Source organism: Streptomyces sp. NPDC001903, from assembly GCF_042891345.1.
Lineage (GTDB): Bacteria > Actinomycetota > Actinomycetes > Streptomycetales > Streptomycetaceae > Streptomyces.
Genome location: NZ_JBIASZ010000016.1, coordinates 110503 through 166776, shown reverse-complemented (window position 1 = coordinate 166776; position 56274 = coordinate 110503). Strand labels below are relative to the sequence as shown.

Annotated in this window: 50 protein-coding genes (2 of these 50 cut by a window edge); 29 read left to right on the top strand and 21 right to left on the bottom strand. The window is 72.5% G+C overall.

Annotated elements, in window-relative coordinates:
- A protein-coding gene (gene coaE / locus ACFYZS_RS30375) for a dephospho-CoA kinase (protein WP_389019367.1) crosses the window boundary here: on the top strand, window positions 1–294 show its final stretch. It extends 324 nt beyond the left edge of the window; 294 of the gene's 618 nt are visible here — the last part of the coding sequence; its start codon lies beyond the left edge, outside the window; its stop codon occupies window positions 292–294.
- 66 nt (window positions 295–360) lie between these two features.
- Window positions 361–768: a tetratricopeptide repeat protein gene (locus ACFYZS_RS30370; RefSeq protein ID WP_389019365.1), complete on the top strand. Its 408-nt coding sequence runs from the start codon at window positions 361–363 to the stop codon at window positions 766–768.
- Window positions 769–838: 70 nt separating this feature from the next.
- On the opposite strand, the gene ACFYZS_RS30365 is transcribed toward ACFYZS_RS30370, so the two are convergent.
- Window positions 839–1099: a DUF6343 family protein gene (locus ACFYZS_RS30365; protein WP_389019505.1), complete on the bottom strand. Its 261-nt coding sequence runs from the start codon at window positions 1097–1099 to the stop codon at window positions 839–841.
- Window positions 1100–1130: 31 nt separating this feature from the next.
- Window positions 1131–1688, bottom strand: coding sequence for a hypothetical protein (locus ACFYZS_RS30360; RefSeq protein WP_389019362.1), 558 nt, complete (start codon window positions 1686–1688; stop codon window positions 1131–1133).
- A 398-nt stretch (window positions 1689–2086) separates the two neighbouring features.
- On the opposite strand from ACFYZS_RS30360, the gene ACFYZS_RS30355 reads away from it, so the two are divergent.
- On the top strand, window positions 2087–4969 hold the full coding sequence (locus ACFYZS_RS30355) for an SNF2-related protein (protein ID WP_389019359.1): 2883 nt from the start codon (window positions 2087–2089) through the stop codon (window positions 4967–4969).
- 19 nt (window positions 4970–4988) lie between these two features.
- Entirely contained in the window at window positions 4989–6194 is a 1206-nt protein-coding gene (locus ACFYZS_RS30350) for an SWIM zinc finger family protein (protein ID WP_389019356.1), read from the top strand.
- Here ACFYZS_RS30350 and ACFYZS_RS30345 read toward each other — a convergent pair.
- On the bottom strand, window positions 6175–6723 hold the full coding sequence (locus ACFYZS_RS30345; protein ID WP_389019353.1) for a hypothetical protein: 549 nt from the start codon (window positions 6721–6723) through the stop codon (window positions 6175–6177). The two genes, ACFYZS_RS30350 and ACFYZS_RS30345, sit on opposite strands and share 20 nt — an antisense overlap.
- Window positions 6724–6885: 162 nt before the next feature.
- Here ACFYZS_RS30345 and ACFYZS_RS30340 point away from each other — a divergent pair, with 162 nt between their 5' ends.
- Window positions 6886–7548 (top strand): chaplin, encoded by a 663-nt coding sequence (locus ACFYZS_RS30340; RefSeq protein WP_389019350.1) that lies wholly within the window; start codon window positions 6886–6888, stop codon window positions 7546–7548.
- A gap of 12 nt (window positions 7549–7560) precedes the next feature.
- On the opposite strand, the gene ACFYZS_RS30335 is transcribed toward ACFYZS_RS30340, so the two are convergent.
- The gene (locus ACFYZS_RS30335; protein ID WP_389019347.1) at window positions 7561–8265 is read right to left on the bottom strand and encodes a DUF2293 domain-containing protein; all 705 of its coding nucleotides are present in this window, start codon (window positions 8263–8265) and stop codon (window positions 7561–7563) included.
- A gap of 152 nt (window positions 8266–8417) precedes the next feature.
- Here ACFYZS_RS30335 and ACFYZS_RS30330 point away from each other — a divergent pair, with 152 nt between their 5' ends.
- Entirely contained in the window at window positions 8418–8792 is a 375-nt protein-coding gene (locus ACFYZS_RS30330) for a cupin domain-containing protein (protein ID WP_389019344.1), read from the top strand.
- 52 nt (window positions 8793–8844) lie between these two features.
- Here ACFYZS_RS30330 and ACFYZS_RS30325 read toward each other — a convergent pair whose 3' ends face one another.
- Window positions 8845–10290, bottom strand: coding sequence for a WGR domain-containing protein (locus ACFYZS_RS30325; protein WP_389019341.1), 1446 nt, complete (start codon window positions 10288–10290; stop codon window positions 8845–8847).
- A 91-nt stretch (window positions 10291–10381) separates the two neighbouring features.
- Between ACFYZS_RS30325 and ACFYZS_RS30320 the strand changes: the two genes are divergently transcribed.
- Window positions 10382–11035 (top strand): uridine kinase, encoded by a 654-nt coding sequence (locus ACFYZS_RS30320; RefSeq protein WP_389019338.1) that lies wholly within the window; start codon window positions 10382–10384, stop codon window positions 11033–11035.
- A gap of 166 nt (window positions 11036–11201) precedes the next feature.
- The gene (locus tag ACFYZS_RS30315; protein WP_389019335.1) at window positions 11202–11846 is read left to right on the top strand and encodes a hypothetical protein; all 645 of its coding nucleotides are present in this window, start codon (window positions 11202–11204) and stop codon (window positions 11844–11846) included.
- A 6-nt stretch (window positions 11847–11852) separates the two neighbouring features.
- Here ACFYZS_RS30315 and ACFYZS_RS30310 read toward each other — a convergent pair whose 3' ends face one another.
- Together ACFYZS_RS30310 and ACFYZS_RS30305 are read right to left on the bottom strand one after the other, a co-directional pair.
- Window positions 11853–12809 (bottom strand): carbohydrate kinase family protein, encoded by a 957-nt coding sequence (locus tag ACFYZS_RS30310; RefSeq protein ID WP_389019333.1) that lies wholly within the window; start codon window positions 12807–12809, stop codon window positions 11853–11855.
- Window positions 12806–13732, bottom strand: a complete 927-nt coding sequence (locus ACFYZS_RS30305) for a pseudouridine-5'-phosphate glycosidase (RefSeq protein WP_389019330.1) — start codon at window positions 13730–13732, stop codon at window positions 12806–12808. Before ACFYZS_RS30305 ends, ACFYZS_RS30310 begins: the two co-directional genes overlap by 4 nt.
- A 402-nt stretch (window positions 13733–14134) precedes the next feature.
- Between ACFYZS_RS30305 and ACFYZS_RS30300 the strand changes: the two genes are divergently transcribed.
- Window positions 14135–14497 (top strand): cupin domain-containing protein, encoded by a 363-nt coding sequence (locus tag ACFYZS_RS30300; RefSeq protein ID WP_389019328.1) that lies wholly within the window; start codon window positions 14135–14137, stop codon window positions 14495–14497.
- Here ACFYZS_RS30300 and ACFYZS_RS30295 read toward each other — a convergent pair.
- The 3 genes from ACFYZS_RS30295 to ACFYZS_RS30285 form a co-directional block, all read right to left on the bottom strand.
- Window positions 14487–15782, bottom strand: coding sequence for an MFS transporter (locus ACFYZS_RS30295; RefSeq protein ID WP_389019325.1), 1296 nt, complete (start codon window positions 15780–15782; stop codon window positions 14487–14489). The genes ACFYZS_RS30300 and ACFYZS_RS30295 overlap by 11 nt on opposite strands.
- 193 nt (window positions 15783–15975) lie before the next feature.
- Window positions 15976–16539 carry a methylated-DNA--[protein]-cysteine S-methyltransferase gene (locus tag ACFYZS_RS30290; RefSeq protein ID WP_389019322.1) on the bottom strand — a complete coding sequence of 188 codons (564 nt, stop codon included), beginning with the start codon at window positions 16537–16539 and terminating at the stop codon, window positions 15976–15978.
- Between the two features lie 234 nt (window positions 16540–16773).
- Window positions 16774–17721, bottom strand: a complete 948-nt coding sequence (locus ACFYZS_RS30285) for a glycerophosphodiester phosphodiesterase (RefSeq protein ID WP_389019320.1) — start codon at window positions 17719–17721, stop codon at window positions 16774–16776.
- A 301-nt stretch (window positions 17722–18022) separates the two neighbouring features.
- On the opposite strand from ACFYZS_RS30285, the gene uvrB reads away from it, so the two are divergent.
- From uvrB to ACFYZS_RS30265, 4 genes are all read left to right on the top strand, one after another.
- On the top strand, window positions 18023–20191 hold the full coding sequence (gene uvrB, locus ACFYZS_RS30280; RefSeq protein ID WP_389019317.1) for an excinuclease ABC subunit UvrB: 2169 nt from the start codon (window positions 18023–18025) through the stop codon (window positions 20189–20191).
- An 86-nt stretch (window positions 20192–20277) separates the two neighbouring features.
- Entirely contained in the window at window positions 20278–20856 is a 579-nt protein-coding gene (locus tag ACFYZS_RS30275; protein WP_030292185.1) for a TerD family protein, read from the top strand.
- An 83-nt stretch (window positions 20857–20939) separates the two neighbouring features.
- On the top strand, window positions 20940–22913 hold the full coding sequence (locus ACFYZS_RS30270) for a TerD family protein (RefSeq protein ID WP_389019313.1): 1974 nt from the start codon (window positions 20940–20942) through the stop codon (window positions 22911–22913).
- 239 nt (window positions 22914–23152) lie between these two features.
- The gene (locus tag ACFYZS_RS30265) at window positions 23153–24136 is read left to right on the top strand and encodes a TerC family protein (protein WP_389019310.1); all 984 of its coding nucleotides are present in this window, start codon (window positions 23153–23155) and stop codon (window positions 24134–24136) included.
- Between the two features lie 21 nt (window positions 24137–24157).
- Here ACFYZS_RS30265 and ACFYZS_RS30260 read toward each other — a convergent pair whose 3' ends face one another.
- The 3 genes from ACFYZS_RS30260 to ACFYZS_RS30250 form a co-directional block, all read right to left on the bottom strand.
- Window positions 24158–25468 (bottom strand): MFS transporter, encoded by a 1311-nt coding sequence (locus tag ACFYZS_RS30260; RefSeq protein WP_389019502.1) that lies wholly within the window; start codon window positions 25466–25468, stop codon window positions 24158–24160.
- A gap of 194 nt (window positions 25469–25662) precedes the next feature.
- Entirely contained in the window at window positions 25663–26319 is a 657-nt protein-coding gene (locus tag ACFYZS_RS30255; RefSeq protein ID WP_389019307.1) for an MBL fold metallo-hydrolase, read from the bottom strand.
- Between the two features lie 9 nt (window positions 26320–26328).
- Window positions 26329–27027 (bottom strand): maleylpyruvate isomerase family mycothiol-dependent enzyme, encoded by a 699-nt coding sequence (locus ACFYZS_RS30250; protein ID WP_389019304.1) that lies wholly within the window; start codon window positions 27025–27027, stop codon window positions 26329–26331.
- Between the two features lie 197 nt (window positions 27028–27224).
- Here ACFYZS_RS30250 and uvrA point away from each other — a divergent pair, with 197 nt between their 5' ends.
- Window positions 27225–30212 carry an excinuclease ABC subunit UvrA gene (gene uvrA / locus ACFYZS_RS30245; protein WP_389019301.1) on the top strand — a complete coding sequence of 996 codons (2988 nt, stop codon included), beginning with the start codon at window positions 27225–27227 and terminating at the stop codon, window positions 30210–30212.
- Window positions 30213–30336: 124 nt separating this feature from the next.
- Here the strand turns inward: uvrA and ACFYZS_RS30240 are convergent, their stop codons facing one another.
- The gene (locus ACFYZS_RS30240) at window positions 30337–30987 is read right to left on the bottom strand and encodes an NAD(P)-dependent oxidoreductase (protein ID WP_389019298.1); all 651 of its coding nucleotides are present in this window, start codon (window positions 30985–30987) and stop codon (window positions 30337–30339) included.
- Window positions 30988–31059: 72 nt separating this feature from the next.
- Between ACFYZS_RS30240 and ACFYZS_RS30235 the strand changes: the two genes are divergently transcribed.
- A complete protein-coding gene (locus ACFYZS_RS30235) occupies window positions 31060–31665 on the top strand; it encodes a TetR/AcrR family transcriptional regulator (RefSeq protein ID WP_389019295.1) in 606 nt (201 codons plus the stop codon).
- Here ACFYZS_RS30235 and ACFYZS_RS30230 read toward each other — a convergent pair.
- Window positions 31655–32536 (bottom strand): carbohydrate kinase, encoded by an 882-nt coding sequence (locus ACFYZS_RS30230; RefSeq protein WP_389019292.1) that lies wholly within the window; start codon window positions 32534–32536, stop codon window positions 31655–31657. The two genes, ACFYZS_RS30235 and ACFYZS_RS30230, sit on opposite strands and share 11 nt — an antisense overlap.
- Before the next feature lie 107 nt (window positions 32537–32643).
- Here ACFYZS_RS30230 and ACFYZS_RS30225 point away from each other — a divergent pair, with 107 nt between their 5' ends.
- Window positions 32644–33075, top strand: coding sequence for a Rieske (2Fe-2S) protein (locus ACFYZS_RS30225; RefSeq protein WP_389019289.1), 432 nt, complete (start codon window positions 32644–32646; stop codon window positions 33073–33075).
- Between the two features lie 36 nt (window positions 33076–33111).
- Here the strand turns inward: ACFYZS_RS30225 and ACFYZS_RS30220 are convergent, their stop codons facing one another.
- Window positions 33112–34086 (bottom strand): hypothetical protein, encoded by a 975-nt coding sequence (locus tag ACFYZS_RS30220; protein ID WP_389019286.1) that lies wholly within the window; start codon window positions 34084–34086, stop codon window positions 33112–33114.
- A gap of 252 nt (window positions 34087–34338) precedes the next feature.
- Between ACFYZS_RS30220 and ACFYZS_RS30215 the strand changes: the two genes are divergently transcribed.
- The 13 genes from ACFYZS_RS30215 (at window position 34339) to pgi (ending at window position 50325) form a co-directional block, all read left to right on the top strand.
- On the top strand, window positions 34339–34971 hold the full coding sequence (locus tag ACFYZS_RS30215; protein WP_389019283.1) for a papain-like cysteine protease family protein: 633 nt from the start codon (window positions 34339–34341) through the stop codon (window positions 34969–34971).
- A gap of 5 nt (window positions 34972–34976) precedes the next feature.
- The gene (locus ACFYZS_RS30210) at window positions 34977–35768 is read left to right on the top strand and encodes a hypothetical protein (protein WP_389019280.1); all 792 of its coding nucleotides are present in this window, start codon (window positions 34977–34979) and stop codon (window positions 35766–35768) included.
- 216 nt (window positions 35769–35984) lie between these two features.
- Complete coding sequence (gene uvrC, locus ACFYZS_RS30205) at window positions 35985–38030, top strand: excinuclease ABC subunit UvrC (protein WP_389019277.1); 2046 nt, start codon at window positions 35985–35987, stop codon at window positions 38028–38030.
- 44 nt (window positions 38031–38074) lie between these two features.
- Complete coding sequence (gene rapZ, locus ACFYZS_RS30200; protein ID WP_030858943.1) at window positions 38075–39022, top strand: RNase adapter RapZ; 948 nt, start codon at window positions 38075–38077, stop codon at window positions 39020–39022.
- Window positions 39019–40089, top strand: coding sequence for a uridine diphosphate-N-acetylglucosamine-binding protein YvcK (gene yvcK, locus ACFYZS_RS30195; protein ID WP_389019275.1), 1071 nt, complete (start codon window positions 39019–39021; stop codon window positions 40087–40089). The genes rapZ and yvcK overlap by 4 nt, the downstream gene beginning before the upstream one ends.
- On the top strand, window positions 40080–41069 hold the full coding sequence (gene whiA / locus ACFYZS_RS30190) for a DNA-binding protein WhiA (RefSeq protein ID WP_030160342.1): 990 nt from the start codon (window positions 40080–40082) through the stop codon (window positions 41067–41069). Before yvcK ends, whiA begins: the two co-directional genes overlap by 10 nt.
- Before the next feature lie 196 nt (window positions 41070–41265).
- Window positions 41266–44220, top strand: coding sequence for a M14 family zinc carboxypeptidase (locus ACFYZS_RS30185; RefSeq protein ID WP_389019272.1), 2955 nt, complete (start codon window positions 41266–41268; stop codon window positions 44218–44220).
- A 231-nt stretch (window positions 44221–44451) separates the two neighbouring features.
- On the top strand, window positions 44452–45459 hold the full coding sequence (gap, locus tag ACFYZS_RS30180) for a type I glyceraldehyde-3-phosphate dehydrogenase (protein ID WP_030160344.1): 1008 nt from the start codon (window positions 44452–44454) through the stop codon (window positions 45457–45459).
- 144 nt (window positions 45460–45603) lie between these two features.
- Window positions 45604–46815, top strand: coding sequence for a phosphoglycerate kinase (locus ACFYZS_RS30175; protein WP_389019269.1), 1212 nt, complete (start codon window positions 45604–45606; stop codon window positions 46813–46815).
- 6 nt (window positions 46816–46821) lie between these two features.
- Window positions 46822–47598 (top strand): triose-phosphate isomerase, encoded by a 777-nt coding sequence (gene tpiA / locus ACFYZS_RS30170; RefSeq protein ID WP_389019266.1) that lies wholly within the window; start codon window positions 46822–46824, stop codon window positions 47596–47598.
- Window positions 47599–47743: 145 nt separating this feature from the next.
- The gene (secG, locus tag ACFYZS_RS30165) at window positions 47744–47971 is read left to right on the top strand and encodes a preprotein translocase subunit SecG (protein ID WP_099893408.1); all 228 of its coding nucleotides are present in this window, start codon (window positions 47744–47746) and stop codon (window positions 47969–47971) included.
- 187 nt (window positions 47972–48158) lie between these two features.
- Window positions 48159–48494 (top strand): RNA polymerase-binding protein RbpA, encoded by a 336-nt coding sequence (locus ACFYZS_RS30160; protein ID WP_010352468.1) that lies wholly within the window; start codon window positions 48159–48161, stop codon window positions 48492–48494.
- Window positions 48495–48669: 175 nt separating this feature from the next.
- Complete coding sequence (gene pgi / locus ACFYZS_RS30155) at window positions 48670–50325, top strand: glucose-6-phosphate isomerase (protein WP_389019263.1); 1656 nt, start codon at window positions 48670–48672, stop codon at window positions 50323–50325.
- Window positions 50326–50403: 78 nt separating this feature from the next.
- Here the strand turns inward: pgi and pgl are convergent, their stop codons facing one another.
- From pgl to tkt, 5 genes are all read right to left on the bottom strand, one after another.
- Entirely contained in the window at window positions 50404–51186 is a 783-nt protein-coding gene (pgl, locus tag ACFYZS_RS30150) for a 6-phosphogluconolactonase (RefSeq protein WP_389019260.1), read from the bottom strand.
- 89 nt (window positions 51187–51275) lie between these two features.
- A complete protein-coding gene (opcA, locus tag ACFYZS_RS30145; protein ID WP_389019258.1) occupies window positions 51276–52322 on the bottom strand; it encodes a glucose-6-phosphate dehydrogenase assembly protein OpcA in 1047 nt (348 codons plus the stop codon).
- Window positions 52319–53845: a glucose-6-phosphate dehydrogenase gene (gene zwf, locus ACFYZS_RS30140; protein ID WP_373312979.1), complete on the bottom strand. Its 1527-nt coding sequence runs from the start codon at window positions 53843–53845 to the stop codon at window positions 52319–52321. The genes opcA and zwf overlap by 4 nt, the downstream gene beginning before the upstream one ends.
- 5 nt (window positions 53846–53850) lie before the next feature.
- A complete protein-coding gene (gene tal / locus ACFYZS_RS30135; protein WP_389019256.1) occupies window positions 53851–54969 on the bottom strand; it encodes a transaldolase in 1119 nt (372 codons plus the stop codon).
- A gap of 34 nt (window positions 54970–55003) precedes the next feature.
- A protein-coding gene (gene tkt, locus ACFYZS_RS30130) for a transketolase (RefSeq protein ID WP_389019254.1) crosses the window boundary here: on the bottom strand, window positions 55004–56274 show its 3' portion. It continues 817 nt past the right edge of the window; the window shows 1271 of its 2088 coding nt (coding positions 818–2088); its start codon lies beyond the right edge, outside the window — the gene reads right to left on this strand; its stop codon occupies window positions 55004–55006.

The window sequence follows — 56274 nt, the reverse complement described above, 5'->3', positions numbered from 1 at the left end:
GTGCACGACGTACCGCTGCTCGCGGAGAACGGGCTGGCACCGCTGTACGACCTGGTGGTGGTGGTGGACGCCGCCCCCGGGACGCAGCTGGCCCGGCTGACCGCGCTGCGCGGGATGGCCGAGGAGGAGGCGCGGGCCCGGATGGCCGCGCAGGCCACGCGGGAGCAGCGGCTGGCGGTGGCCACGCTCGTGATCGACAACGACGGGCCGCTGGAGGCGCTGGAGCCGCAGGTGCGCAAGGTGTGGGCGGAGCTCAAGGAGCGGGAAGCGGCGTCGGGCACGGGCCGTGCCTGACGTGCACATGGAATAGAAGGCGGGGCGCGGGGCGTTGAACGCGGCCGCAGAGGGAAGGATCACACCGTGTCCGATACCACGCCGCCGCCCATACCGGCGCAGCCGCCTTCGTCGTCCGGCTCGTCGCCCGAGACCCACGTCATCGACTACCGGGCGGCCGAGCAGCTGCTGGCCGCGCGCGACCCGCTGGGCGCCGTGAAGCTGCTCGACTCGGTCATCGCCGCCCACCCGGAGAACACGGCGGCCCGCCTGCTGCGGGCCCGTGCGTTCTTCGCGGCCGCCCAACTGCGTCCGGCGGCGCTGGAGTTCGAGCTGGTGCTGGAGCGGGAGCCGGACAACGCCTTCGCGCACTTCGCCCTGGCCCGTACCCACGAGCGCTCCGGCCGTTCCGAGCAGGCGCGCAAGCACTTCCGCCTGGCGGCCGCCCTGGACCCGCGGCCCGACTACGTGGCCGCGGCCCGCTTCGAGCAGTAGCGGGGCGCCCGCTGCGCGTGGTGGCGGGCCGCCCGCCTCGCCGCCCGCCTTCAGCAGCGGGCGGGCCGGCTCAGCGCTGGTGCGGGGGCTCGTACGGGGGGATGTCCGGGCCCGGCTGGTAGTGCGGGCCCTGGTGGATGTGGTGGAGGACCACGGCCAGGTCGACGAGCGCCAGCACGGCGACCACCCCGCAGGCTGCCGCCCACCCGGGACGGCCGACCAGCGCGAAGGCGGCGGTCCCGGCGGCGGCCCAGACGAACCCCCACAGACTCAGCCAGAACCGCAGCCGCAGCGGACTGCGGGCGGTCACCGGCTCGTTTCCGGAACGCATGGCCATCGCCTCCACTCCATGGTCCCACCGGTCATGGATCGAGGCGGTTCACGGCGGTCGTGGTCGTCCGCTTGAAGGCGGGGACGGGAGCGTCGCCCAGGTCGCCCATCTGACCCCACTGGACGACGGTCACCGTGGAGCCGTCGCGTCCGATGCCGAAGAGGTGCACACCGGGTTCGGAGTCCGGGACCGAGGTGTTCACGCCGTAGACGTGCGCGCCCTCCTCGACGGGGAGGGCGCCGTAGTCCTTCGACCGGGCCGTCCCGTCCGGGTGCTTCCGCAGCCAGTCGGCGGCGCAGGCGGCCACCTGCCGCTCCAGGCTCCGGGCCAGCCGGGCGGCCGCCGCGTCGGAGGAGGCCCGTACGGAGACCTGCACGGCACTGGTGTCGAGGTCGGTCCCGAACCGCCGGTGCCAGCTCCCGGCGGCCGGAAGCGCCCCGTCGAGGCAGAACGGCGCCGTCTCGGGCAGCCCCTTGGTGACCTTGCCGGCACGCCAGGGCGAGGTGGGATGCGGCGGAAGATCGGCGGCGCCGAGGAATCCGGGGGCGGCGAGCGCGAGCGCGATGACGGCGACGAAGCCCTGAAGCATGGCGGTTTCTCCCCATGTGGCAGCTGATGCGATGCCCCAGCCGTCCCCACGCCGGCGGTGCGCAAAACGCGGGCTAGGGGGTGTCGTCAAAGTAGCTTCGTCCGCCCGCAAGGGCGGGGCCGGCGGGGTCTGGTGCGTGTGATCGCAAGGCGGAGGAGAGAGGCGACGCTCGCGTCGTCGACCGACGACAACGCGGCGAGCGCGCGTGCCAGACCCCGCCGGCCAGAAGGGACTTTGACGACACCCCCTAAGGGCGGGAGGGGGATTCCGGTCCCGCGCAGCGGGCCGGGAGCCGGTGTCTGCCCAGCTCAGCGGCGTTGTCAGTGCCCGCACCTAGACTCGACGGCAGACGGGACCCGTCTGATCCGACCGCGCCGAGAGGGAGAGGAGCCGACACCGTGACGCCGACACCGACGCAGCAGCCGCCCGCGGCCGCGCTCCTGCGCCACCCCGCCGTCTTCCTCCCCGCCGCCGTCCCCCGCGAGGCCCGCATCGCCTTCTGGGCGCCCGACGGGGACCCCCTCCCGGACGGCGGCGCGGGGACCGCGGCCCCGCTCACGGTCGTGCGCCCCCACGGGCAGGGGGTCCGCACCCGTACCGTCCCCTCCCGCACCCTCTCCGTCACCGAGGCCCTCCCCCTCCTCGCCCGGGCCCCCCGCAGCCCGGCCGCGCATCCCGCCACCCGGGCCTGGGGCACCGCCGCCCTGCACGCCCTCGCGCTCGTCGCCCGCGGCCGCCTCCTGCCCGGTGTCACCCCCGAGGGGATCGACGCCTGGCGGGCCGGCCCGCTCGACGCCGAGGACGTGGGCCATCTCCGCGCGGTGGCCGCCGCCCTCCCGCACGAGGGGTACGCGACTCCGCTGGCCGGCCGCCGCCCGCTCCAGCTGCCCGAACCGGAGGCCTTGGTCCGGGCGTTCCTCGATGCCGTCGCCGACAGCCTGCCCCGCACCCCGGCCGCGCCGGTGGCCGCGGGGCGGCCCTTCGCCGCGCAGGAGCCGCAGCGGGTGCCCGGGATACAGGAGTGGGCCGCGCAGGTCGCGGCCGGCGCCGATGCCGGCGTCGGGATCTCGCTGCGGCTCGACCTGTCCTCGTTCCGCCTCTTCGACCGGCCGGAGGAGGCCGAGGGCACGGGGGACGCCGAGGGCACCCGGGGCGCCGGGGAGGCGGACGTCCGCCGCGCGGGCGCTGCCGTCGTCCAGGTGCACAGCCTCGCCGACCCCACCCTCGTCACCGACGCCGGGCTCCTGTGGGCCGGAGCGGCCGCCGCCGGGTTCGGGCCGCGCGCCCGCATCGATGCCGTACTGGCGCTGCGCCGGGCCGCCCGGGTCTGGCCGCCGCTGCTGCGGCTGCTGGACCAGCCGGTCCCCGATGTCCTGGCCCTGTCCGACCCGGAGCTCGAAGACCTCCTCGGCAGGGCCGCGAGCCGGCTGGCGGCGGCCGGGGTCCTGGTCCACTGGCCGCGCGAGCTGGCTCGTACGCTGTCCGCGTCCGCGGTCGTACGGTCCACCGCGCCCGGCTCCGCAACCGACGGCACCGCCTTCTTCGACGCCGCCCACCTCTTCTCCTTCTCCTGGGAGCTCGCGCTGGGCGGCGACCGGCTCACCCCGGGGGAGATGGACGCGCTGGCCCAGGCGCACCGGCCCGTGGTGCGGCTGCGGGACCAGTGGGTGCGGGTCGATCCCGAGCTGGTGCGCAAGGCGCGCAAGCGGGAGCTGGGCCTGCTGGACCCGGTGGACGCGCTGGCCGCGGTCCTGACGGGGACGGCCGAGGTCGACGGGGAGCCGGTGGAGGCGGTTCCGGTGGGCGCGCTGGCCGCCCTGCGGGAGCGGCTGACCGGCGAGCTGGCCCCGCTGCCGCAGCCCGTCGCCCTGAAGGCCACCCTGCGCGACTACCAGGCCCGCGGCCTGGCCTGGCTCGACCTGATGACCTCGCTCGGCCTCGGCGGCTGCCTCGCCGACGACATGGGCCTGGGCAAGACGGTCACGCTGATCGCGCTGCACCTGCACCGGGACCGCCCCGAGCCGACGCTCGTCGTCTGCCCGGCCTCGCTGCTGGGCAACTGGCAGCGCGAGATCGAGAAGTTCGCGCCCGGAGTCCCCGTACGCCGCTTCCACGGCGGCAGCCGCAGCCTCGACGGGCTGGCCGGCGGGTTCGTCCTCACCACGTACGGGACGATGCGCGCGAGCGCGGCCCGGCTGGCCGGGCAGCCCTGGGGCATGGTCGTCGCCGACGAGGCGCAGCACGTGAAGAATCCGCACTCGGCGACCGCGAAGGCGCTGCGCACGATCCCGGCCCCGGCCCGGGTGGCGCTGACCGGCACCCCGGTGGAGAACAACCTCTCCGAGCTGTGGGCGCTGCTCGACTGGACCACGCCCGGACTGCTGGGGCCGCTGACGGCGTTCCGGGCCCGGCACGCCCGCCCGGTGGAGCACCAGCAGGAGGAGGACGGGGGCAACGAGGCGGCGGTGGCCCGGCTGGCCGCGCTCGTCCGGCCCTTCCTGCTGCGGCGCAAGAAGTCCGACCCGGGGATCGCCCCCGAGCTGCCGCCGAAGACGGAGACCGATCATCCGGTCTCCCTCACGCGGGAGCAGGCCTCGCTCTACCAGGCCGCGGTGGAGGAGGCGATGGCCGTGATCGAGGCGAGCGAGGGCATCGAGCGGCGCGGCATGATCATGAAACTGCTGGCCTCGCTCAAGCAGATCTGCAACCACCCCGCGCAGTACCTGAAGGAGGAGCAGCCCCGGATCCCGCACCGCTCGGGCAAGCTCGCCCTGCTCGACGAGCTGCTGGACACGATCCTCGCGGAGGGCGGCTCGGTGCTGGTCTTCACCCAGTACGTGACGATGGCCCGGATCATCGAGCGGCACCTGGCAGCCCGGGGGATCTCCCACCAGCTCCTGCACGGCGGGACGCCCGTGGCCCGCCGCGAGGAGCTCGTGGACCGCTTCCAGTCGGGCGAAGTCCCGGTCTTCCTGCTCTCGTTGAAGGCGGCGGGCACCGGGCTGAACCTCACGCGGGCCGGCCATGTCATCCACTTCGACCGCTGGTGGAACCCGGCGGTGGAGGAGCAGGCCACCGACCGCGCCTACCGGATCGGCCAGACGCAGCCGGTCCAGGTGCACCGGATCATCGCCGAGGGCACCGTGGAGGACCGGATCGCCGAGATGCTGGAGGCGAAGCGGGCCCTGGCGGATGCCGTGCTCGGCTCGGGGGAGTCGGCCCTGACGGAGCTGACCGACCGCGAGCTGGCCGACCTCGTCTCCCTGCGGAGGCCCGCATGACCACGGCGAGGAGGCCCGCATGATCACCGCAAGGGACGACCGCCGCCGGACCTTCGAGACGGTGCCCGCCGGGGTGGAGGCCGTCAGCTGGTGGGGGCGGGCCTGGGTGTCGGCGCTCGAAGAGGCCTCCGGCGATGCCGCGCGCCTGGCCCGGGGGCACGCGTACGCGGCCGAGGGCCATGTCGACGCGGTCACGGTCACCCCGGGCCGCATCGTGGCGTACGTACGGGGCAGCCGGGCCCGGCCGTACCGCACCGAACTGGCCCTGAGCCCCTTCCCGGACGCCGAGTGGGGCGAGCTCCTGGAGGAGGTCGCCGCGGACCCCGCGGCCCTCGCGAGCCTGTTGGAGAGGGAGGTTCCGCAGTCCCTGGCGGGTACGGTCCTGCCCGGCGCCGGGGAACTCGTCCCGCGCTGCTCCTGCCCGGACACCGCCCGTCCGCCCTGCAAGCACGCCGCGGCCCTCTGCTACCGGGCGGCCCGCCTGCTCGACCGAGACCCGTTCGTCCTGCTGCTCCTGCGCGGCCGGGGCGAGCGGGAGCTCCTCGACGAGCTGGCCCGCCGCAATGCCGCGCACGCCGCCCGCGAACAGCCCGACACCGCACCGGACTTCCCCGGGGTCGCGGCCCGCGCCGCGCTGGCGCGCACCGGGCTGCCGCCGCTGCCGGCCCCGCTGCCCGCGCCCGCAGCCGTGGGGCTCCCGCCCGCGTACCCGGCCGACGCGGCGGCCCCCGACCCGCTGGCCCTGGACCAGCTCGCCACGGACGCCGCCGTCCGCGCCCTCACGCTGCTCACCACCGCCGAGGACCCGACCGCCGGGCTCACGCTCTGGCAGGACGCCGTCCGCCTGGCCTCCGCGCACCACACGGCCGGCCTGACGGGCGCGGCCCGCACCCTCTACCGGGACCTGGCCCGGGCCACCGGCCGCACCACCACCGACCTCGCGCGCGCCGCAGCGGCCTGGCGCCAGGGCGGGCGGCCCGCGCTCGCCGCCCTCGAAGAGCCTTGGGACCCGCCGGCCGGCCCCTTCGACCGGGCCCGCCCGGTCCTCCTCGCCGCCTCCCGGGGCGCCTTCCGCCCCGAGCGCAACCGCCTCACCGCGCACACCCGCCAGCTCCGCCTGGGCCGCGACGGCCTCTGGTACGCCTACGAGTCCCGCCCGGACACCGAGGACTGGTGGCCCACGGGCACCCCCTCGGCCGACCCCCTCACCGCCCTGCGCCACTGACCTCCGCCGCCCAGCGCGTCAACGTGGTGAAGTCGCGGTCGCGCAGGCCGTGGCGGGCGTGGATGGTGAGGAGGAGGGCCGGGGCCGGGTGGTGGGCCTCGATCCAGGCGCGGTCCTGCGGGGTGATCATGTCGTCGACCCAGGCGAAGGGACGGCCCGCGGCCCAGTCGAGGAGCGGGCGGGTCTTCCAGAAGAGACCGTCGGGATCGTCGGCGAAGAGTTCCGGCCATTCGATGACGGGGAGGTCGCCGGGAAGCCCTATGTGCGGGGCGATCATCGTGTTGGCCTGGTGCATCCAGGCGGTGGCCCAGGTGAGTTCGAAGGGCAGGGCCAGCAGGCGGGCTCCGTGCGCGGGGTGCAGGCGGACCCGCAGCCCGCGCCGGGCGCTGCGGGACTCGGGGTCCCGGTGGGACATCCAGTCCGCCGGATGCATCCGGTGACTCGTGTAGCCGCGCAGCCGCGCGAGGCGGGACCGGAAGGGGTTGAGGGGGCCGTCCACGTCGAGGAGCAGGAGCGGGCGTTCGGTCATGAAGTAGCCATTACCCAGTACACGATGGGGTGAAATGCCTACCGGCTCTATAACCCGAACGGGTTTACCGCGTTGTTTCCGGTGCGGGTGCAGTGCCCGCGAACTCCTCCGGAAGGCAGGGAACTCATGCGTCACAGTCGTCGGAATGGCTTGATCGCGGCGGTGGTTGCGGGAGGCGGACTGGCGGTCGCGGGTGTCGGCGGATTCGCCTACGCCGATGCGGACGCGGGCGGAAAGGCCGAGCGTTCGCCGGGCCTGCTGTCGGGGAATCTGGTGCAACTGCCGGTGCACACCCCGGTGAACGTGTGCGGCAACACCGTGAGCGTGGTCGGGCTGCTCAACTCGGCCGCGGGCAACCGCTGTACCAACCAGGGCGGTGGCGACGACGGGCATCCAGGGTCGGGGTCCTCGCATCCTTCGAAACCCGGAACCGGAGCCGGCAGCGGGTCCCACACGGGCGGGGGAGCCCATGCCGACGGTCGAGGAAAGGATTCGCCGGGGCTGCTGTCCGGCAACGGAATCCAGCTCCCGGTCGACGTCCCGGTCAACATCAGCGGCAACTCGGTCAGCGTCGTCGGGGTCGGCAACGGCTCCACCGGCAACACGTCCGTCAACGGTGACGAGCCCAGCGGCGGCAAGCCGGCGCAGCCCTCGCAGCCGGTGCAGCCGCCCGTCGTCGAGCGGCCCGTCACCCCGCCCGCGCCGCCGCAGCACGGCCCGGCGCTCGCCCACACCGGCGCCGACGGAGCCGGCTACCTGCTGCCCGGCGGCGGTGCGCTGCTGCTGGGCGGGGTGCTGCTCTACCGCCGCTTCCGCCTCCGGTAGCCGACCGTGCGGCTACGCCTCCCGCCCCGACGGCGTGCCCGACGAAGGGCGCGGGGGCGGGGGCGGCGGGAGCCTGCGCCAAGCCTCCAGGATCGCGTCGATCCGGGGTGCCAGGCGGGCCCGGGCCGCGAACCGCGGGACGCCCGCCATCAGCAGCGCGTCGTACTCGGTGTCGGTGTGCCGGACCGCCGCCCGGACCGCCACCGACACCGCCTGTTCGGTCAGGGCCCGGCCGGCCGCCGTACGGCCCACCCGACCGCTCCCGCGCAGCGAGGCATGGCCGGCTATCGCCACCGCCCGATCGGCCGGGCACCCCGGGAACAGCCGCACGATCTCGGCGGCGAAGGCCGCCGTGAACCGGGTGTCCTCGACGGCGCGGCGCAGCCGGTCCCGCTCCCGTCGCCGGGCCCGCGCCTCGGCGTCCGCGAGGCAGGCGCGCTCGGCGCCGGCCAGGGCGGGATCCTCGACCAGGATCCCCTGGCGCTCGTAGCGGCGGCGCCGCTTGTTGTAGCGGACGACGACGGCCGAGAGCGAACTCGCCTCGCGGGCCCGCCGGGTGAGGGCGGCGTCCCCGCGCGGCAGGTAGACCAGGTGCCCGAGGTCGGCGCAGTCCAGGCAGCGCGGTACGCCGACCTCCCGGACGAGATGCCGGAGCGGCCCCTGGCGGCACTCCGCGCAGTGGATCTGCTTCAGCGACTCGAACACCACGAGGCTCATGACCCTGTGATACCGCTGTCCGGTCTGCTTATCACCTGGCGGAAAATGACGATTGAGGTTTCGCCAACTTTCCCGGATGTCCGGATGTCCCTCTACCGTGGGCAGTTGGGGCTGCGGTAGGGCCGTGATGCCCATGGGGGAGGGGTGCACACATGGGTGGCTGGCAGCCGACGGCGCGGCTCACGCGGGCGGTGGAGGGCGGCGCGGAGGGCCTCGCGGGCCGCGAGGTCGTCATCGAGCCCGGCGGCTGCACCGGCTGGCACTTCCACCGCGTCCCGCTGATCGCGCTGGTCAAGTCCGGGACGCTGACGCGGATCCTGCACGACAACTCGGTCGTCGTGCACCGCCCCGGCACCAGCTTCGTCGAACCGCCCGGCGCCGAGCACCTGCACCTCGGCCGCAACCTGGGCACCGTGCCGGTCGTGCTGTACGTGACCTGCACGCTCGCCGAGGACGAAGCCTTCTCCATACCCTCCGACGCCCCGCCCGGCGCCGAACCGTGCGCCTGCCCGGGCCGTCTTCCATAACCCGTCCCACCGGGCCCCACCCCACCGGGCCCCGTCCCGCCCGGGGCCGGGCTCAGACCAGGCGGCGTATCTCCCCGCGCACCCGGTAGAACCCGCCCGAGGCCGCGTGCAGCCCGTCGACCACGTACCGGGCACCCGGCTCCCGGATCCCGCGCGGGAACTGCACGTTCCACGAGGGCTCGAAGCCGCCCGACACCACCTGCACGCGCATCCGGCCGCCCTGCTGCACGCACTCCACCACCACACCGCCGGCCGGGGCCGCCGCCACGGAGACGGTCTGCACCGCCGCGGCGGAGGCAGCCGGGGTGAACACCGGGAGCGCGGCCGCCGACTTCACGTCCACGGCCGTCGGGACCGAGCCCCGCTGGGCCGCCAGGATCGCCGCCTCGCTCGCGTCCATGCAGATCAGCGACCCGTCCGTGGTGACCAGATACAGCCGCTCGTCCAGATACTGCATGGACAGGGCCGAACCGCCGCCGGTGCCCAGCTTCCACAGCCGCTGGCCGTCGGCGTCGAAGCAGTACACCGAGGACGCGTAGTCGGCGGCGAACACGTGCCGGCCGTCCGGCGAGGTCGCGCACGCGTAGACGGCGGCGTCGCACCGGTACGAGGCCTCCACGGCGCCCGTCGCCTTCGCCAGCCGCTGCACGGTGTGGCGCCCGGTGGCGGCGTAGACGGTGTGGTCCTCCTGCCAGCCGAACAGCACCGAGCCGTCGGTCGGCGTGTGCCACAACTGCGCCCCGCCGTCGGCCGCGTACGCCGTCACGCCCTGGCTGTGCCCGTGGTAGACCGACCGCTCATCCGCCCGGACCATCCACGCGTTCGACCCCGGCGACCGCCGCGACCACTGGAACTCGTCCTCGTGGTCGATGACCGTCAGACCGCCGCTGCGGTCGGAGACGCTCAGCACGCCCTCGTGGATGTCGAGCCAGAAGATGTCCACGTCCGCCGCGATGTCGTAGGCCCCGAACGGCACCTTCGACGACAGGTCGTACACCGTGCCGTCGTCACAGCCCGCGTATATCCAGAACTCGTCCGCCACCAGGCATTTCACCCCGTCCGGCAGCGAGTACCGGGCCAGCACCTCGCCCCCGTGGCTCAGCGTGTAGACATCCCCCGCCTGGTTCCCCACCCAGCAGCGGTCCTCGTCCACATGGATCCCGAACGCCGAGGAGCCCGTACGGAACCGCCACAGCACCGGAGCCACCGCACGCGCCGTCGACGGCGCCGAGGCGACCTGGCGGCGCGAGACCGCCCGGGCCGCGCGGGCTCCGGCCACGGCCGGCGCGTACCCCTTGCGGACCTTCTCCCCGATCTTCTTCGCGGCCGCCGCCCGGGCCTTCTCCACGGTCGGGAAGGAGGAGCTCTGCAGCTGGCCGCCCGCACCGATCCGCCCGTACCGCACCGAGACGGCCGTGCCGTCCACGGTCACCTCGTAGAACTTGTGTGCCCCGCCGCCGTCTTGCGACAGTTCCAGATACGTCGTCTCGCGAGCCATGACAGACCCCTCCCCAAGGCCGGGCCAACGGCTCTTTCCCGCCGGTGATCCCTCGTGAAAAACGTTAGGACCCACCACTGACAATGGGTCCGTGCAGCTGGAAGCGATCACATGGCAGCGGATGGCCGAGCGGCTCGCCGGCCACCTCGAAGAACACGCGTCGTCTTCGGAGGAAGGGACGTGGCAGCGCGTGGGCATCGACGGCGCGCCCGCCGCCGACACCGGCGTGCTCGCCGGCCACCTCGCCGAAGCGCTCCGCCCGCGCGGCCGCGCCGTCCTGGTGGTCCCGGCCGGGGGATTCCTGCGCCCGGCCTCCCTCCGCTTCGAGTTCGGCCGGGAGGACGTGGACTCCTACCTCGGCGGCTGGTACGACACCGCCGCCCTGTGGCGCGAGGTGTTCGGCCCGACCGACCCCGGCGGCACCGGCCTAGTGCTGCCCGACCTCTGGGACCCGGTGACCGACCGGGCGACCCGCAGCCCGTACACCGAACTCCCGCCGGGCGGCGTCGTGATCGTGCACGGCCCGCTGCTGCTGGGCCACTGGTTCCCCTTCGACCTCAGCGTCCACATCCGGCTCTCCCCGGGGGCGCTGGCCCGCCGCACCGAGGAGTCCGCCCGCTGGACCCTGCCCGCCTTCGCCCGCTACGAAGCCGAGACCGACCCCGCCGCCCGGGCCGACACGGTGGTCCGGGCCGACGACCCCCGCCACCCCGCCTGGACCGGCCTCGACGGCCCCGCCGGCTGACCTCCGCGCCCCCGACCCGTCACGGACGTACGGGATCCGCAACAACGCCATCGCGGGCCGGTGACGAACGAGATCCGGCCATCGCCCCCGGCCGCGGCCGCGCCCTAGGGTGACGCCACGCTTCGACGGCGGCCACCCGGTGCCGCCTTGGCAGAGGGAGACGGCAATGGGCGCACGCGGTACGGCGGTTCGGGGTCCGAGACGGCTGCGGCGGCAGGCGGCGGCCGCGCTGGTGCTCTGCGGAGCCCTGACCCTGACGGCCTGCAACGGCGAAGGCGACGGGAGCGACGCGGGCGCGGCCGGCGCGAGCCCCGGCGCGAGCCCGGCGAGCCCCTCGGCAGCGGCCTCCGCGTCCGCCGCGCCCGGCGGGCCGGCGCCGTCGGCCTCCCCGGCGTCCTCGAAGAAGCCGGCCTCCGCCACGACCCCTGCGGCCAAGCCGAAGCCGCCCGCACCCGGACCCGCCTGCGCCTCCAAGGACGCGGTCTCGCCGGACGAGGTCGCCGTCTACCGCTACACCCCGGAGGGCGGCCAGTACAGCCTGATCGTCAAGCACGGCCACTGGGGCTGCCCCGTCTCCGGCGGCGCCACCCCGTTCGTGACCGTCGGCGAGGAGACCTACATCCCGATCGCCGAGGACGCCAAGATCGGCGCCCACGCCCCGATCCTCTCCGGCTCCACGAACAAGCCCATCACCACGCACGAGCTCACCTCGTGGCTGGAAACCCACCCGAACAAGGGCTTGGTGTTCCACTACAACGTGAACAAGGCGGGCGTGATCGACACCCTCGGCCAGGAGGAGTACATCGCGTAGCTCCCCCTACGGGCGCCCGCCCAGCCGGGTCACCGCCCGCGCGGCCGCGCGGCACCCGGCGCGGGCCGCGTCCGCCGGGGCCGCGCCGGCGAGCCGTGCCGCCAGGAACCCGCCGGTGAACGCGTCCCCGGCACCGGTCGAGTCCACCGCCTCGGCCGACTCGGCGGACACCTCGGCGGTCACCCGGCCGCCCTCCGCCACCAGTGCCCCGGCCGCACCCCGGGTGACCACCACCAGCGGCACCCGGCGGCTCAGCTCCGCCGCCGCCCGGGCCGCGGCCCCGGCTCCGGTCCGCTCCGGCACCCCGGCCAGCAGCCGTGCCTCGTCCTCGTTGGGCAGCAGTACGCCGATCCCCGCCACGGCATCGAGGAAGCGCTCCGGACCCAGCCCGGCCAGGAACCCCGCCGAGGCCGGGTCCACGCTCACCGGCACCCCCCGGGACCGGGCCGCCCGCAGCGCGACCAGGGCCAGCTCGCGGCTGCTGTCGGCGAAGAAGAGGTAGCCGGACAGATGGAGATGGGCGGCCCCGTCCAGCAGGGTCGGGGCCCAGTCCTGCGGGGTGAGCCGCAGCGCGGCGCCGCTGTCGGTGAGGAAGGTGCGCTCCGCGCCCTCGCCGACCAGCGCCACCACCGTCCCGGTCGGCTCGGCCGGGTCGATCACCAGCCGCGGCCGCACCCCCGAGTCCCGCAGCGACTGCTCGTGCCACCGCGCCGATTCGGTGCCGACCCGAGCCAGCAGCCGTACGTCCGCCACCCCCGCGTGGGCCGCCCAGCAGGCCGCGTTGGCCCCGGCGCCGCCCGGCAGGGTCCGGATCCGCGCGACCGTGTCGGTGGCCGGGGCCAGCGGCTCCGGATGCACAGCCACCACGTCCGTCACCACGTCCCCGACCACCAGCAGCGCACCCGGCGCGGTGGCGGCCCCCGCCGCGGTCGCGGTCGCGGGCACCGTCACGGACGCCGTCACGGACGCGCCGCCCAGGCCCCCGCGATCCTGGCCCCGAGCGCCACGTTGCCCCGTACCGCCGCCAGGTTGGCCTCCAACGAGGCCCCGCCCGTCGCCCGTACCAGGAACCCCAGCAGGAACGGGGTCACCGCCTGCCCCGTGATCCCGCGTGCACGGCACTCCTCCAGGGCCTCGGCCAGGACCCGGTCGTGCAGATCCGGATCCAACTGCTCCGCCTCCGCCACCGGATTGGCCACCAGCAGTGCCGAATCGGGCCCGCCGAGCGCGTCCTGGGCGGCCATGACCGCCGCCACCTCCTCCGGGCGGTGGACGGTCCAGTCCACCGGTTCGCCGGAACTGGCCAGGTAGAACCCGGGGAAACGTTCCGTCCCATACCCCACCACCCCCACCCCGAGCGTCTCCAGCCGTTGGAGCGTGGCCGGTACGTCCAGGATCGACTTCACCCCCGCGCACACCACCGTGATCCGCGTCCGCGCCAGCAGGGCCAGGTCCGCCGACTCGTCCTGCGTCTGCGCGTACTCCCGGTGTACGCCGCCCAGCCCGCCCGTGGCGAACACCCGCAGCCCCGCCCGTGCGGCCAGGAAGGCCGTCGCGGACACCGTCGTCGCGCCGGTCGCGCCCGTCGCGAGCGCGGGCGCCAGATCCCGGTGGCCGAGCTTGCGCACGCCCTCGCCGCCCGCGATCCGCTCCAGCCGGGCCTTGTCGAGGCCGGCGTACGCCACGCCGTCGACGACGGCGATCGTGGCCGGAACCGCGCCTTCGGCGCGCACCAGCGCCTCAAGTTCCGTGCCCACGGCGAGATTGCGGGGGCGGGGCAGCCCGTGCGCGATGATCGTGGACTCCAGGGCCACGACGGGAATGCGCCGCTCCAGCGCCTCGCGGACCTCTTCGGACAGGACGGGGACCTCGGATGATGTGTGCATGTCCCATCCATGGCACGCGATCCCCGCCCCCAAACGCCCTCCGCCCACCGCTGCCGAACCTGTCCGAGGAGCGGGCCCCGGTGAACTCCCCGAACACACGCCTTCCACGACGAACTCGCCGACCGGTACCACCTCCTGTACGCGGACCGGGCCGCGGGCATCGCCCGCCAGGGCCGGCACCGGACGGCCCGCTCACCGCGCCCCTGGGCACCGGCCCGCACCGTGTCCTCGACAACGCCTGCGGGATCGGCGCCGCCTCCTGACGGCCGACGCGGTCCCGCCGCCCTGGCCGAAAGCCTGCGGGTGCTGCGTCCGGCTGGACAGGTTGACCTGTCCGGCGGGCGGAGCATGGACGTTGTGGTCACCGCGGAGCGCGGGAGGGGCGGATTAGGGTGACTCGGCATGAGCACCAGTGAGCACGGTCCCGCCTCGTTCGCCGTATCCGTACCGGACGCCGAACTGGAGGTCGAGCCCCTCGATCCCGGCCAGATCCTCTCCGGCGAGCCCGTCGTGACGGGCAAGGTGCTGTGGGAGTCCCCCGACGGCACGCAGGTGCGCGGCATCTGGCAGATCACCCCCGGCGTGGTCACCGACACCGAGGCCGACGAGCTGTTCGTCGTGGTCAGCGGCCGCGCCACCATCGAGGTCGAGGGCGGCGCAACGCTGGAGGTGGGCCCGGGCTCAGCCTGCGTGCTCCGGGAGGGCGACAAGACCACCTGGACCGTCCACGAGACGCTGCGCAAGGCCTACCACATCAGCTACTAGCCGCCGGGGCGGCAGCCGGGTGGCGGCGCGCGGTGAACAGGGCCAGCGCCGCCATCGGCAGCAGCAGGGCCGCACCGATGGCGTTCAGCCAGCCGTAGCCCGCGTGGGACATGACCAGGCCGGCGGCCGCGCCGCCCACGCCCGCGCAGGTGTTCATCGTGAGGTCGCTCAGGCCCTGTACGGCGGCCCGCGCGGCCTGCGGCACCGAGTCGGTGAGCAGGGCCGAGCCGGAGACCATGCCGGCGGACCAGCCGAGCCCCAGCAGGAACAGGCCCGCCGCGCTCTGCGCGTGGCTCGGCCCGGCGGTGCCGGCGAGCAGGGCGGCCACCGACAGCAGACCGGCCGCCAGGCCGATCACGGCCAGCCGGCCGACCCGGTCCGCGAGCCAGCCCATCACCGGCGAGAAGGCGAACATGCCCGCGATGTGACCGCTGATCACCAGGCCGACGAGCTCCAGCGTGGCGCCGTGGTGGCCCAGGTCCACCGGGGTCATCACCATGATCGAGACCATGGCGGTGTGCGACACGGCGACGGTGACCAGGGCCAGCCGCGCCCGCGGGGAGGCCTTGACGGCCGCGAACCCGGCGCGCAGCGAGCGGCCGCCCTTGGCCTGGTCCGCGGGCGAGGCCAGCGCCCGGGCCGTGAGCAGCGGGTCCGGCCGCAGGAGCAGGCCGATCAACGCGGCGGTGAGGACGAAGACGGCGCCGGCCCAGACGAAGGGGCCCGCCGTCTCGGGTATGGAGGTGCCGGCGAAGCTGCGGCCCGCCGGGGCGGAGAGGTTGGGGCCGAGCACCGCACCCAGGGTCGACGCCCAGACGACGAGGGAGACGGCCCGGGCCCGGCGGTCCGGGGCCGCGAGGTCGGCGGCGGCGAACCGGGCCTGGAGGTTGGCGGAGGAGGCGGCTCCGAAGGCCGCCATGCCGAGCATCAGCAGCGGGAAGCTCTTGATCGCGGCGGCGAGGACCACCAGGCCCGCGCCGATGGCACCGATCCCGTACCCGAGGACCAGCCCGGGCCGCCGGCCGCGCGCGGTCATCAGGGCGGCGAGCGGGAGCGAGACCGCCGCGGTGCCGATGACGGCGGCGGTGGAGGCGAAGCCGGACAGCGCTTCGGTGCCGCTGACCTGGGTCGCGAGGACCGGGGCCAGGGCGATGCTGATGGGCACGCCGACGCCGCCCAGCATCTGGCTGGCGATCAGCACCCCGGAGACGCGGCGCTGGAGCCGGGGCAGGTCCGCCGGGCCCACGGGCGGGGCGGGCCGGTCGGTGCCGGGTATCGCGGTCATGCCGTCCACCCCCGTCGCGGCGCAGGGCGGTGTACGGGCGCGGTGCGGCCGGAGGCGGTGGCAGTAGTCACCGCGGCAGTTTCCCACCCCTTACGGCCGGACGGAACGGGGGACGCACCCCTACGCTTTGCATCCCCGCGCCCACCGCCCGCGCGCACCACTCGGCGCCCCCGCTTCGCGCCCCGCCGCTCCCTCAGAACAGCGGCTGCGGAAGCACGCCCTCCAGGGCCAGCAGGCTGCGCTTGGTCTCCACCCCGCCGCCGAAGCCGCCGATCCCGCCGTCGTTCTCCACGACCCGGTGGCAGGCCACGACCAGCGGCAGCGGATTCGACCCCATGGCGTTGCCCACGGCCTGGGCCGCGCCCGGCTGGCCGACCCGGGCCGCGAGCTCCCCGTACCCGACGACCGCCCCGTAGGGCACCGAGCGGTCCAGCTCCTGGAGCACCTGCCGGTTGAAACCGGAGCTCAGCCGCCAGTCCAGCGGCAGCTCGAAGCGCCTCAGGGTGCCCCCGAAGTACGCCTTCAGCTGCCGTATCGGCTCGGCCAGCAGCACCTCCTGCCCCGGCGCCGGGCGCCAGGCGTCGGCGCCGAGCCGGGAGACGAGGGAGCCGATCATCTTGTCGACCCGGTCCGGCCCGGCATGGAACTCGACCCGGACCAGACCCTCCGGGGTCGCGGCCAGGAGCAGGGGGCCGATGTCGCTGGGGACGACGGTCCATTCGAGGTGCGGCCCGCGGGGCCGCTCGGTGCTGTCCACCCCTCCACCGTACGGGGAGGGTCCGACAGCCCGGGCAGCGTCCTCCCGGGAGGTGTCCCCCTAGGGGGTGTCGTCAAAGTCCCTTCTGGCCGGCGGGGTCTGGCACGCGCGCTCGCCGCGTTGTCGTCGGTCGACGACGCGAGCGTCGCCTCTCTCCTCCGCCTTGCGATCACACGCACCAGACCCCGCCGGCCCCGCCCTCGCGGGCGGACGAAGCTACTTTGACGACACCCCCTAGAACGCGAAGGACCCGAGCACCGCCTGGTGCACGACGTCCGGAGCGTTGGTGATGATCCCGTCCACGCCCATCCCCTGCACCTTCCGGGCCGTCGCCGCGTCGTCGACGATCCAGGTGTCCACCTCCATGGCCTTGCCGTGGGCGCCCCGCAGGTCGTGCACCGCCGCCACCCAGTCGGCCGAGATGGTGGTGTGCCACGGGTTGATCCGGTCCGTGAACTCGGCGTACTTCGGCAGCTCGGCGACGGTCGGGGTGCCCAGGAAGGCCGTCACCAGGTCCGGGCGCATGCCGTGCACCAGGCGTACGGAGTCGGCGCTGAAGCTCTGGACGACCAGGCGGCGCTGCACGTGGTCCGTGTCGAGCCAGCCGGCCTCGTCCAGCACCTGCAGGGTCTGCTTCTCGACGCCGGGGTAGAGCTCGGGCTTCTTGATCTCCAGCAGCAGCCGCTGCCGGTTGCGCTCCACCCGGTCGAGGTACTCCCGCAGGGTCGGGACGCGCTCGCCCGCGAACTCCTCGCCGAACCAGCTGCCCGCGTCGAGCGTGGCGATCTCCGCCGCCGTGAAGTCCTTGACCTGCCAGGGCTTGCGGCTGGGGAACGCCTGCTCGGCATCGGTGGTGCGGGCCAGGGTGTCGTCGTGGATCACGACCAGCTCGCCGTCTTTGGTGCGCTGGACGTCGTTCTCGACCCAGTCGAAGCCGAGCCGCATCGCGAGGTCGATCGCGGCGAGCGTGTTCTCCGGGGCGTACGCCGAAGCCCCCCGGTGGGCGTACACGACGGGGCCCAGCAGCCCCGGGGCGCCCGCGGGACCCGCGGGGCCGGTGGAGCCGGAGGGGGAGGAGGGGACGGAGGGGCCGGTGGCGGCGGATGCGGCCGTTCCGCCCAGCAGGGTCAGGGTGAAGCCCAGAAATGCGGCGGCGGCCGCGGCGGCGGGTCGGACGTACATGTGCGTTCTCCTCGTTTCGGGAGCCCTGTTCCTGCGTCAGACGCGTGCGGACTGGCAGACGTTGCGGCGATGCACTACACGGGGGACCTCTACGGCGATCATGCGGTTGAAGATCACCGGGCCGCCACCGAACTACGACAAACGGACCAGAAAGGAGGACTTCCGCCCCGTCCGCCGGACACGCCGGACGCGCCGGGCCGCCCGGCCCGCGCGCCGGGCCGCACCCGCAGACCGCACCCGCCCCGGCGCCGCGGACCCGCGCGGCTGCGTGAGTGTCAGTGGGGGGTCGTACGGTGGACTCATGCGGCCCGTATCGAAGATCGAACGCACGGTGGCGCCTTTCGAGGTCGTCAGCCCCTACCAGCCCAGCGGCGACCAGCCGGCAGCCATCGCCGAGCTGGAGAAGCGCATCCGTGCAGGTGAGAAGGATGTCGTCCTGCTGGGTGCGACCGGCACCGGCAAGTCGGCGACCACCGCCTGGATGATCGAGAAGCTCCAGCGCCCGACCCTGGTCATGGCGCCGAACAAGACGCTCGCCGCCCAGCTGGCGAACGAGTTCCGCGAGCTCCTGCCGAACAATGCCGTCGAGTACTTCGTCTCGTACTACGACTACTACCAGCCCGAGGCGTACGTACCGCAGTCGGACACCTACATCGAGAAGGACTCCTCGATCAACGAGGAGGTGGAGCGGCTGCGCCACTCCGCGACCAACTCGCTCCTCACCCGGCGCGACGTGATCGTCGTCGCCTCCGTGTCCTGCATCTACGGCCTCGGCACCCCGCAGGAGTACGTCGACCGGATGGTCCCCCTCAAGGTCGGCGAGGAGATGGACCGGGACCAGCTGCTGCGCCGCTTCGTCGACATCCAGTACACGCGCAACGACGTGGCCTTCACCCGCGGCACCTTCCGCGTGCGCGGCGACACCATCGAGATCTTCCCGGTCTACGAGGAACTGGCCGTCCGCATCGAGATGTTCGGCGACGAGATCGAGGCCCTGTCCACCCTGCACCCGCTGACCGGCGAGGTCATCAGCGAGGACCGCGAGCTGTACGTCTTCCCCGCCAGCCACTACGTCGCCGGCCCCGAGCGCATGGAGAAGGCGGTCCGCGGCATCGAGGCGGAGCTGGCCGAGCGCCTCGCCGAGCTGGAGAAGCAGGGCAAGATGCTGGAGGCCCAGCGGCTGCGCATGCGCACCACCTACGACCTGGAGATGATGCGCCAGATCGGCTCCTGCTCCGGCATCGAGAACTACTCGCTGCACATGGACGACCGCGAGCGCGGCTCCGCGCCCAACACGCTCATCGACTACTTCCCCGAGGACTTCCTCCTCGTCATCGACGAGTCGCACGTCACCGTGCCGCAGATCGGCGCGATGTACGAGGGCGACGCCTCGCGCAAGCGGACCCTGGTCGACCACGGCTTCCGGCTGCCGTCCGCCCTCGACAACCGGCCGCTGAAGTGGGAGGAGTTCCAGGAGCGGATCGGCCAGACGGTCTACCTGTCGGCGACCCCCGGGAAGTACGAGCTCTCCCGCGGCGACGGCTTCGTCGAGCAGATCATCCGCCCCACCGGGCTCATCGACCCCGAGGTCGTGGTCAAGCCCACCGAGGGGCAGATCGACGACCTGGTCCACGAGATCCGGCAGCGGGTGGAGAAGGACGAGCGCGTCCTGGTCACCACCCTCACCAAGAAGATGGCCGAGGACCTCACGGACTACTTCCTGGAGCTCGGCATCCAGGTGCGCTACCTGCACAGCGACGTCGACACGCTGCGCCGCATCGAGCTGCTGCGCGAGCTGCGCGCCGGCGAGTACGACGTCCTGGTCGGCATCAACCTGCTGCGCGAGGGCCTCGACCTGCCCGAGGTCTCGCTGGTGGCGATCCTCGACGCCGACAAGGAGGGCTTCCTGCGCTCCGGCACCTCCCTGATCCAGACCATCGGCCGCGCGGCGCGCAACGTCTCCGGCCAGGTCCACATGTACGCGGACAAGATGACCCCGGCGATGGAGAAGGCCATCGAGGAGACCAACCGGCGCCGGGAGAAGCAGATCGCGTACAACACGGCGAACGGGATCGACCCGCAGCCGCTGCGCAAGAAGATCAACGACATCGTCGCCACCATCGCCCGCGAGGAGCTGGACACCGAACAGCTGCTCGGCACCGGGTACCGCCAGGGCAAGGAGGGCAAGGGCGCCAAGGCTCCCGTGCCCGCGCTCGGCGTGGTCAAGGCGGGCCAGGTCACCGTGGGCGGCAAGCCGGTCAAGGGCGCCAAGGCCGCCAAGGCGGCCAAGGACGCCGCCGTGCTGACGGACCGTCCGGCCGAGGAACTGGCCGCGCTCATCGAGCAGATGACCGAGCGGATGCGCGGGGCGGCCGCCGAGCTCCAGTTCGAGGTCGCGGCCCGGATCCGCGACGAGGTGGGCGAGCTGAAGAAGGAGCTGCGACAGATGAGGGAAGCGGGCCTCGCCTGACCCGGAGCCGGTCAGTAGGGTTGGCAGCAGCCGCAGGTACACATGCGCACCCACATCGGGGGCGGGCTAGGGAGAGGGGACAGCGCGTGACGGTCAACATGACCAAGGGTCAGGCCATCAGTCTGCAGAAGCAGGACGGGGGCACGCTGACCGCGGTCCGGATGGGCCTCGGCTGGCAGGCGGCCAAGCGCCGCGGACTGTTCGGTTCGCGGACCCGGGAGATCGACCTGGACGCGTCGGCCGTGCTCTTCGCCGACAAGCAGCCGGTGGACGTGGTGTTCTTCCGCCACCTGCAGAGCGACGACGGCTCGGTCCGGCACACCGGTGACAACCTCGTCGGCGGCGCCGGCCAGGGCGGGGACGACGAGTCGATCCTCGTCGACCTCCAGCGCGTGCCGGTGCACATCGACCAGATCGTCTTCACGGTGAACTCGTTCACCGGCCAGACGTTCCAGGAGGTGCAGAACGCCTTCTGCCGCATCGTCGACGAGACCAACGGCCAGGAGCTGGCGCGCTACACGCTGGACGGCGGCGGCCAGTACACCGCGCAGATCATGGCGAAGGTGTCGCGGGCCGGAAGCGGCTGGCAGATGACGGCCCTCGGCAACCCGGCCAACGGCCGGACCTTCCAGGACCTGATGCCGGCGATCCTGCCGCACCTGTAAGCGGCACCGGCGACCCGCCGGAACACGGCGGAGCAGAGCAAGGCAGAGCAAGGCAGAGCAAGGGCACGGGGGAGGGCTGCAGGATGACGGCCGAACTGGTCCGGGGGCAGAACCACCCCCTGTCCCAGACACGGGTGGAGATCAGGGTCTCGGCGGGTACGCCCGTGCTGGCCCTGGCCTCGGCCTGCGACGACGCCGGCCGGCTGGCCGGCCCCGAGTCGGTGGCCCACCCCGGCGCCCGGAGCCTGCCCGGTGTGGAGGTGCCGGGGTCGGTGGCGGGCGAGCACCGCTTCGCCGTCGACCTCGACGCCGTCGCGCCCGCCGTGCACCGGCTCGGGGTGGTCCTCGTCCTGCCCCCCGGCGGGCCCGTGCGGTTCGGCGCGGTCCAGGCCCCGTACGTGGCCGTGGCCCGGCCGGAGGGTGCCGACCTCGCCGGATTCGCCCTGACGGGGCTCGATTCCGAGAAGGCCGTCGTGGCCCTGGAGCTGTACCGGCGCCAGGGGGCCTGGAAGGTCCGCGCCGTGGGCCAGGGGTACGCCGACGGGCTCGGCGCGCTGCTGGCCGACGCCGGGCTGGCCGGCCCGGCCGCCACCGCCCTGGCGGAGGTGGCCACCGGGCTGGTGCCGTCCGGTGACATCACCCTGGCCGCCCTGCCGACGGCGGCCCCGCCGACCACTGCGCACGGCCTGAGGGCCGAGCAGGACGCCGCGCCCGCGGCCGCCCCGCCGCCGCCCCCGGATCCGCTCCCCGCCGCCGGCGTCCCGTACCCGGGCACCCCCGCAGCCGCACCCGGTTCCCCGTCCGCCGACACCATCGGCGGACCGCCCACCATCGACTACGCCCACCCGCGCCGCCGCCGCACGACCACGGAGCCCCCCGAGCCCGGCCCGCGCGCCGTCCCCTCCCCGGAGGGGGACCGGCCCCCCGTCCCGGTCGCGGGCGACGCGAGCGGCTGGTCCCTGGAGGAGCGGCTCTACAACCAGGTCTGGGGCATGTTCGAGGACCTGGCCCGGTCCGTGGCCGCCTACCGCAGCGCCTGCGAGTTCGCCGAGTCCCGGATGGACCGCGAGCTCGACGGCGCGCTGTCCGACCCCCGCCACCGCCTCGCTGGCTCCGGCAACGCCGCGCGCGACGCGGCCCGGGCCCGCCACGACGAGCTCGTCGCCCAGGCCAAGGCCGTGCTCGACCGGGACCTCGCCCAGCTGATCGCCGAGTCCGAGGTGGTCGAGCCCGCGCTGCCGGCCTCGTACGCCCGCTGGGCCAATCCCGTCTGGCACGGGCACGCGGTGCCCGAGGAGGCCCCGATGGCCCTGCGCCTCGGCGACCTGCACCTGCCCGAGCGGCCCGACCTGCGCATCCCCATGCTGGTGCGGGCCCCGCTGGAGCGCGGGCTCTGGATCGACAACGGCCGCACCGGCTCCGAGGCCGCGATGACGATGGACACCGACCGGCTGCGCCGGGCCGCCATGGACATGGCCGTCGCCCACGCGGTCCGGCTGCTCGCGGTCCACCCCGGCGGCCGGTTCTCCGTGCACGTCATCGACGCCGCCGGGGCGGGGGCCGGCTCCCTGGCGCCGCTCGTCGCGGCCGGGGTGCTGGCCGGGCCGCCCGCGGCCGGGGCCGCCGGGGTGACCCGGACCCTGGAGGCGCTGACCCGCCGGGTGGACCTCGTACAGATGGCCGTGCGGGCCGGGGCTCCCGAGGACCTGCCGCCCGATGTGGACCTCGCCGACCAGCTGCTGATCGTCCACGACTTCCCGCACGGGTTCGACGACCGGGCCGTCACGCGGTTGCGCTACCTGGCCGACGAGGGCCCGGCGGTCGGCGTCCACCTGCTGATGGTGGCCGACCGCGACGAGGCCTCGGCGTACGGACCGCTGCTCGATCCGCTGTGGCGTTCGCTGATGCGGCTGTCGCCGGTGCCCGACAACCACCTGGCCGATCCGTGGGTGGGGCACGCCTGGACCTTCGAGCCCGACCTGCCCCCGCCGGGCAGCAGGGTCCTGGAACAGACCCTGGAGCGGATCGCCGCCGACCGGCGCGATGCCCGCCCATGACCTTTCCTTGGTCTTCTCTTTACCTTTGCGTGCTCTGACGGGTACCCTGGACACGCGGAGGGGAGTATTCCTGCTTTCCTGCTACGGCGTACCCGTCAATACGGACCACGTGCGGTTGTGTGAACGCAGTCGGTCCCGGGGCGCCGGCCCACGGCCTCCAGGCCGCCCGGGTGGAAGAGACCTCCGGCAGCGATGACGCTGACCTGTGTGCTGAGCCATCTGCCGGAGGCGAATTAGCAGTGGACGTTTCGTGGACCCTCTGGGTGCTGACCATTCTCGGTCTGTGCATCCTCATCGGCGCCGATTTCTTCATCGGCCGCAAACCGCACGACGTATCGATCAAGGAAGCGGGCACCTGGACGGTCGTCTGGATCGTCCTCGCCGCACTCTTCGGCCTCGGCCTCTGGTTCTTCGGCAACGGCCAGGCCTCCCAGGAGTTCTTCGCGGGCTTCATCACCGAGAAGTCCCTGAGCGTCGACAACCTCTTCGTCTTCGTCCTGATCATGGCGAAGTTCGCGGTGCCCTCCCACCTCCAGCAGCGCGTCCTGCTGGTGGGCGTGCTGATCGCCCTGGTGCTGCGCGCGATCTTCATCGCCGCCGGCGCGGCGATCATCGCCAGCTTCTCGTGGGTCTTCTACATCTTCGGCGCGTTCCTGATCTACACCGCCTGGAAGCTGATCCAGGAGGCGCGCAAGGACGAGGACGAGGAGGAGTTCGAGGAGAACCGCCTCCTCAAGTCCGTCGAGAAGAAGTTCGGGGTCGCCGACAAGTACCACGGCACCAAGCTGTTCATCGAGAACAACGGCAAGCGCGTCCTGACCCCGCTGATGGTCGTCATGCTCGCCATCGGCACCACCGACGTGCTGTTCGCCCTGGACTCGATCCCCGCGATCTTCGGCCTCACCCAGGACCCGTACATCGTCTTCACGGCCAACGCCTTCGCCCTGATGGGTCTGCGCCAGCTGTACTTCCTCATCGGCGGCCTGCTCAAGAAGCTGGTCCACCTCAGCTACGGCCTGTCGATCATCCTCGGCTTCATCGGCGTCAAGCTGGTGCTGCACGCCCTGCACGAGTCCGGGCTGCACGTCCCGGTCGTCTCGATCCCGGTCTCCCTCGGCGTCATCTGCGGGGTCCTCGTGATCACCACGATCACCAGCCTGATCGCCTCGAAGAGGCAGGCGGCCGCCGAGGCCGCCGCCCGCCCGGAGAGCATCGACGCGTAGGGACTCGTCGGCCCTGAGGGGCTACGCGGGGGCGGCCGCTTCGGCCGCCCCCTTTCCCGTTCCCGCGCCCGTCCGCGCCCGCACGACCGCCGGGTTCGTCTCCGGCAGCAGCGCGAAGCAGACCAGGCTCAGCAGCGCGATCCCGCTCAGGTACACGGCCACGCCCCACGGCGGCCCGGAGCCGGCCGCCAGCGCCGTCGCCACGATCGGGGTCAGCGCCCCGCCCAGCACCCCGCCCAGGTTGTAGCCGACGGCCGCGCCCGTGCAGCGGATCCGCGGGGCGTACAGCTCCGGTACGTACGCGCCCACCACGGCGAACATCGTCACCATGCCCAGCAGCCCGCCGAGGCAGCCCAGCGTCATCAGGAACGGGTCCGCCGTCCGCAGCAGCGCGACGAACGGGAACATCCACACCAGGCACATCGCGCTGCCGATCAGGCAGAGCGGCCGCCGCCCGTACCGGTCGCCGAGCACCGCCACCACCGGGGTCAGCGTGCCCTTCAGGGCGACGGCCGCCATGATGCAGGCCAGCATCACCGTGCGGTCGACCTTGAGGTGCTCCGTGGCGTAGGCGAGGGACCAGGTGGTGACCGCGTAGAAGACCGCGTACCCGGCGGACAGGGCCCCGCCGGTCAGCAGGACCAGCCGCCAGTGCCCCCGTACGACCTCGGACAGCGGGGCGTCGGAGCGCCGGCCGGTCTCCGCGAGGGCCCGGAACTGCGGGGTCTCCTCCACCGAGCGGCGCAGCCACAGCCCGGCGAGGGCCAGTACCCCCGCCGCCCAGAAGGGCACGCGCCAGCCCCAGGACGTGAACTGCGCGTCGGTCAGCGCCGCGGACAGGGTGAGGGTCATGCCGTTGGCCAGCAGGAAGCCCAGCGGCGGGCCGACCTGCGGGAAGCTCGCCCACAGCCCGCGCCGTTGCTCGGGGGCGTGCTCGGCGGTCAGCAGGACCGCGCCGCCCCATTCGCCGCCGAGGCCGAGCCCCTGGAGGAAGCGCAGTACGAGCAGCAGCAGGGGCGCCGCCACGCCGATCGTCGCGTACGTGGGCACGCAGCCCACCGCCACCGTGGCGAGGCCGGTGAGGAGCAGGGAGCCGAGCAGGACCGGGCGGCGGCCGTAGCGGTCGCCGATGTGGCCGAAGACCACGGAGCCCAGCGGACGGGCGAGGAAGCCGATGCCGAAGGTGCCGAAGGCGGCGAGGGTCCCGGCGAGCGGGGAGAAGGACGGGAAGAACAGCGGGCCGAGCACGAGGGCAGCGGCCGTGCCGTAGACGAAGAAGTCGTAGAACTCGATGGCGGTCCCGGCGAGCGAGGCCATCGCCAGCCGCAGCATCGAGGGCGGCCGGGGAACCGCGCGCCGGGGGAGGGCGGGGGAGGGGTCTTGTTGCATGGTGCAGCAACTACCCCGCCCCACACCCCCAGGACGTGCGTTCGGTCATCTTCGACCGGAAGGAGTGCTTCCTGTCGCGGTGTTGACCGGGATCGGACGGACGGCCCGTACGGCCGCGGACCGCGGCCGTACGCCTGCTACCAGCCGCGCTCGCGCCATTCGGCCAGGTGCGGCCGCTCGGCGCCGAGCGTGGTGTCGTTGCCGTGCCCCGGGTAGACCCAGGTCTCGTCCGACAGCTGCTCGAAGAGCTTGTGCTGGACGTCGTCGATCAGCCGCTCGAAGGCCTTCGGGTCGCCCCAGGTGTTGCCCACGCCGCCGGGGAAGAGGCAGTCGCCGGTGAAGACGTGCGCGTGCCCGTGCGGGTCGTCGTAGATCAGGGCGATCGAGCCGGGGGTGTGGCCGACCAGGTGGCGGGCGGTCAGCGTGACCCGCCCGACCGTGACCGTGTCCCCGTCGGCCACCAGCACGTCGGTGGCCACCGGGATGCCCTCGGCGTCGTGGGCGCCCGCGTACGTACGGGCGCCGGTCGCCTCGACGACCTCCGCGAGCGCGCCCCAGTGGTCGCCGTGCCGGTGGGTGGTGACGACGGAGGAGATGCCGTCGTCGCCGATCAGGTTCAGCAGGGTCTCCGGCTCCGCGGCCGCGTCGATCAGCAGCTGCTCGTCGGTGGCCCGGCAGCGCAGCAGGTACGCGTTGTTGTTCATGGGGCCCACCGCGACCTTGGAAATCATCAGGTCCGGGAGTTCGTGCACGTCGGCCGGACCGCCGACCTTGACTGCTCCGCTGTACGTCATGTCCTGATCCTAGAGCGGGGGAAGGGCGGGGAGGGGGCCGCCGACGACAGTGAGGTGTGCGCCCCCGTCCCCGCGGCCCGCGAGCCAGGCGAGGAGCTCGGCGCCGGTGCCGAGCACGGTGACCGGGCCGCCCTCGGTGCCGCCCGTGTGCCAGGTGGAGCCGTCGCCGTCGCCTTCGATCTGCAGGGTCACCGGGGGCACCTCCGGGCGTCCGGACCAGCGGTCGGCGAGGAAGGCGATCTCGCGCGCGGTGAACTCCCGCGGGAGGTCGGAGAGCTCGTAGCCGATGTTCAGGTCGACGTGGTGCAGCTCCACCTCGACGAGGCGGCGGAACGGCACGTTCGAGGCCAGGTCCGTGACGCCGTTGCGCAGCTCGACGGTGCGCGACCAGTCCTGGTCCTGCTCGGTCTGCGCCAGGAACGCGGCGTGGGTGGCGCGCACGTCGGCGAGCTGGACCTCCAGGGGGCGCGGGGCGTCGCGCTCGATGTCGCGGTCGCGGGCCTCGGCGCTCTCGTACATCGGGCGGCCGGCGAAGACGTTGACGAGGGCGTCCGCGTTGCGCGCCAGGTGGGCCAGGACGTGGCCGCGGGTCCAGCCCGGCAGATGTGACTCTTCGGCCAGGGCCGCGTTGTCCAGTTTCGCGAGAGCGGTCAGCATTCGGTCCGTGGCTTCACGTACAGATTGCAGGTCGTGCACATGATCAGTCATGGATCCGAGCCTAGTGCCGCCGACCCCTGGCCACACGAACGGGTGAACCCGTCTGCCGAGTGCCGTAAATCGAATGCGCGTGCTATACGCTCGAAGTCCAAGCTCTTCTCCATCGCAGAGGCGCCCACCCAGCCAGCCGTACGCTGGACAGTCGGGGGCCCCGTGCCCCCGCTCTCTCAAGAAAGGTGCGGACCGGCGTGACCGACCGTCTCATCGTTCGTGGCGCTCGCGAGCACAACCTCAAGAACGTCTCGCTCGACCTGCCCCGCGACTCCCTCATCGTCTTCACCGGACTCTCCGGTTCGGGCAAGTCCTCCCTGGCCTTCGACACGATCTTCGCCGAGGGCCAGCGCCGCTACGTCGAGTCGCTCTCGTCGTACGCCCGCCAGTTCCTGGGGCAGATGGACAAGCCCGACGTGGACTTCATCGAGGGGCTCTCGCCGGCCGTCTCGATCGACCAGAAGTCGACCTCCCGCAACCCGCGTTCGACGGTCGGCACCATCACCGAGGTCTACGACTACCTCCGCCTGCTCTTCGCGCGCATCGGCAAGCCCCACTGCCCCGAGTGCCGCCGCCCCATCTCGCGCCAGTCGCCGCAGGCGATCGTCGACAAGGTGCTGGCCCTCCCCGAGGGCAGCCGCTTCCAGGTGCTCTCGCCGCTGGTGCGCGAGCGCAAGGGCGAGTTCGTCGACCTCTTCTCCGACCTCCAGACCAAGGGCTACAGCCGGGCGCGGGTGGACGGGGAGACCATCCAGCTCTCCGAGCCGCCCGCGCTGAAGAAGCAGGAGAAGCACACGATCGAGGTGGTCATCGACCGCCTCACCGTCAAGGAGAGCGCCAAGCGCCGGCTCACCGACTCCGTGGAGACCGCCCTCGGCCTCTCCGGCGGCATGGTGATCCTGGACTTCGTCGACCTCGCCGAGGACGACCCCGAGCGTGAGCGGATGTATTCCGAGCACCTCTACTGCCCGTACGACGACCTGTCGTTCGAGGAGCTGGAGCCGCGCTCCTTCTCCTTCAACTCCCCCTTCGGCGCCTGCCCCGAGTGCACCGGCATCGGTACGCGCATGGAGGTGGACCCGGAGCTGATCGTCCCCGACGAGGACAAGTCCCTCGACGAGGGCGCGGTCTCGCCGTGGTCGCTGGGCCACACCAAGGACTACTTCCAGCGGCTGATCGGCGCGCTCGCCGGCGAGCTGGGCTTCCGTACGGACATCCCGTGGGCCGGGCTGCCGCAGCGGGCGAAGAAGGCCCTGCTGTACGGGCACAAGACCCAGATCGAGGTCCGCTACCGCAACCGGTACGGGCGGGAGCGGGCGTACACGACCGCCTTCGAGGGCGCCGTGCCGTTCGTCAAGCGCCGGCACGCGGAGTCCGAGAGCGACGCCAGCCGCGAGCGCTTCGAGGGCTACATGCGCGAGGTGCCCTGCCCGACCTGTGAGGGCACCCGGCTCAAGCCGATCGTGCTCGCGGTGACGGTGATGGACAAGTCCATCGCCGAGGTCGCCGCGATGTCGATCAGCGAGTGCGCGGACTTCCTGGGGCGGATGCGGCTGGACGCCCGCGACAAGAAGATCGCCGAGCGGGTCCTGAAGGAGGTCAACGAGCGGCTGCGCTTCCTCGTCGACGTCGGCCTGGACTACCTCTCGCTGAACCGCGCCGCCGGCACGCTGTCGGGCGGCGAGGCCCAGCGCATCCGGCTGGCCACGCAGATCGGCTCGGGGCTGGTGGGCGTGCTGTACGTACTGGACGAGCCGTCCATCGGCCTGCACCAGCGGGACAACCACCGGCTGATCGAGACGCTGGTGCGGCTGCGGGACATGGGCAACACGCTGATCGTCGTCGAGCACGACGAGGACACCATCAAGGTGGCCGACTGGGTCGTGGACATCGGCCCCGGCGCCGGTGAGCACGGCGGCAAGGTCGTGCACAGCGGCTCGCTGAAGGAGCTGCTGAAGAACTCCGAGTCGATGACCGGGCAGTACCTGTCCGGGAAGCGGTCCATCCCGGTGCCGGACATCCGCCGTCCCGTGAACGGGGAGCGGAAGCTCACCGTGAACGGCGCCAAGGAGAACAACCTGCGGGACATCGACGTGTCCTTCCCGCTGGGCGTGCTCACGGCGGTCACGGGCGTATCGGGCTCGGGCAAGTCGACGCTGGTCAACGACATCCTGTACACGCACCTGGCGCGCGAGCTGAACGGCGCCCGGTCGGTGCCGGGACGGCACACGCGGGTGGACGGGGACGACCTCGTCGACAAGGTCGTGCATGTCGACCAGTCGCCGATCGGGCGGACCCCGCGCTCCAACCCGGCGACGTACACGGGAGTCTTCGACCACGTCCGCAAGCTCTTCGCGGAGACGATGGAGGCGAAGGTGCGCGGCTACCTGCCGGGCCGCTTCTCCTTCAACGTGAAGGGCGGCCGGTGCGAGAACTGCTCCGGCGACGGCACCATCAAGATCGAGATGAACTTCCTGCCGGACGTCTACGTCCCGTGCGAGGTCTGCCACGGCGACCGGTACAACCGGGAGACGCTGGAGGTCCACTACAAGGGCAAGTCCATCGCCGAGGTCCTGAACATGCCGATCGAGGAGGCGCTGCACTTCTTCGAGGCCGTTCCCACGATCTCGCGGCACCTGAAGACGCTGAACGAGGTGGGGCTCGGGTACGTCCGGCTCGGCCAGTCGGCGCCGACGCTCTCGGGCGGTGAGGCGCAGCGCGTGAAGCTGGCGTCGGAGCTGCAGAAGCGCTCGACGGGCCGGACGGTGTACGTGCTGGACGAGCCGACGACGGGTCTGCACTTCGAGGACATCTCGAAGCTGATCAAGGTGCTGTCGGGGCTGGTGGACAAGGGGAACTCGGTGATCGTCATCGAGCACAACCTGGACGTCGTCAAGACCGCGGACTGGGTCATCGACATGGGCCCCGAGGGCGGCTACGGGGGCGGCCTGGTGGTGGCCGAGGGCACCCCGGAGCAGGTCGCCTCGGTGGGCGCGAGCCACACCGGCAAGTTCCTGCGGGACATCCTGGGGGCGGAGCGGGTCTCGGACGCGGCGGCGCTCGTGGCCCCGCCGAAGAAGGCCGCCGCGAAGCGGACGACGGCCAAGAAGACCGCGGCTGCGGCTGCGGCTCCGGCGAAGAAGGCCGCCGCCAAGAAGACGACGGCCCGGGCCCGCAAGGCCTGACCGCGCGGAGACGGGCGGAGGAGGGCAGGGGAGGGCCCCCGCAGCCGTGAGGCTGCGGGGGCCCTCCCGCACTCCCGTGGGCGGCTCCACCCCCGTGGGGGCCGCCCGGGCATGGCCCCCGGGGTCAGGCCGCCACGCCCACCGCCCGGCCGGCCGTCGACGGGTCCGTCAGGGAAGCCAGCAGGGCGTCCGCGACGTCCGCGCGGGAGATCGTGCGGGCGTTCGGGACATTGGCGCCGATCACCCGGCGGTAGCTGCCGGTGCGCGGTTTGTTCAGGAGGCGCGGAGGGCGGATCACCGTCCACTCGGTGCCGCTGGCGCGGAGGGTCGCCTCCATGACCGCCAGGTCCGCGTACAGATCGCGCAGGGCCCGGCGCAGCAGGGGGAGGAAGACCCTGCGGGCCACGAACCCGTCGGTCTCGACGTCCGGACCGACCGGAGCCGCGCTCACCGCCGCCAGGCGGCTCACGCCCGCCCGGTCCATCGCCGAGACGACGGCCCGCAGCGCCGGCCCGGTGACCGGGGTGAGCCGGGCCTGCCGGTTGCTCGCCGAGCCCAGCGCGGAGATCACCGCCGACCGGCCCGTGAGGACCGGGACCAGCGCGTCCTCGTCCGTCAGATCGCGCACCACGGCCACCTGGAGGCGCTCGTGCGCCGGCACGTCCAGCCGGGCGGGGTCGCGCACCACCGCCGTCACCTCGTGACCCGCGTCGAGGGCCTGTCGCACCACCTCGCGGCCGACGCCGCCCGTGGCTCCGAACACCGTCAGTTTCATCGCCGGCTCCCGTTCAGGGCGTCCAAGGGTGGGTGAGCATTTACTCACCCCTTCTTCCGCTAGGGTGAGTGAATGCTCACCCCGAAGTCAAGCCGGCCCACCCCCGAGCGGCTCCTCGACGCCGCCGAGAAGCTCATGCGCACCATCGGCCTCGCCAACACCACGACCAAGGCCATCGCCCGCGAGGCCGGCTGCTCCGAGGCGGCGCTCTACAAGCACTACGCGAACAAGGAGGAGCTCTTCGTGCGCGTCCTCATGGAGCGCACCCCGAACGCCGGGCCGCTCATGGCCGAGCTCGACCGCGACCACGCCGAGCGCTCCGTCGAGGAGGGGCTCGTCGCGATCGCCCGCCACGCCTCGCTCTTCTACGCCGACGCCGTGCCCATGGCCGCCTCGCTCTTCGCCGAGCCCGCCCTGCTGACCCGGCACCGCGAGGGCGTCCAGGAGATCGGCACCGGCCCCCACGTCGTACGCGACGCCCTGGCCGGCCGGCTGCGCCGCGAGCTGGAGCGCGGGCGGCTGCGCCCCGACGCCGATCCGGAGGCGGCCGCCGCGCTGCTGCTCGGCGCCTGCTTCCAGCGGGCCTTCTTCCTGCACTTCTCCGGCCCCGAAGTGGTCCGGCCGGTCGAGGAGTTCGCCCCCGCCGTGGCCCGGACCCTGTGGGCCGCTATCCGCTGAGCTCCGCCGCGTACGGCGGCTCCGCGCCCGCCCGGGTACAGGTCAGCGCCGCCGCGTGGGCCGCGTAGGCCAGCACCCCGGGCCAGTCCACCGGATCGCCGGCCGGGAGGGCCGACAGCCGGTGCAGCAGGGCCGCGTTGACGGTGTCGCCCGCGCCGATCGTGTCCGCCACCGCGACCCGGCGGGCCGGCACCTCGTACTCCGCGCCCTCCCGGGTCCGGACCGACAGCCCCTGCGCACCCCGGGTGAGCACCACCGCCGAGGGCCCCGCCGCCAGCCAGTCGCCGATCCGGCCGCCCAGCCACCCGGCGTCCTCCTCCGACAGCTTGAGGACGGAGACGTACGGCAGCCAGCCCAGGAACCGGGCCCGGTACGCCGTCGGATCCCCGATCAGCGCCGGGCGGATGTTGGGGTCGAGCAGGGTCAGCAGCCCGCGCCCGGACTCCCGGCGCAGCAGGGCCTCGTACGCGCTCGCGCCCGGCTCCAGCGCGAGGGAGCAGGTGCCGAGCGCCAGGGCCCGGGTACCCGCGGGCAGCGCCGGGGGCAGGGTGAACAGCCGGTCGGCCGTGCCCTCCACGTAGAAGCGGTACGCCGCCGAGCCGTCCGGGGCCAGCGAGGGCACGGCGAGGGTGGTGGGCTCCGGCCCGCGCTGCACCATCGAAAGGTCCACCCCGGCCGCGCGCAGCCCGTCGAGCAGGCCCTCGCCGAAGCCGTCCACCGAGACCCGGGAGCAGAAGGCGACCTCCGCACCGAGCCGGCCGAGCGCCAGGGCGGTGTTGTACGGCCCTCCGCCCGGCCGCGGCAGCAGCGCACCCGGCGGCTGCGCCACGGGCACGAGGTCGATCAGGGCTTCTCCACCGACGACGATCACGCGGGGGAAGGTATCCCATCGGGCGGCCGGATCGGGCGGCGGTATCGTCGGGAGCCCAGCAGAAGCACCAGAACCACCCGCACCAGCCCCCAGGCCAGGAGAACCGCATGTCCGCGTCGCAGCCCGCCGCCCGCCGTACCGTCCTCAGGGGCGCCGCCGCGATCGTCGGGGCCGTCGGTGGCGGGGCCGCGCTCGCCGCCTGCTCCACCGAGGGCAACAGCGGCTCCGGCTCCCCGGCGGTCCCGGCCGCCCCGGTGGAGCTCGGCGCCGTCTCCGAGGTCCCGGTCGGCGGGTCGAAGCTGTTCCGGGAGAAGAAGCTGGTCGTCAGCTGCCCGGCCGAGGGCCAGTACAAGGCGTTCAGCGCCCAGTGCACCCACGCCGGCTGCGTTCTGGACAAGATCGACGACGGCGAGGGCAACTGCCCCTGCCACGGCAGCCGCTTCGACGTGACGACCGGCAAGGTGCTGCGCGGCCCGGCCACCGACCCGCTGCCCGCCGTCCCGGTCAAGGCCGAGGGCGGCAAGCTCATCGCGGGCTGACGCGGGGCCGGGCCGGTCCGATCCGCAGGCCACGGCCTACGCCCAGTCCCAGGCGATGCCCAGCAGCCCGCGCCGCACCTCCGGCTCCACCAGGTGCACGGCGCGGTGGCGCCCGCTCGGCGTCAGGTCCGTCAGCCCGCTGCGCGGAGCATCCGGCCCGGACCGGCTGAACCGCCGGCAGCGCACCGGCAGCGCCGCCTCGTCGAAGCGGACCTGGAGCACGTACTGGCCGCCGCTGTAGCTGAACCCGCGCACGTACTCGGTGCAGCGGCCGCCGGTCCCGTCCTCGAAGCCGTAGCCGAAGACGTACGTGTCCCCGGCGCGCAGCCGGGCGTCGAAGAGCAGTTCGGCGACCAGCACCTCGGCCTCGGGGTGCCAGCGCACGCGTCCGGTCCGGCAGTTCTCGTCCGCCCGTACGCGGACCCTGGCCGGGTCGCAGCCGGGGTCGCCGTGGTGGACGGCCAGGTACCGGTCGACCCCGTCGCGGTGGGCCCGTACGACGTGCTGCGACTCGCGGCCCAGCAGCCGGCCGCCCGCCCCGATCCGTACCCGCTCGTGGTGGCCGACGGTGTGCAGGCCGCCGTCGGTGGGCAGCTCCATGCCGGCCAGCAGCCCCTCCACGGCCGCGCCGACGCTGACCAGGGCCCGGTAGGAGCGGGCCGGCGGGCGGACCGCCTCGGGTCCGGCGCCCTCCGGGGCGGCCAGCAGCCGCAGCAGGGTCCCCTCGGGCAGCTCCAGGATCTGCTCCAGGGCCCGCACGGCCTTCAGGGACTCGGGGCGGCTCGGCCGGCGGGCGCCCTGCTGCCAGTAGCTGAGGCTGGTCACGCCGAGCTTGATGCCGCGGGCCGCGAGCCGGTGCTGTACGCGGTGCAGGGGGAGGCCGCGAGCGGTGAGGGCGGCGCGCAGGGCGAGGTGGAACGGGCCGGAGCGCAGCAGATGCCCCAGCTCCTGCGCGCTCGTCTCCGCGCCCGCCGGCGTGCTGTCCCGCGTGCTCTCCCCGGTCGACCGCATGACGGCTCCTCCTGTGAACATTCACGCGCGGTGGGGCGGGAGAGCTCGCCGGTGGCACCCGGGGTCCAGGTGAAAGGACGGCAGTCGTTCACACTGCGGTCCCGCCGTTCACACTGCAATGTCACGGCGTATTGAAGCCTGTTGACCTGATCGCGACAACACCCTGATGCTCCTCAGCAGCGTCCGGACGCGCTCCTCCAACCCCCACCCTCCCCGGCCCCACCGGGGAGATCCCCACACGGGAGGAACGCGATGCGCAACCGAATCCGGCGGCGGCTTTCCCTGGCCGCCGTCCTCACCGCCGTCCTCTTCACCCTGCCCACGGGCACCGCCACCGCCGCCGGTGCCGCCGCGGCTCCCGCCACCGCTTCCCCCACGAGCGGTGCCGGCGCCGATTCCGCCCTCGCCTACAAGCGCCTGAACATCACCATGCAGGCGCAGGCGAAGACCAACTGGTGCTGGGCCGCGAGCGGCAACACCATCGCGACCTGGTTCGGCCGGAACTACACCCAGAACCAGTTCTGCAACGCCGCCTTCAACCGCCAGCAGGGCTACGACTGCCCCAACAACCAGGCCACCCTCGGCAACGTCCAGACCGCCCTGAACTGGGCGGGCATCAACTCCGGTTCGTACGTGAACGGCTGGCTGCGCTACACCACCGTGCAGAGCGAGATCGACGCCGACCGGCCGGTCGAGACCCGGATCCAGTGGTCCAACGGCGGCGGGCACATGCACGTCCTCTACGGCTACGACACCGCCAACAGCTGGGTCTACTGGGGCGATCCGTGGCCGTCCAGCGACCGCTACAACTGGGCCTCGCACGCCTGGTACGTGGACAACAGCACCTTCTCCTGGACCCACTCGCTCTACCGGATCGGGGCGTGAGCGCCATGACCAAGCGTGTTCCCGCCGCGCTCCTCGCCGCGGCCGCCGCCGCCCTCGTGGCAGTGGCGGCCCCGCAGGCCTCGGCCGCGCCCGTACCGCAGCCGCAGTCCGTCACCGCCGAGACGAAGGCCGCGGCCGCGCAGGCGGCCACCGCCCCCGACACCCTGGCCACGCTGTCCCGCTTCTTCGCCCGCGAGGGCAAGGTCGCGCCGAACGCGGCGCAGCCGCGGATCGAGGGCGAGGCGGTACCGGTCAGCCACCTGTCCCCGGACTTCGTGGCGGGCCGGGCCGGGGCACCGGTGGCCCGGCTGGAGTTCCTCGCCAGCAAGGCGGTCTCCTCCGACGGGCAGCAGGCCGCGCTGTGGACCGTCCGCACCGAGGCGGGGTGGCAGGTCGTGAACATCGCCACCGGCGACGACGAGTTCCGCTACGCGCGGCTCGGCGCCGCGAAACTGCCGGGCGGCACGGTGTTCCGGGAACCGCAGATCGACGCGTGGTACGTGGCCGAGGGGAGCAGGGTGCTGCCGCTGGACGAGGACGCGGAGCGGGCCGTCGGCGCGCAGGGCACCAGCCTCTCCGCGTACCGGGCGCGGGTGACGCGGGCCTACGGGGACAAGCTTCCGGGGTCGGCGTACGCGAAGGGCGGCAAGGCCGGCGGGTACGCGGCGGGCGCCGCCGATGCCGATGCCGGTACGCCGGTGGCCGCGGCGGCGGGCGCGGGAGCGCTCGCGCTGGGCGCGGCCGGATCCGTGGCCGTGCTGCGGCTGCTGCGCCGGCGCACCGCCGCGCGGGGCTGACCCCCGTCGACCCCCGCAGGGTCCGGCCGTCCCCCCGGACGCCGGGCCCTGCGGGCTGCGAGGCCCCTCCCCGCCCTGGCCCCGCTCCCCGGGCGCCGCCCCCGCACCACCGCGCCCGAACACCGGCGGGGCCGGATGCGCGGGGGGCCGGAGTGACACCCCGGGAAGGGGGGACGGCGGAGTCCGTTGTCAGCCCCCGCAAGTAGGGTGGTTGGCATGGCCGACCCTTCCAGCTACCGTCCCGCGCCGGGGCAGATTCCCGACTCCCCGGGGGTCTACCGATTCCGCGACGAGCACCGCCGGGTGATCTACGTCGGGAAGGCCAAGAGCCTGCGCCAGCGGCTGGCCAGCTACTTCCAGGACCTCGCCGGGCTGCACCCGCGCACCGCCACCATGGTGACCACCGCCGCCTCCGTCGAGTGGACCGTCGTCTCCACCGAGGTCGAGGCGCTCCAGCTCGAGTACTCCTGGATCAAGGAGTACGACCCCCGGTTCAACGTCAAGTACCGGGACGACAAGAGCTACCCCTCCCTCGCCGTGACGATGAACGAGGAGTATCCGAGGGTCCAGGTCATGCGCGGGCCCAAGAAGAAGGGCGTGCGGTACTTCGGGCCCTACGGGCACGCCTGGGCGATCCGCGAGACCGTCGACCTCATGCTGCGGGTGTTCCCGGTGCGGACCTGCTCCGCCGGGGTGTTCAAGCGGTCCGCCCAGATCGGCCGGCCCTGCCTGCTCGGCTACATCGGCAAGTGCTCCGCGCCCTGCGTCGGCCGGGTCACCCCCGATGAGCACCGCGAACTCGCCGAGGACTTCTGCGACTTCATGGCCGGGCGGACCGGTACGTACCTGTCCCGCCTGGAGCGGCAGATGCACGAGGCCGCCGAGGAGATGGAGTACGAGAAGGCCGCCCGGCTGCGCGACGACATGGGAGCGCTGCGCCGGGCCATGGAGAAGAACGCCGTCGTCTTCACCGATGCCACCGACGCCGACCTCATCGCCGTCGCCGAGGACGAGCTCGAAGCGGCCGTGCAGATCTTCCACGTCCGCGGCGGGCGCGTGCGCGGGCAGCGCGGCTGGGTCACCGACAAGGTCGAGGCCGTGGACACCGCCGGCCTCGTCGAGCACGCCCTCCAGCAGCTCTACGGGGAGGAGAGCGGCGAGGCCGTCCCCAAGGAGGTGCTGGTCCCGGCCCTGCCCGAGGACGCGCCCGCGCTGGGCCAGTGGCTCGCCGAGCGGCGCGGCTCCCTGGTGAGCCTGCGCATCCCGCAGCGCGGGGACAAGAAGGCCCTGATGGAGACCGTCCACCGCAACGCGCAGCAGTCCCTGGCGCTGCACAAGACCAAGCGCGCCAGCGACCTCACCACCCGCTCCCGGGCCCTGGAGGAGATCGCCGAAGCCCTCGACCTGGACGGCGCGCCGCTGCGCATCGAGTGCTTCGACATCTCGCACCTCCAGGGCGACGACGTGGTGGCCTCGATGGTCGTCTTCGAGGACGGGCTGGCCAGGAAGAGCGAGTACCGGCGCTTCGCGATCAAATCGTTCGAGGGACAGGACGACGTCCGGTCCATGCACGAGGTGGTCTCGCGGCGCTTCCGCCGCTACCTCCAGGAGAAGCTGAAGACCGGCGAGTGGTCCCCGGAGGACGGCGAGGAGGGGGAGAACCCCCTCGCCGAGGACGACGGGCGCCCGAAGCGCTTCGCGTACCCGCCGCAGCTCGTCGTGGTCGACGGCGGGCAGCCGCAGGTGGCCGCCGCCCAGCGGGCCCTGGAGGAGCTCGGCATCGACGACGTGGCCGTCTGCGGGCTGGCGAAGCGGCTCGAGGAGGTCTGGCTGCCCGGCGAGGACGACCCGGTGGTGCTGCCCCGCACCAGCGAGGGGCTCTACCTGCTCCAGCGGGTGCGTGACGAAGCCCACCGCTTCGCCATCCAGTACCAGCGGAACAAGCGCGGAAAGCGGCTCAAGGCGGGCCCTCTCGACGAGGTGCCCGGTCTCGGCGAAAGCCGCAGGCAGGCCCTGGTCAAGCACTTCGGTTCGGTGAAAAAGCTGAGACAGGCGACAATCGACCAGATCTGCGAGGTGCCGGGCATAGGCCGCAAGACCGCCGAGACCGTCGCCGCGGCGCTCGCCCGGTCGGTTCCCGCCGGTCCTGCCGTCAACACGGCGACAGGAGAGATCATTGAGGATGAGACCCCGCCCCCGCGGGTGGGGGCACCTCCCGGCGGCAGCCGGGGGACATCGTCCGAACGGGGGACCGAGCAATGACCGAGCGCGAGACCGACCAGACGAGCGGCGAGACGGCCGAGCAGATGACCGACCACACGACCGAGCACGACCGAGACGGAGCACAGGTGAGTACGGGCACGACAGTGGAGCCCGGAGATACCGCCGAGGCGGCCATCCCCGAGCTGGTGATCATCTCCGGCATGTCCGGGGCCGGGCGCAGTACGGCGGCCAAGTGTCTCGAGGACCTCGGCTGGTTCGTCGTCGACAACCTCCCGCCCGCGCTGATCCCCACCATGGTGGAGCTCGGAGCCCGCTCGCAGGGCAACGTGGCGCGCATCGCCGTCGTCGTCGACGTCCGCGGCCGCCAGTTCTTCGACGCCCTGCGCGAGTCCCTCTCCGACCTCGACAGCAAGGGCGTCACCCGCCGCATCGTCTTCCTGGAGTCCTCCGACGACGCGCTGGTCCGCCGCTTCGAGTCGGTCCGCCGCCCGCACCCCCTCCAGGGCGACGGCCGCATCACCGACGGCATCGCCGCCGAGCGCGACCTGCTGCGCGAGCTGCGCGGCGACGCCGACCTGGTCATCGACACCTCCAGCCTGAACGTGCACGAGCTGCGCGCGAAGATGGACGCCCAGTTCGCGGGCGACGAGGAGCCCGAGCTGCGGGCGACCGTCATGTCCTTCGGCTACAAGTACGGCCTCCCCGTCGACGCCGACCTCGTCGTCGACTGCCGCTTCATCCCGAACCCGCACTGGGTCCCCGAGCTGCGGCCCTTCACCGGGCTCAACCCGGAGGTGTCGGGCTACGTCTTCAGCCAGCCCGGCGCCAAGGAGTTCCTCGACCGCTACACCGAGCTGCTCCAGCTCATCGCCACCGGCTACCGCCGCGAGGGCAAGCGGTACGTGACCATCGCGGTCGGCTGCACCGGCGGCAAGCACCGCAGCGTGGCCATGTCCGAGAAGCTCGCTGCCCGCCTCGCCTCCGAAGGAGTCGAGACCGTCGTGGTCCACAGGGACATGGGGCGCGAGTGACCGGACGGACCCTGCGGCTGCGCCGCCTGCGCCGCCTCACCTCGGGGCGGGACGAGGACGGCGCGGGCCGCACCGGGCTGCGCCGCGGCGCGCCCCCCAAGGTGGTCGCACCCAAGGTCGTCGCCCTCGGCGGCGGCATGGGCCTGTCGGCCTCCCTGGCAGCCCTGCGCCGGATCACCGGCGAGCTCACCGCCGTCGTCACCGTCGCCGACGACGGCGGCTCCAGCGGCCGGCTCCGGGAGGAGCTCGGCGTGCTGCCGCCCGGCGACCTGCGCAAGGCGCTGGCCGCGCTGTGCGGCGACGACGACTGGGGCCAGACCTGGGCCCGCGTCATCCAGCACCGCTTCCAGTCGGCCGGCGCCCTGCACGAGCACGCGGTCGGCAACCTGCTGATCGTCGCCCTGTGGGAACAGCTCGGCGACCCCGTCCAAGCCCTCGACCTGGTCGGGAAGCTGCTGGGCGCGCAGGGCCGGGTGCTGCCCATGTCGGCGGTGCCCTTGGAACTGCAGGCGCTGGTGCGCGGCCACGACCCCGCCCGCCCGGGCGAGGTCGACACCGTGCGGGGGCAGGCCACGGTGGCCACCACCCCCGGCGAGGTGCTCTCCGTACAGGTCGTGCCCGGGGACCCGCCGGCCGTGCCCGAAGCCGTCGCGGCGGTCCTGGACGCGGACTGGGTGGTGCTCGGCCCCGGGTCCTGGTTCTCGTCCGTGATCCCGCACCTGCTGGTGCCGGAACTGCTCGACGCGCTGATCGAGACCAAGGCCCGCAGGGTCCTCTCGCTGAACCTCGCGCCGCAGCCCGGCGAAACAGAGGGCTTCTCTCCGCAGCGTCATTTGGAGGTTTTGGCCCGACACGCCCCTAAACTCGCCCTGGACGTGGTGCTGGCCGACGAGGCCGCCGTGCCCGACCGCGAGTCCCTCGCCGATGCCGCAAAACGGTTCGGTGCCGCGGTCGAGCTGGCGCCGGTGGCCAGGGAAGACGGCTCTCCGAAGCATGACCCGGAGCTGCTCGCCGCCGCGTACGACCGTATTTTTCGGATGCATGGAAGGATCGGCCCATGGCGATGACGCCAGCGGTGAAGGATGAGATCTCCCGGCTCCCCGTCACCCGGACCTGCTGCAGGAAGGCGGAGGTCTCGGCGATTCTTCGGTTCGCGGGCGGGCTGCACCTGGTGAGCGGGCGGATCGTCATCGAGGCGGAGCTGGACACCGGGATCGCTGCCCGGCGCCTGCGCAAGGACATCCTGGAGATCTTCGGCCATTCCTCGGACCTGGTCGTCATGGCCCCCGGCGGACTGCGCCGCGGCAGCCGGTACGTCGTGCGGGTCGTGGCCGGCGGTGACCAGCTGGCGCGCCAGACGGGCCTCGTGGACGGCCGCGGCCGCCCCATCCGGGGTCTTCCGCCGCAGGTGGTCTCCGGGGCCACCTGTGACGCGGAGGCGGCCTGGCGCGGCGCCTTCCTGGCCCACGGCTCGCTCACCGAGCCGGGCCGGTCCTCCTCCCTGGAGGTGACCTGCCCCGGTCCGGAGGCCGCCCTGGCCCTGGTGGGCGCCGCCCGCCGGCTCTCGATCGCCGCCAAGGCGCGCGAGGTGCGCGGCGTGGACCGGGTCGTGGTCCGCGACGGCGACGCGATCGGCGCCCTGCTGACCCGGCTCGGCGCGCACGAGTCGGTGCTGGCCTGGGAGGAGCGGCGGATGCGGCGCGAGGTGCGCGCCACCGCCAACCGCCTCGCCAACTTCGACGACGCCAACCTGCGCCGTTCGGCGCGGGCCGCGGTGGCCGCCGGCGCCCGGGTCCAGCGCGCGCTGGAGATCCTCGGCGAGGAGGTCCCCGAGCACCTCGCGGCGGCCGGCCGGCTGCGCATGGAGCACAAGCAGGCCTCCCTGGAGGAGCTGGGCGCGCTCGCCGACCCGCCGCTGACGAAGGACGCGGTCGCGGGCCGGATCCGCCGCCTGCTGGCGATGGCCGACAAGCGGGCGCAGGACCTGGGCATCCCGGGCACCGAGTCCAACCTGAGCGAGGACCTCGCCGACAACATGGCCGGCTAGCCGCCCGGTTCGTCGTACGCCCGGCGGCAGCCCGCCGTCCGCCGGGTACTCCGTACGCCTCGCGCCGTACGTCTCAAAGGGGCCCGCACGTCACACGTGCGGGCCCCTTTGAGACACGCCCCATTGACATGAGCATCCCTTGATCGTGAGCCTGTCGTCCGAAGGCTTTCGTGGCAGACGACGCCCAGGGGGGCACATGAGGCACCGCGCGAGATCGATCCTCGCCGCAAGCGCACTCGTCATCGGAACCACACTGGCCGCCCTCCCGGCGGCCCACGCCCGGCCCGCCGCAGACGCCTCACCCGGCGCCGACGAGGTGCGGGTCTACGACGCGGACGTCACCAAGGAGCAGGTGCCGCTGCTCCTCGCCGCGGGCCAGGACGCCCACGAGCTCACCGAGCGCGCCCCGGAGACCGGGACCGCCAAGGTCGAGCTGTTCCTCACCGGCGCCCAGGCCAAGGAGCTCGCCGGCCAGGGCGTCAAGCTCGCCGAGCACAAGGTCCCGGCGAACGCCGCCCGCACCCAGGCCGTCGGCGACGGGGTCTTCCGCCCGTACAGCGGCAAGGGCGGGCTCCAGGAGGAGATCCTCAAGACGGCCCAGGCCAACCCCGGCCTCGCCAAGGTGGTCTCCATCGGCAAGACCGTCCAGGGCAAGGACATCCTGGCCCTGAAGGTCACCAAGAACGCCCGCACCACCAAGGACGGCGGCAAGCCGTCCGTGCTGTACATGTCCAACCAGCACGCCCGTGAGTGGATCACCCCCGAGATGACCCGGCGGCTGATGCACCACACCCTCGACAACTACGGCAAGGACCAGCGGATCACCAAGCTGGTGGACTCCACCGAGCTGTGGTTCCTGCTCTCCGCCAACCCGGACGGGTACGACTACACGCACTCCGCCGACGGCGACCGGCTGTGGCGCAAGAACCTGCGCGACAACAACGGGGACGGCAAGATCACCACCGGTGACGGCGTCGACCTCAACCGGAACTTCGCCTACAAGTGGGGCTACGACAACGAGGGTTCCTCGCCGAACCAGTCGAGCGAGACCTACCGCGGCACCAAGGCGTCCTCCGAGCCGGAGACCGTCGCCCTCGACAGGTTCGAGAAGCGCGTCGGCTTCAAGTACGCCATCAACTACCACTCCGCCGCCGAGCTGCTGCTCTACGGCGTGGGCTGGCAGGTGGCCACCCCGACTCCGGACGACGTCGCCTACAAGGCGCTCGCCGGCACCCCGGAGAACTCCGCGATCCCGGGCTACTACCCGCAGGTCTCCTCGGAGCTCTACACCACCAACGGCGAGGCCGACGGCCACGCCGCGAACGTCAACGGCATCATGATGTTCACGCCGGAGATGACCACCTGCCAGACGGCCTCGGCGAGCGACCCCAATGACCGGTGGAAGCCCGAGGACTGCCGGTCCGGCTTCAACTTCCCGGACGACGAGAAGCTGATCCAGGCCGAGTTCGCGAAGAACGTGCCCTTCGCCCTCGCCGTCGGCGAGAGCGCAGCCCACCCGGACCAGCCGAAGTCCTCCGTCGGCCTGAGCGCCGCCGACTTCACCCTGGACCCCTTCACCACCTCCTACGTGGCCAAGGGCGAGGACCAGACGGTCTCCGTCACCGCCCGCAAGGCGCTGAAGGACAAGCAGCTCAAGTTCCGCATCAACGGCGGCCGTACCCACGACGACGGACTGCGGGCCTGGAAGGGCGGCGACGTCTACGGCGGCGACGACAACAACTGGTTCGACGAGTACCGGGCCAAGGTGGACGGCGCCAAGCCGGGCGACAAGGTCGAGGCCTGGTTCACCGGCCGCGACGGCTCCGGCCGGCAGGTCTCCAGCGGGCACTTCACGTACACGGTGGCCGAGCGGCCGCGCGCCGACGTGCTGGTGATCGCCGAGGAGGGCGCCAAGGCCCAGCACGCGCAGGAGTACGTCGACGCCCTGCGCGCCAACGGCAGGTCCGCGGCGGTCTGGGACGTGGCCACGCAGGGCGCCCCGCACCACCTCGGCGTGCTCTCCCACTTCCGTACGGCCGTCCACTACACCGGCGCCAAGACCCCCGGCGGCGACACCCAGCTCGCCGTACGGGACTTCCTCAACGAGGGCGGCAAGCTGATCGAGGCCGGCGAGCTCGCGGGCGGCAACGCCCAGGTCGGCCGCGCCGTGACGGACGACTTCAGCCAGTACTACCTCGGTGCCTACAGCCGTACGAGTGCCGGCGGCGCGAAGGGCTTCACCGGTACGGGTGCCCTCGCCGGGGCCAAGGGCGGCCTGGGCGACGCGGCGGGCAACCCGTTCAACGCCCCCGGCTCCTACGCGGTCACCTCCGACTCCCTGCCGGCGGCGCAGTTCCCGCAGTTCAAGAGCGCGCAGGCCGGCCAGTACGCCGGGGTCGTGAACCCGTACGCCCCCTACTCCGGCACGGGGATGGCCGCGGCCACCCACGACGACGACGAGTGGAAGCGGCTGACCCGCACCATCGACCTGACCAAGGTCACCGCCGCCGACAGGCCGCAGCTCAAGATGGCCCTCAACTGGAACACCGAGCCGGGCTACGACAACGCGATCCTGGAGGCGCACACCACCGGCGCCGAGGACTGGACCACGCTGCCCGAGGCCGGCGGCCTGACGGGCACCACCGTCCCGACGGAGTGCGAGGCCGGGTTCTACGTCAACGGCCATCCGTTCCTGAAGCACTACCTCACCCTCGACAGCGCCGGCTGCACCGCCAGTGGCACCAGCGGTCAGTGGAACAGCTTCACCGGCTCCTCCGAGGGCTGGAAGCAGGTCGCCTTCGACCTGAGCGCGTACGCGGGCAAGACCGTCGAGGTCTCCCTCTCGTACGTCTCGGACGGCGGCTCCGGCGGCCGCGGCCTCTTCGCGGACGACGCGCGCGTCTCCGTCGGCGGAGCCGACCAGGCCGTGGAGGGGTTCGAGACCTCCCTGGGTGCCTGGACCGCCCAGGGGGCACCTGCCGGAAGTCCCGTGGTGCCGGGCGATTGGGCCCGGTCCGGCGAGCTGTTCACGTCGTACGCATCGGTGACTACGCGTAACACGGTGCTTCTCGGTTTCGGCCTCGAACACCTGCCGGCGGCGGCGGACCGAGCCGTACTCGTCGGTAAGGCGCTCAGGTCGCTGCACCGCTGATCATACGAGCCCTCTTCGCTCACTCTGAGTGATGGGGGCCGAAGTCCCCGGGGTCCCGTGCCGAGCGCAGGGTACGGGCCCCGGGGGCGGTCTCCCGTGTGGCAGGAGGAGTGTCAGGTCCCGGCCGATGTCACTCAAAAGCTCACGGAGAGGTAGGGTCGTAAGCGGTCGGGGACATCCCATACAGCTCGCCGGCGGGACAGGCCGGCGCACCAACGAGGAGATCGGTTCGTGACGATCCGCGTAGGCATCAATGGTTTTGGCCGAATTGGCCGCAACTACTTCCGGGCGCTCCTTGAGCAGGGAGCGGACATCGAGATCGTCGGTGTCAACGACCTGACTGACAACGCGACCCTGGTGCACCTGCTCAAGTACGACACCATCCTGGGCCGCCTCAAGGCCGAGGTCTCCCACACCGACGACACCATCACCGTCGGCGGCAACACCTTCAAGACGTTCGCCGAGCGCGACCCCGCGAACCTGCCCTGGGGCGAGCTCGGCGCGGACATCGTCATCGAGTCGACGGGCATCTTCACGAAGAAGGCCGACGCCGCCAAGCACATCGCCGCAGGCGCGAAGAAGGTCCTCATCTCGGCTCCGGCCAAGGACGAGGACATCACGATCGTGATGGGCGTCAACCAGGACAAGTACGACGCGGCCAACCACCACGTCATCTCCAACGCCTCCTGCACCACCAACTGCGTGGCGCCGATGGCCAAGGTTCTCGACGAGAACTTCGGCATCGTCAAGGGCATGATGACCACGGTCCACGCGTACACGAACGACCAGCGCATCCTGGACTTCCCGCACTCGGACCTGCGCCGCGCCCGCGCCGCCGCAGAGAACATCATCCCGACCTCGACGGGTGCCGCCAAGGCCACCGCTCTGGTCCTCCCGCAGCTCAAGGGCAAGCTGGACGGCATCGCCATGCGCGTCCCGGTCCCGACCGGCTCGGTCACCGACCTCGTCCTGGAGCTCTCCCGCGAGACCACCAAGGAAGAGATCAACGCCGCCTTCCAGAAGGCCGCCGAGGGCCAGCTCAAGGGCATCCTCGACTACACCGAGGACGCGATCGTCTCCTCCGACATCGTGAACTGGCCGGCTTCCTGCACCTTCGACTCCTCTCTGACCATGGTTCAGGACGGTACGCAGGTCAAGGTCGTCGGCTGGTACGACAACGAGTGGGGCTACTCCAACCGCCTCGTCGACCTGACCGTCTTCGTCGGCGGTCAGCTCTAAGTCTCAGGTAGCAGGGCCAGGCACCAAGATGTGAGGACAGGGTCCGGTCAGCGCGATGGAGCGCTGCACGGGCCCTGTCGTCTGCCTCCACCGAACGGCCCCGCACCGGCAGAACCCGTGTATGGGGATAAGGAGTAGAAACACATGAAGACGATCGACGAACTGCTCGCCGAAGGCGTGGCCGGCAAGCGGGTCTTCGTCCGCGCCGACCTGAACGTGCCGCTCGCGGGCGACACGATCACCGACGACGGCCGCATCCGCGCCGTGCAGCCGACCATCGCGAAGCTCGCCGAAGCCGGCGCCCGCGTGATCGTCGCCTCGCACCTGGGCCGCCCCAAGGGCGCCCCGGACCCGGCCTTCTCGCTCGCTCCGGCCGCCAAGCGACTCGGTGAACTGCTCGGTGCGGACGTCGCGTTCGCCACCGACACCGTCGGTTCCTCCGCCAAGGAGACCGTCGCCGCCCTCGCCGACGGCCAGGTCGCCGTCATCGAGAACCTGCGCTTCAACGCCGGTGAGACCTCGAAGGACGACGCCGAGCGCGGCGCCTTCGCGGACCAGCTCGCCGAGCTCGCCGACGTCTACGTCGGCGACGGCTTCGGCGCCGTCCACCGCAAGCACGCCTCGGTCTTCGACCTGCCCGCGCGCCTCCCGCACGCGGCCGGCTCCCTGATCGCCACCGAGGTCGGCGTGCTGAAGAAGCTGACCGCCGAGGTCAAGCGCCCGTACGTGGTCGTCCTCGGCGGCGCCAAGGTCTCCGACAAGCTCGCCGTCATCGACCAGCTCCTCGGCAAGGCCGACCGCATCCTCATCGGCGGCGGCATGGCGTACACCTTCCTCTACGCCAAGGGCTACGAGGTCGGCATCTCCCTGCTCCAGAAGGACCAGGTGGACGTCGTCAAGGAGTACATGGAGCGCGCGGCGAAGAGCGGCGTCGAGCTGGTCCTGCCGGTGGACGTCCTGGTCTCCGCGGACTTCCCGGACCTGAAGACCAAGGCCCCGGCCGACTTCGAGACCGTCGACGCGGACAAGATCCCCGCCGACAAGGAGGGTCTGGACATCGGTCCCAAGACCCGTGAGCTGTACGCGTCGAAGATCGCCGACGCGGAGACCGTCTTCTGGAACGGTCCCGTGGGCGTCTTCGAGCACCCCGACTACGCCGGAGGCACCCGCGCCATCGCGCAGGCCCTCGTCGACAGCAGCGCGTTCACCGTGGTCGGCGGCGGCGACTCCGCCGCGGCCGTGCGCACGCTCGGCTTCGACGAGAACGCTTTCGGTCACATCTCGACCGGTGGCGGCGCCTCCCTCGAATACCTCGAGGGCAAGACGCTCCCCGGCCTCGCCGCACTGGAGGTCTGAACCCGTATGACCACGCGTACCCCGCTGATGGCGGGCAACTGGAAGATGAACCTCAACCACCTCGAGGCCATCGCCCACGTCCAGAAGCTCGCCTTCGCGCTCGCCGACAAGGACTACGACGCCGTCGAGGTCGCGGTCCTGCCGCCCTTCGTCGACCTGCGCTCGGTCCAGACCCTGGTCGACGGCGACAAGCTGAAGATCAAGTACGGCGCCCAGGACATCTCGGCGCACGACTCCGGCGCCTACACCGGCGAGATCTCCGGCTCCATGCTCGCGAAGCTGAAGTGCACGTACGTGGCCGTCGGCCACAGCGAGCGCCGCCAGTACCACGGCGAGAGCGACGAGCTCTGCAACGCCAAGGTCAAGGCCGCCTACCAGCACGGGATCACCCCGATCCTGTGCGTCGGCGAGGGCCTCGACGTCCGCAAGGCCGGCCGGCAGGTCCCGCACACCCTCGCCCAGGTCGACGGCGGCCTCAAGGACCTCCCGGCCGAGCAGGTCGAGTCCATCGTGATCGCGTACGAGCCCGTCTGGGCGATCGGGACCGGCGAGGTCGCCACCCCCGAGGACGCGCAGGAGGTCTGCGGGGCGATCCGCACCCGCCTCGCCGAGCTCTACTCCCAGGAGCTGGCCGACAAGGTCCGCATCCAGTACGGCGGCTCGGTCAAGTCCGGCAACATCGCGGCGATCATGGCGCAGCCCGACGTCGACGGCGCCCTGATCGGCGGCGCGGCGCTGGACGCGGACGAATTCGTGAAGATCGTCCGCTTCCGCGACCAGTGAGCTGCGTGATCGTCGCAGCGAGTATGCGGTAGGACGGATCCGTCGTACCCTTGCGGGGGCCAGGAGGCTGAACCACCAGCCACTGGCCCCCGCGCACGTCAAGCGGGGCCGGACAGCCGGAAAACCCAGAAAGTAGGAATCAGCCGTGGTTATGGGGTTCTCGATCGCCCTGATCGTGTTCAGCGCTCTGCTGATGCTGCTCGTGCTGATGCACAAGGGCAAGGGCGGCGGCCTTTCCGACATGTTCGGCGGCGGCATGCAGTCCTCCGTCGGCGGCTCCTCGGTCGCGGAGCGCAATCTGGACCGCATCACCGTCGTGGTCGGTCTGCTCTGGTTCGCCTGCATCATGGCGCTCGGGATTCTGCTGAAGTAGCGGAGCCGACGGTTCTGGCCATTGTGCCGGTCCGGTCGGCTCCACCCCGCCTATGATGAGGACGGCGTCCACGGCCTGGAGTGAGTAACTCCATGTGATGGACGTGCGTTGGGCCTTACGTAGACTGGGGCGCCCGCGGCGGAATCCACTCACGCTTCGCGGCACCATCACGCAGGGAGTTACGACCGTGGCAAGTGGCAACGCGATCCGTGGCAGTCGGGTCGGAGCGGGGCCGATGGGTGAGGCCGAGCGCGGCGAGTCCGCGCCCCGCCTGCGCATCTCCTTCTGGTGCTCGAACGGGCACGAGACGCAGCCGAGCTTCGCCAGCGACGCGCAGGTGCCGGACACCTGGGACTGCCCGCGCTGCGGGTTCCCGGCCGGCCAGGACCGGGACAACCCGCCTGCGCCGCCGCGTACCGAGCCCTACAAGACGCACCTGGCGTACGTGCGGGAGCGCCGGTCGGACGCCGACGGCGAGGCGATCCTCGCCGAGGCGCTCGCCAAGCTCCGCGGTGAGATCTGACGGAAGCAAGAGTGACGGTGTGACATCGGGCCCGGCCCGCAGGAGTCTTCTCCAGCGGGCCGGGCCCCTTTGCGTACCCCGCGCCGAAGGCGCTGTCCGGCACACCCCCCTTTGATCCCTTAAGTTGGTGATCGGCGGGGCACGACAGGACGGAAGAAACGGGTTGATGTCCGAGATGAACGCAGACGGACGGATGAGGCTCAACCGGACGCCCGAGTGGCTGGCACTCGGCAAGCACCGTGAAGAGCTGGGGCAGACGCACCTGCGCGAGCTGTTCGCCGCGGATCCGAACCGGGGAACGGGTTACACGCTGCGGGTCGGGGACCTGTACATCGACTACTCGAAGCACCTGGTGACCGACCAGACGCTGGACCTGCTGCGCGAGCTGGCGGCGGCGACGGGCGTGGCCGAGCTGCGCGAGGCGATGTTCCGCGGCGAGAAGATCAACACGACGGAGGACCGGGCGGTCCTGCACACCGCCCTGCGCGCGCCGAAGGACGCGGTGGTCGAGGTGGACGGCGAGAACGTCGTCCCCGCGGTGCACGCGGTCCTCGACAAGATGGCGGCCTTCTCCGGCCAGGTCCGGTCGGGGGAGTGGACCGGCTTCACCGGCAAGCGCATCAAGAACGTGGTCAACATCGGCATCGGCGGCTCCGACCTGGGCCCGGCGATGGCGTACGAGGCGCTGCGCGCGTTCACCGACCGCGGCCTGACCGTGCGGTTCGTGTCCAACGTGGACGGCGCCGACCTGCACGAGGCCGTACGGGACCTGGACCCGGCCGAGACCCTCTTCATCATCGCCTCCAAGACGTTCACCACCATCGAGACCATCACCAACGCCGAGTCGGCGCGGGAGTGGCTGCTGGCGGGTCTGGGCGGTGACACGGCGGCCGTGGCACGGCACTTCGTGGCGCTGTCGACCAACGAGGAGAAGGTCACCGCGTTCGGCATCGATCCGGCCAACATGTTCGGGTTCTGGGACTGGGTCGGCGGGCGGTACTCCTTCGACTCCGCGATCGGGCTCTCGCTGATGATCGCGATCGGGCCGGACGCCTTCCGCGAGATGCTGGGCGGCTTCCGGACGGTCGACGAGCACTTCCGCACGGCGCCGCCGGAGCAGAACGCACCGCTCCTCATGGGCCTGTTGGGGGTCTGGTACGGGGCGTTCTTCGACGCGCAGTCGCACGCGGTCCTCCCCTACAGCCACTACCTCTCCCGCTTCACCGCGTACCTCCAGCAGCTGGACATGGAGTCCAACGGCAAGTCCGTGGACCGGGACGGCAATCCGGTGGACTGGCAGACCGGTCCGGTGGTGTGGGGCACGCCCGGGACCAACGGGCAGCACGCGTACTACCAGTTGATCCACCAGGGCACGAAGGTGATCCCGGCGGACTTCATCGGCTTCGCCCGGCCGATCGGCGAGCTGGAGCCGACCCTCGCGGGCCAGCACGACCTGCTGATGGCGAACTTCTTCGCGCAGACGCAGGCGCTGGCCTTCGGCAAGACTCCGCAGGAGGTGCGCGCGGAGGGAGTGGCGGAGCCGCTGGTCCCGCACAAGACCTTCAAGGGCAACCACCCGACCACGACGATCCTGGCGCAGGACCTCACCCCCGCGGTGCTGGGCCAGCTGATCGCGCTGTACGAGCACAAGGTGTTCGTCCAGGGCGCGGTGTGGAACATCGACTCCTTCGACCAGTGGGGCGTCGAGCTCGGCAAGGTCCTGGCCAAGCGGGTCGAGCCGGCGCTGACGGACGGCGCGGAGGTGCCGGGGCTGGACGCCTCCTCGAAGGCCCTCGTGGCCACCTACCGGGAGCTGCGCGGCCGCCGCTGACCGCGCCGGCCTCCGGAGACGCGAGAGGGCCCGCTCCCCGTTCGGGGGGCGGGCCCTTCGGTCGTACGGGGCCGCGGGTCAGGAGGCGGCCGGCGGGTACATGCCCGCCGGGAGCTTCGCCGCGGCCGTGCGGTCCAGCAGCCACAGGGTGCGGGAGCGGCCGTAGGCCTGCGCGGCGGGGGCCTGGACGGCGCCGGCGCCGCCGAGGGCGATGGCCACCGCCCCGGCCTTGTCCTCGCCCGCCGCCAGCAGCCAGACCTCGCGGGCCGCCCGGATGGCCGGGAGGGTCAGGGAGATCCGGGTGGGCGGCGGCTTGGGAGCGCCGTGCACGCCGACGACCGTGCGGTCGGCTTCGCGGGAGGCCGGGTGCTCGGGGAAGAGCGAGGCGATGTGGGTGTCGGGGCCGACGCCCAGCATCAGGACGTCGAAGGTGGGGACGGGCCCGTGGTCCTCGGGCCCGGCGGCCCTGGCCAGCTCGGCCGCGTAGGCGGCGGCCGCGGCGTCCACGTCCGCCCCGTACGGGCCGTCGGAGGCGGGCATCGCGTGCACGCGGGCCGGGTCGACCGGGACGGAGTCCAGGAGGGCCGCACGGGCCTGGGTGTGGTTGCGCTCGGGGTCGTCGGCGGGGACGTAGCGCTCGTCGCCCCACCAGAGGTCGATCCGCGACCAGTCGACGGCGTCCCGGGCGGGCGCCGCGGCGAGCGCGGCGAGGAGGCCGTTGCCGTTGCGGCCGCCGGTGAGGACGACGGAGGCACTGCCGCGGGCGGCCTGCGCGTCGACGATCTTGGTGATGAGCCGGGCCGCTGCGGCCTGGGCCATCAGCTCCTTGTCCCGGTGGACGACGACCTGGGGAGTCGTCATGCCCATGGTGATGCCGCCTTGTCGGTCGTGGGTGCGGGACGCCGCTGCGCGGGGCGGGGGAGAACCCCGCCCCGCGCAGCGGCCAGTGCCTACTTGGCCGAGGCCTTCTTCGCGGGCTTGGCCGCCGGCTTGGCGGCCGGTGCGCCGGACTCGGCCGCGGCCGGAGCGGCCTCGGTCTTGCCCGGCGCGGGGGCCGGAGCCGCGGGGGCTTCGGCGGTCAGCTTGCCCACGCCGAACTTCAGCGCGGCCTCGAAGGTGTTGTCCGGGTCCAGCCGGCGCAGCTCCTCCGCCAGGAGCTCGGCCGTGTCCCGGCGCTTGAGCGCCACGGCACGGTCGGGCTGCCCCGGCATGCACAGCGTCGCCAGCGAGCCGTCCGCCCGGTCCAGGACGATGTCCCCGTCCTTGGTCTCCAGCCGGACCGAGGTCAGGCCGGGACCCGCCGAGGTCGTACGCCGGACGGGAACCTGGAGGCGGTCCGCCAGCCACATGGCCAGCAGCTCGCAGCTCGGGTTCTCGTCCTCGCCCTCGACGACCACCGAGGCGACCTTGACCGCCTGCTGGTCCAGTGCGGCGGCCAGCATCGAGCGCCACGGCGTGATCCGGGTCCAGGACAGGTCCGTGTCACCCGGGGCGTAGGCCGCGGCCCGCAGCCCGAGCGCCTGCTGAGGGTTCTCGCTGGCGTACGTGTCCGAGATCCGGCGCTGCCCGAGCGCACCCAGCGGGTCGCCCGCCAGGTCCGACGGGGCACCGTCCGGCCACCAGACCACGACGGGCGCGTCCGGCAGGAGGAGCGGGAGAACCACCGACTGGGCGTGGTTGACCAGTTCACCGTGGAGGCGGAGCACGACCGTCTCGCCGGTGCCGGCGTCCGCCCCGACACGGACTTCCGCGTCGAGACGGGCGTCGCGGCGGCTGCGCGGCGAGCGGCTGACCCGCTTGATGACGACGACGATCCGCGAAGGGTGTTCGTGGGACGCGTCGTTCGCCGACTTGAGCGCGTCGTACGCGTTCTCTTCGTCGGTCACGATCACCAGCGTGAGGACCATGCCGATGGCCGGCGTGCCGATGTCCCGGCGCGCCTGCACCAACGCGGCGTTGATCTTGCTGGAGGTGGTCTCCGTGAGGTCGATCTTCATGGCCGGCGCCAGCTCCGTCCGTCTCGTGCGAGCATCTCGTCCGCCTCGACCGGCCCCCAGGTCCCCGCCGGGTACTGCGCGGGCTTGCCGTGCTTGTCCCAGTACTCCTCGATCGGGTCGAGGATGTTCCAGGACAGCTCGACCTCCTGGTGGCGCGGGAAGAGGTTCGCGTCACCCAGCAGGACGTCGAGGATCAGCCGCTCGTACGCCTCGGGGCTCGACTCCGTGAAGGACTCGCCATAGGCGAAGTCCATCGTGACGTCCCGGACCTCCATGGAGGTGCCCGGAACCTTGGAGCCGAAGCGCACCGTGATGCCCTCGTCCGGCTGGACCCGGATGACCAGGGCGTTCTGCCCCAGCTCCTCGGTCGCGCCCGACTCGAACGGCAGGTACGGGGCCCGCTTGAAGACGACCGCGATCTCGGTCACCCGGCGGCCCAGGCGCTTGCCGGTCCGCAGGTAGAACGGGACGCCCGCCCAGCGGCGGTTGTTGATCTCCAGGCGGATGGCCGCGTAGGTGTCGGTCTTCGACTTGGGGTCGATGCCGTCCTCTTCGAGGTACCCGACGACCTTCTCGCCGCCCTGCCACGCCGCCGAGTACTGGCCGCGCACGGTGTGCTTGCCCAGGTCCTCGGGGAGCTCGACGGCCGTCAGGACCTTGAGCTTCTCCGCCACCAGCGCCTTGGGGTGGAAGGAGCCGGGCTCCTCCATCGCCGTCAGCGCGAGCAGCTGCAGCAGGTGGTTCTGGATGACGTCACGGGCCGCGCCGATGCCGTCGTAGTACCCGGCCCGGCCGCCGATGCCGATGTCCTCGGCCATGGTGATCTGCACGTGGTCGACGTACGACCGGTTCCAGATCGGCTCGAACATCGTGTTGGCGAAGCGGAGCGCCAGGATGTTCTGGACGGTCTCCTTGCCGAGGTAGTGGTCGATCCGGAAGACCTCGTCCCGGGGGAAGACCTCGTGGACGACCTTGTTGAGCTCCTCGGCGCTCTTCAGGTCGTGCCCGAAGGGCTTCTCGATGACGGCGCGCCGCCAGGAGCCCTCCTTCTGCGCCAGCCCGTGGTTCTTGAGCTGCTGGACCACCTTGGGGAAGAACTTCGGAGGCACGGACAGGTAGAAGGCGAAGTTGCCGCCCGTGCCCTGCGCCTTGTCCAGGTCGTCGATCGTGGACTTCAGGGTCTCGAACGCCGCGTCGTCGTCGAAATCGCCCTGCACGAACCGGCAGCCCTGCACCAGCTGCTGCCAGACCTCCTCCCGGAAGGGGGTGCGCGAGTGCTGTTTGACGGCCTCGTACACCTCCTGGGCGAAGTCCTCGTGCTCCCATTCCCGGCGGGCGAAGCCGATCAGCGAGAAGCCCGGCGGCAGCAGCCCCCGGTTCGCCAGGTCGTAGATGGCGGGCATCAGCTTCTTGCGCGACAGGTCACCCGTAACGCCGAAAATGACCAGGCCGGACGGCCCCGCGATGCGCGGGAGCCGCCGGTCCTGTGCGTCACGAAGCGGGTTCGCTCCGTTCACAGACAAAGTGTTCAGGCCTCCGTGGGGGCGAGGCGCTGGAGCTCGGCCTCGGTGGACTTCAGCAGGTCGTTCCAGGACGCCTCGAACTTCTCGACGCCCTCGTCTTCGAGCAGCTGCACCACATCGTCGTACGAGATGCCCAGCTTCGCGACAGCATCGAGCTCGGCGCGGGACTGGTCGTACGTGGCGCGCACGGTGTCACCCGTGATCTCACCGTGGTCGGCGGTGGCCTCCAGGGTGGCCTCCGGCATGGTGTTCACCGTGTTCGGGGCGACCAGGTCGACCACGTACAGGGTGTCCTTGTACGCCGGGTCCTTGACGCCCGTCGAGGCCCACAGCGGACGCTGCTTGTTGGCGCCGAGGCGCTCCAGGGCGTTCCACCGGTCGGAGGAGAACACCTCTTCGTAGGCCTCGTAGGCCAGACGGGCGTTGGCGAGGGCCGCCTTGCCCTTGAGGGCCTTCGCCTCGTCGGTGCCGACGGCGTCCAGGCGCTTGTCGATCTCCGAGTCCACGCGGGAGACGAAGAAGGAGGCGACCGAGTGGATCAGGGAGAGGTCCAGGCCCGCGGCCTTGGCCTTCTCCAGACCCGCCAGGTACGCGTCCATGACCTCGCGGTAGCGCTCCAGCGAGAAGATCAGCGTGACGTTGACGCTGATGCCCTTGCCGATGACCTCGGTGATCGCCGGCAGGCCGGCCTTGGTCGCCGGGATCTTGATCAGCGTGTTCGGGCGGTCCACCAGCCAGGCGAGCTGCTTGGCCTCGGCGATCGTCGCCGTGGTGTTGTGGGCCAGACGGGGGTCGACCTCGATGGAGACCCGGCCGTCCTGGCCGTCGGTGCGGTCGTAGACCGGGCGCAGGATGTCGGCGGCGTCGCGGACGTCCGCCGTCGTGATCATGCGGATGGCCTCGTCGACGGTGACCTTGCGGGCGGCGAGGTCGGCGAGCTGCTGCTCGTAGCCGTCACCGCTGCTGATCGCCTTCTGGAAGATCGACGGGTTGGTGGTGACACCGACCACGTGAGACTGGTCGATGAGCTCGGCCAGGTTGCCGGACGTGATGCGCTTGCGGGACAGGTCGTCCAGCCAGATCGCCACGCCCTCGTCGGAGAGGCGCTTGAGTGCGTCTGTCATGGGAATTGCATCTCCTACTGGTTTGGTACGGGCCTCAGCGCGCGGCGGCGGCGATGGAGTCCTTGGCGGCGGCGGTCACGGCCTCGGGGGTGAAGCCGAACTCGCGGAAGAGGACCTTCGCGTCGGCCGAGGCACCGAAGTGCTCCAGCGAGACGATCCGGCCGGCGTCGCCGACGTAGCGGTGCCAGGTCAGGCCGATGCCGGCCTCGACCGCGACGCGCGCCGTGACGGACGGCGGCAGGACGCTGTCCTTGTACGCCTGGTCCTGCTCCTCGAACCACTCGACGGACGGCATCGAGACCACGCGGGCCGGGATGCCCTCGGCCTGCAGCGCCTCGCGCGCGGCGACGGCGAGCTGGACCTCGGAGCCGGTGCCGATGAGGACGACCTGCGCCTGGCCGCCTTCCGCCTCGAAGAGCACGTACCCGCCCTTGGCGGCGTCCTCGTTGCGCTCGTACGTCGGCACGCCCTGGCGGGTCAGCGCCAGACCGTGCGGGGCGCCCTTGCCGAACACCTTGGTGTGGCGGCGCAGGATCTCGCGCCAGGCGATGACGGTCTCGTTCGCGTCGGCCGGGCGGACCACGTTCAGGCCCGGGATGGCGCGCAGCGAGGCGAGGTGCTCGACCGGCTGGTGGGTCGGGCCGTCCTCGCCGAGGCCGATGGAGTCGTGCGTCCACACGTACGTCACCGGAACGTGCATCAGCGCGGACAGGCGGACGGCGTTGCGCATGTAGTCGGAGAACACCAGGAAGGTGCCGCCGTAGATGCGGGTGTGGCCGTGCAGCGCGATGCCGTTCATGGTCGCGGCCATGGCGTGCTCGCGGATGCCGAAGTGGACGGTGCGGCCGTACGGGTCGGCCTCCGGCAGCGGGTTGCCCTTCGGGAGGAAGGACGAGCGCTTGTCGATCGTGGTGTTGTTCGAGCCGGCGAGGTCGGCCGAGCCGCCCCACAGCTCCGGGATGACCGAACCGATCGCCTCGAGGACCTTGCCGGAGGCCGCGCGGGTGGCGACGCCCTTGCCGGTCTCGAAGACGGGGAGCTTGTCCTCCCAGCCGGCGGGCAGCTCGTTGGCGTTGATGCGGTCGAACTCGGCGGCGCGCTCCGGGTTGGCGGTGCGCCAGGCGGAGAAGTCCTTCTCCCAGGCGGCCTTGGCCTCGCGGCCCCGGTCCAGGGCCTTGCGGGTGTGCGACAGGACCTCGGCGGAGACGTCGAAGCTCTTCTCCGGGTCGAAGCCGAGGACGCGCTTGGTCGCGGCGACCTCGTCGTCACCGAGGGCCGAGCCGTGCGAGGCCTCGGTGCCCTGGG

What these genes read in the sequence shown, in the direction of transcription:
- ACFYZS_RS30365 (WP_389019505.1), bottom strand. Translation starts at nt 1,099, where the DNA reads ATGCGTTCCGGAAACGAGCCGGTGACCGCCCGCAGTCCGCTGCGGCTG.
- ACFYZS_RS30360 (WP_389019362.1), bottom strand. Translation starts at nt 1,688, where the DNA reads ATGCTTCAGGGCTTCGTCGCCGTCATCGCGCTCGCGCTCGCCGCCCCC.
- ACFYZS_RS30350 (WP_389019356.1), top strand. Translation starts at nt 4,989, where the DNA reads ATGATCACCGCAAGGGACGACCGCCGCCGGACCTTCGAGACGGTGCCC.
- ACFYZS_RS30345 (WP_389019353.1), bottom strand. Translation starts at nt 6,723, where the DNA reads ATGACCGAACGCCCGCTCCTGCTCCTCGACGTGGACGGCCCCCTCAAC.
- ACFYZS_RS30335 (WP_389019347.1), bottom strand. Translation starts at nt 8,265, where the DNA reads ATGAGCCTCGTGGTGTTCGAGTCGCTGAAGCAGATCCACTGCGCGGAG.
- ACFYZS_RS30330 (WP_389019344.1), top strand. Translation starts at nt 8,418, where the DNA reads ATGGGTGGCTGGCAGCCGACGGCGCGGCTCACGCGGGCGGTGGAGGGC.
- ACFYZS_RS30325 (WP_389019341.1), bottom strand. Translation starts at nt 10,290, where the DNA reads ATGGCTCGCGAGACGACGTATCTGGAACTGTCGCAAGACGGCGGCGGG.
- ACFYZS_RS30315 (WP_389019335.1), top strand. Translation starts at nt 11,202, where the DNA reads ATGGGCGCACGCGGTACGGCGGTTCGGGGTCCGAGACGGCTGCGGCGG.
- ACFYZS_RS30305 (WP_389019330.1), bottom strand. Translation starts at nt 13,732, where the DNA reads ATGCACACATCATCCGAGGTCCCCGTCCTGTCCGAAGAGGTCCGCGAG.
- ACFYZS_RS30300 (WP_389019328.1), top strand. Translation starts at nt 14,135, where the DNA reads ATGAGCACCAGTGAGCACGGTCCCGCCTCGTTCGCCGTATCCGTACCG.
- ACFYZS_RS30295 (WP_389019325.1), bottom strand. Translation starts at nt 15,782, where the DNA reads ATGACCGCGATACCCGGCACCGACCGGCCCGCCCCGCCCGTGGGCCCG.
- ACFYZS_RS30285 (WP_389019320.1), bottom strand. Translation starts at nt 17,721, where the DNA reads ATGTACGTCCGACCCGCCGCCGCGGCCGCCGCCGCATTTCTGGGCTTC.
- uvrB (WP_389019317.1), top strand. Translation starts at nt 18,023, where the DNA reads ATGCGGCCCGTATCGAAGATCGAACGCACGGTGGCGCCTTTCGAGGTC.
- ACFYZS_RS30270 (WP_389019313.1), top strand. Translation starts at nt 20,940, where the DNA reads ATGACGGCCGAACTGGTCCGGGGGCAGAACCACCCCCTGTCCCAGACA.
- ACFYZS_RS30260 (WP_389019502.1), bottom strand. Translation starts at nt 25,468, where the DNA reads ATGCTGCGGCTGGCGATGGCCTCGCTCGCCGGGACCGCCATCGAGTTC.
- ACFYZS_RS30255 (WP_389019307.1), bottom strand. Translation starts at nt 26,319, where the DNA reads ATGACGTACAGCGGAGCAGTCAAGGTCGGCGGTCCGGCCGACGTGCAC.
- ACFYZS_RS30250 (WP_389019304.1), bottom strand. Translation starts at nt 27,027, where the DNA reads ATGACTGATCATGTGCACGACCTGCAATCTGTACGTGAAGCCACGGAC.
- ACFYZS_RS30240 (WP_389019298.1), bottom strand. Translation starts at nt 30,987, where the DNA reads ATGAAACTGACGGTGTTCGGAGCCACGGGCGGCGTCGGCCGCGAGGTG.
- ACFYZS_RS30235 (WP_389019295.1), top strand. Translation starts at nt 31,060, where the DNA reads ATGCTCACCCCGAAGTCAAGCCGGCCCACCCCCGAGCGGCTCCTCGAC.
- ACFYZS_RS30225 (WP_389019289.1), top strand. Translation starts at nt 32,644, where the DNA reads ATGTCCGCGTCGCAGCCCGCCGCCCGCCGTACCGTCCTCAGGGGCGCC.
- ACFYZS_RS30220 (WP_389019286.1), bottom strand. Translation starts at nt 34,086, where the DNA reads ATGCGGTCGACCGGGGAGAGCACGCGGGACAGCACGCCGGCGGGCGCG.
- ACFYZS_RS30215 (WP_389019283.1), top strand. Translation starts at nt 34,339, where the DNA reads ATGCGCAACCGAATCCGGCGGCGGCTTTCCCTGGCCGCCGTCCTCACC.
- ACFYZS_RS30210 (WP_389019280.1), top strand. Translation starts at nt 34,977, where the DNA reads ATGACCAAGCGTGTTCCCGCCGCGCTCCTCGCCGCGGCCGCCGCCGCC.
- uvrC (WP_389019277.1), top strand. Translation starts at nt 35,985, where the DNA reads ATGGCCGACCCTTCCAGCTACCGTCCCGCGCCGGGGCAGATTCCCGAC.
- rapZ (WP_030858943.1), top strand. Translation starts at nt 38,075, where the DNA reads ATGACCGACCACACGACCGAGCACGACCGAGACGGAGCACAGGTGAGT.
- whiA (WP_030160342.1), top strand. Translation starts at nt 40,080, where the DNA reads ATGGCGATGACGCCAGCGGTGAAGGATGAGATCTCCCGGCTCCCCGTC.
- ACFYZS_RS30185 (WP_389019272.1), top strand. Translation starts at nt 41,266, where the DNA reads ATGAGGCACCGCGCGAGATCGATCCTCGCCGCAAGCGCACTCGTCATC.
- ACFYZS_RS30175 (WP_389019269.1), top strand. Translation starts at nt 45,604, where the DNA reads ATGAAGACGATCGACGAACTGCTCGCCGAAGGCGTGGCCGGCAAGCGG.
- tpiA (WP_389019266.1), top strand. Translation starts at nt 46,822, where the DNA reads ATGACCACGCGTACCCCGCTGATGGCGGGCAACTGGAAGATGAACCTC.
- pgi (WP_389019263.1), top strand. Translation starts at nt 48,670, where the DNA reads ATGAACGCAGACGGACGGATGAGGCTCAACCGGACGCCCGAGTGGCTG.
- pgl (WP_389019260.1), bottom strand. Translation starts at nt 51,186, where the DNA reads ATGACGACTCCCCAGGTCGTCGTCCACCGGGACAAGGAGCTGATGGCC.
- opcA (WP_389019258.1), bottom strand. Translation starts at nt 52,322, where the DNA reads ATGAAGATCGACCTCACGGAGACCACCTCCAGCAAGATCAACGCCGCG.
- tal (WP_389019256.1), bottom strand. Translation starts at nt 54,969, where the DNA reads ATGACAGACGCACTCAAGCGCCTCTCCGACGAGGGCGTGGCGATCTGG.